Here is a 56,979-nt window from a genome sequence, read left to right on the forward strand (position 1 = left end):
TGAACGATGCTGGAGCCTTCACGGCAGAGAATCTTACGGTCATCGCCCTGCCGCGGGATTCCCCCGATCACCTGCCGCGGCTCGGAGGGAGAACATGAGGGGGATCCTGGGTTCGTCGCCGGGCTTGCGGTAGGTCCTGCTGTCCGACTCGACGAGCGTGGCGAAGCGGCGGAACAACGTGTGCTCGTGCTCGTGCAGGAACTCCACGCGCAGCCCGGCCGCCGTGACCGCGCTGACGATCTCACCGAGGCCGTGCCGGAACTCCACGGAGGTCTGGTGTTCGAGCACCTCGGAGCCGGTGTAGGTGTACGGGTAGTCCCAGACGTGCGGGCCGCGCTCGAAGTAGTCGTAGGTGATCTTGGTGCCGGTCTCGTCGTCGAGCGTCTCAGCGAACGGGTGAAACTCGGCGACATAGAGGAACCCGCCCGGTTTGAGCAGGGCGGCCACCGTCTCGGCCCAGCGGGTGAGGTCGGGCAGCCAGACCAGGGCCCCGATGCCCGTGTAGACGATGTCGTACGTCTCACCGAGCGCCTCGGGCGCGTCATAGACGTCGGCCGTCACGAACCTCGCCGGAATACCGCACTCCGCCGCGATCCTCCTCGCGTGCCCGATGGCGGCCTCGGAGAAGTCGAGCCCGGTCACCTGGGCGCCGAGCCGCGCCCAGGACAGCGTGTCGAGTCCGAAGTGGCACTGCAGATGCACCAGGCTGCGACCGGACACCTCGCCCACCTCGTCGAGCTCGAACGGGCGCAGCGCGTTCCTGCCCGCCTTGAACCCCTCGACGTCGTAGAAGTCGCTGGTGACGTGGATGGGGACGCGGGCGTTCCAGTTGGCCCTGTTGACCTGCAGGTAGTCGTTCATGAGCATGATCGTAGGCAGGCGGGGGCGACCCGCGCACGGGTATTTCCCCGGCGTCCCCGGGCGCCGGGTGCCCAGCGGGGGCGCAGGCGTGGTGGAGCCCCGCAGGGGCCGGCGTGCATGATGGCCGGGTGACTCCAGAAGACGCAGAGGCGATCCTCCAGGAATACTTCGCCCCCTGGATCAAACAGCTCGACCTGCGCGTGGAGGAGGTGGGCGACCGCCACGCGATCGTACGACTGCCCTGGTCCGACGAACTGGCCAGGGAGGGCGGCGGCCTGTCGGGGCAGGCCATGATGGCGGCCGCCGACACGGCCACGGTCATCGCCATCTCGGCGGCGCGCGGCGGGTTCGTCCCGATGACCACGGTCCAGCAGTCCACCACCTTCCAGCGACCGGTGATGGGCAAGGACGTCCTGCTCGACGTCCGCATCACGAAGCTGGGCCGCTCCCTGGCCTTCACCGAGATCACCCTCACCGCAGAAGGCGCCGGCGAGGCGGCAGCCCACGCCACCACCGTCTACGCGCTCCTCGCCTGACCCACCCCGCCGGCCACGATCAGCGTCGCCCTTACCCGAGAGGTAATCGCCGAGACCCCGCACGCCACGGCAGACTGCGACCACTACCGGAACAGACCTCGAGGACGCGAACACCATGACCACGAACGCGAAGGCGACCGCGACGACTCGTGACACCGTGACTCGTGACACCGTGACTCTCGACACTGTGCAGGAGCTGCTGCGCCGGATGGGCGGGGGCGACTTCGAGAGGATCGCCGAGTTGTTCGCCGAGCGGAGCGACTGGCGCTTCAACTGGCCGGAGGAAGGCCACCCGTCGGTGCCGTGGATCAAGCCCCGTTCCAGCCGCCGCGACGCGGCGGAGCACTTCCGCATGCTGACCGCGTACCACGTGCCGGAGCTGAACGGCACGTCGGTGACGCGGATCCTGGTCGACGGCGGTGACGCCGTGGTGCTCGGCGACCTCGTCCAGACGGTCAAGGCCACCGGCAGGTCGTACACGTCGCCGTTCGCCCTGCACCTCACGGTCGAAGACGGCCAGATCACCCGCTACCACATCTACGAGGACAGCCTCACCGTGGCCCGCGCACTCTCGGACGACTCCAGCACGTCATAGCCGGACAGCGCAGGCCCCGGTGCGGCTCCGTCTCAGGGATCTCTCAGGTGCGGAAAGTAGGCTCTCCGCATGAAGCGTGTGGCCGCCCTGGTAGCGGCGCTCGCCCTCATCGGGGTGGCGACATGGCTCGTGTGGCCGTCCGATCCCGAGGTGCGGGGCCAGGACCAGAAGATAACCGTCGTCGACGGACCCGCCGACGACCAGCGTGTCGAGCTCGACACGACGTTCTTCCCGCCACCCGAGGGCGGGAAGGCCCCTGTCGTGTTGCTCGCGCACGGCTTCGGCGGCAGCAAGCAGAGCATGCGGGACCAGGCGGTCCGCCTCGCCCAGCAGGGCTACGCGGTGCTGACCTGGTCGGCGCGCGGGTTCGGACAGTCGACCGGGGAGATCGCGCTCAACTCGCCCGACTACGAGGTCAAGGATGTCAAGCAGCTCATCGACTGGCTGGCCAAGCGTCCCGAGGTCCAGCTCGACGCCACCGGTGACCCGCGCGTCGGCATCGCGGGCGGCTCGTACGGCGGCGCCATCGCGCTGATGACGGCGGCCCACGACCAGCGGGTGGACGCGATCGTCCCCCAGATCACCTGGTCCGACCTGGCCGACGCGCTGTTCCCCAACGCCGCCCAGCCCGCCGTCCCCACGGCCACCACCTCGCAGGCGACTCCCGCTCCGCCGTCGACCGCCGGGGAGGGCGCCGCCGCCGCGAGCGGGGTGTTCAAGCGGATGTGGGCCGGCATCTTCTTCGGCCAGGGCGTGTCGCTGGACGCCACGTCACTGCTGGGCCGACGGGAGGCCGCCGGCCCCCTGACGCCCGAGCAGGCGCGGTGCGGCCGGTTCCTGCCCGCGATCTGCGACGTCTACCAGCAGGTCGCCACGGACGGCCGGGCCACGCCCGAAGCCGTCGCGCTGTTGCGGAAGTCGAGCCCGATCACCGTCGCCGGGCAGATCAAGGCCCCGACGCTGCTCCTCCAGGGCCAGCGCGACTCCCTGTTCCCGCTCGGCCACGCCGACGCCAACGCCAGGGCCATCGCCGCCACCGGCACGCCGGTGAGCCTGGCCTGGTTCGACGGCGGGCACGACGGCGGCAACGGCGAGGTCGACTGGCTCTTCGACCAGTCCGCCGCCTGGTTCGCCCGTTATCTGAAGGGCGAGGAGTCGGCACCGCCGGTGAACGCCTTCACGGTGACGCGTGACGGCGGACGCGACCCCGGCACCCGGCAGCGCATCCGGCTGCACCCGGAGGCCGCCGCCTACCCCGGGCTGGCGGGCACCGACACCACCACCGTCGAGCTGAACGGCCCCGAGCAGAGCGTCGTCAACCCGCCCGGCGGCGCACCGGCCTCGATCTCGACCGTGCCCGGCATCGGCGGCCTGCTGGGCGGCCAGACCACGGGCGGCGTCTCGATCGACATGCCGGGCCAGAGCGCCGCGTTCGAGTCGGCGCCGCTCACGGCCCCGCTCCAGCTCACCGGCAGCCCGACCGTCACGGTGAAGGTGGCGGGCAAGGGTGAGGCGACGCTGTTCGCGAAGCTGTACGACGTCGCCGACAACGCCCAGCCGCCCACCCTGCCCGCCGGGCTGGTGGCGCCCGTACGGGTGACGATCCCCGAGGGCGCGGGCAGCGCGCAGGCCACGATCACCCTGCCCGCCGTGGACCATCGCTTCGCCGTGGGGCACCGGCTCCGCCTGGTGGTGACGACGACCGACATGGGGTTCGCGACGCCCGCCGAACCGGCCGCGTACCAGGTCTCGCTCGCTTCCCCTGCGCTCGCGGTCCCCACGGTCGGTACGCTGGCCGCCGCCCCGACCGGGGTCGCGTGGTGGGTGTGGGCGATGCCGCTGGCGGCGGTGGTCGTCGCGGGCGTGCTGCTGGCCACGGGCCGTACGTCGGCGCGTTCCCGCCTGCGCGGGGCGGCGCTCGCCCCGGACGCGCAGGCGCCAGGACACCTGCCGGAATCCGCCCCGAGCGGCCCGGAGACGCCGTTGGAGATCAGCGGGCTGACGAAGGCGTACCGCAACGGCGAGCTGGCCGTCGACGACCTGTCGTTCCGCGTCGAGCCGGGCCAGGTGCTGGGCCTGCTCGGGCCCAACGGCGCGGGCAAGACCACCACGATGCGCATGATGATGGGCCTCATCCAGCCGGACGCGGGCGAGATCCGCATCTTCGGCGAGCGCGTGACCCCGGGCGCGCCCGTGTTGTCCAGGCTGGGGTCGTTCGTCGAGGGGCCCGGCTTCCTGCCGCACCTGTCGGGGCGCGACAACATCGAGCTGTACTGGGCCGCCACCGGCCGTCCGGCGGCCGACGCGCACTTCGACGAGGCGCTGGAGATCGCGAACCTGGGCAAGGCACTGGAGCGGGCCGTGCGTACGTACTCGCAGGGCATGCGCCAGCGGCTGGCCATCGCCCAGGCCATGCTCGGCCTGCCGGACCTGCTCGTGCTCGACGAGCCCACGAACGGTCTCGACCCGCCCCAGATCCGGGAGATGCGCGAGGTGCTCAAGCGCTACGCGCGCGACGGCCGTACCGTGATCGTCTCCAGCCACATGCTGGCCGAGGTGGAGCAGACCTGCAGCCACGTCGTGGTCATGCAGCGCGGACGCCTGGTCTCGGCCGGTCCCGTGTCGCTGCTGCTCGGCTCGGCCAAACCGGCCAACGGGCACGGCCCGCGCCTGGAAGACGTGTTCCTCGACCTCATCGGAGACAAGGCATGACCGCCGCGACCGGCTACGCGCCGCACCGTACGCTGCCGTTGCGGGTGGAGATCGTCCGCCAGTTCAAGCGGCGGCGGACGCTGGCCATGTTCGCCCTGCTGCTGGCGTTGCCGTGGGTCCTGGTGATCGCGTTCCAGTTCGGGCCGCAGTCGAGCGGGCAGACGCAGTCGGCGCTGCGCATCTCCGACCTGGCCACGGAGAGCGGCCTGAACTTCGCCGCGTTCGCGCTCTCGGTGTCGGCCAGTTTCCTGCTGGTGGTCGCGGTGGCGCTGTTCTGCGGCGACACCGTGGCCAGCGAGGCCAACTGGTCGTCGCTGCGTTACCTGCTGGCGGCGCCGGTCCCCCGGGATCGGCTGCTGCGGCAGAAGCTGATCGTGGCGCTCGGCTACTCGGCGGCGGCGGTGATCTGCCTGCCGCTGATGGCGCTGCTCGCCGGCACGCTGGCGTTCGGCTGGGACGACATCCAGGTGCCCGGCACGGGTGAGACCATCCCGGCGCTCGACGTGCTGCCCCGGTTCGGGATCGTCATCGGGTACGCGCTGGTCAGCCAGCTCGTGGTCGCCGCCCTGGCCTTCCTCATCTCCACCATGACCGACTCCCCGCTGGGGGCCGTGGGAGGTGCGGTCGGGCTGTGGATCGTGTGCACCATCCTCCAGGCGGTCGAGGCCCTGGGCGTGCTGCGCGAGTTCCTGCCCACGTTCTGGAACACCGCCTGGCTCGACGCCCTGGCACCCGAGCTGGACTGGAGCGGGATGGCGAAGGGCGCGTCGGTGTCGATCACGTACGCGGCGATCCTCATCGCGATCGCGTTCCGCCGCTTCCGCCGCAAGGACGTGGTGAGCTGACCGCTCACCCCCAGCAGGTCAGGTGGTCCAGTCGACGGCCTTGGTGACGGCCTTCTTCCAGCCGGCGTACCCCCTGGCCCGTTCCTCCTCGCTCCACGTCGGCTCCCACCGCCGGTCCTCCGCCCAGTGCGAGCGCAGTTCGTCGGTGTCGTTCCAGTGGCCCACCGCCAGCCCCGCGGCGTACGCGGCCCCGAGCGCCGTCGTCTCGGCGACCACCGGGCGGCTGACCGGCACGCCGAGGATGTCCGACTGGAGCTGCATGCACAGGTCGTTCGCCGTGACGCCGCCGTCCACCTTCAGGACGTCGAGGACCACCCCCGAGTCCTCCTGCATGGCCTCGACCACGTCGCGGCTCTGGTAGCAGATGGCCTCCAGAGTCGCGCGGGCGAGGTGGGCCTCGTTGTGGTAGCGCGACAGGCCGACGATGGCGCCGCGGGCGTCGGCCCGCCAGTACGGCGCGAACAGCCCCGAGAAGGCCGGCACGAAGTACACGCCTCCCGAGTCGGTCACCCGCCGGGCCAGCGTCTCGCTCTCGGCCGCCGAGGTGATGAGGTGGAGCTGGTCGCGCAGCCACTGCACGGCCGAGCCGGTCACCGCGATCGAGCCCTCCAGCGCGAACACCGCGGGCTGGTCGCCGAACTGGTAGGCCACGGTGGTGAGCAGCCCGCTCCGCGAGCGGACGCGGTCGGTGCCGGTGTTGAGCAGCAGGAAGTTGCCGGTGCCGTAGGTGTTCTTGGCCTCGCCGGGCGAGAAGCAGACCTGGCCGACGGTGGCCGCCTGCTGGTCGCCGAGGACGGCGGTGATGGGCACCTCCCCGCCGACCGGCCCGGACCGGAACGTGCCGCCGTAGCCGGAGGAGTCGGCGGACGGCCGGATCTCGGGCAGCATCGCGCGCGGGATGCCGAAGAACGACAGCAGCTCGTCGTCCCAGTCGAGCGTGTCGAGGTCCATGAGCATCGTCCGGCTGGCGTTGGTCACGTCGGTGACGTGCGCGCCGCCGTCGACGCCGCCGGTGAGGTTCCACACGGTCCAGGTGTCGGCGGTGCCGAAGACGGCCTCGCCCCGGTCGACGGCCTCGCGCACGCCGTCCACGTTCTCCAGGATCCACTGGAGCTTGCCGCCGGAGAAGTACGCGTCGGGCCGCAGCCCCGTCCGGTCGCGGATGATCCGGCCGCGCTCGTCCTGTTCGAGGGCGGCGGCGATCCGGTCGGTACGGGTGTCCTGCCAGACGATCGCGTTGTGGTACGGGCGCCCGGTGCGCGGGTTCCACACCACCGTGGTCTCGCGCTGGTTCGTCACCCCGAGCGCGGCCAGGTCGGCGGCGCGCAGCCCCGCGCGCCGGAGGGTGGTCTCGATGACGGCGGCGGTCCTGGTCCAGATCTCGACCGGGTCGTGCTCGACCCAACCGGCCCTGGGCAGGATCTGCTCGTGTTCGAGCTGGAACTTGGCGACCTCGGCACCGTCGTGATCGAAGATCATGAAGCGGGTGCTGGTGGTGCCCTGGTCGACGGCGCCGACGAAGTCAGGCATGGCGTTGTGTTCTCCTCGGCGGGGTGCGGGGCCCGGCGGTCTGCTCGGGCGTCACTCAGTCGGACGGCTTCACGGTGTCGCGGTCCTGGCCCTGCGGCAGGTGGCGGGCGATGCCCGCCTGGTACAGCCCGGCCCCGAGCGCGCCGCCGACCAGCGGGCCCACGATGGGGACCCAGAAGTACAGGTCGCCGTACTGGTCGCGCCACGCGCCGTGATAGCCCGTGAGGAAACTGGCCAGGCGCGGCCCGAAGTCGCGCGCCGGGTTGATGGCGTAGCCGGCGTCGGTGCCGAACGACATGCCGATCCCGACGACGAGCAGCCCGATGACGAACGGCCCCATGTTCGCGCTCGGCGCCATGTTGGCCACGTCGGACAGGGCGAAGATGACGAAGAGCAGGATCGCGGTGCCGATGATCTGGTCGCGCAGGCCGCCCCACATGTCCACCGGCAGGGTGCCGTTGCCCGGCAGGGTCGAGAAGACGATCTGCGTCTTGATCGTGTGCCCGGGGTCGGCCAGGTGCAGCACCTCGGTGTAGTTCCAGCGCACGATGAGGGCGGCGACGAAGGCCCCGGCGGTCTGCGCGGCGGCGTACGGCAGGACCTTGGCCCACGGAAAGCCGCGGAACAGCGCGAACCCCAGCGAGACGGCGGGGTTGAGGTGCGCCCCCGTGGTGCGTCCCGCGACGTAGACGCCGAGCGCCACCCCGATCCCCCACCCCCAGGCGATGCTGTCGTGGTCGCCCAGCCCACCGGCCACCACCTGCGCGACGACCCCCGCGCCGAACAGGATGAGCACCATGGTCCCGGCGAACTCCGCGACCAGCTCGCCGGTCAGCGGTCTCCGGCCGGGCGATCGCGCCACCTGCCACCTCCTCGCGCTGTTGTGTGCCTTCCCGCATTACGGGGAATGCATACGGATCGTGCGTGGAGTGTCACCGAAAGTGAGGAATGTGCCGTGGGGATGACCGGTGGGCTCGACGCGCGGGACCGGCGGCGGACCATCGACCGGCTCGGCGAGCAGACCTTCGACGTGCTGGTCGTCGGCGGCGGCGTGACGGGTGCCGGGGCCGCGCTCGACGCCGCCTCACGCGGGCTGCGGGTGGCCCTGGTGGAGAGCCGCGACCTGGCGTCGGGCACGTCCAGCCGGTCGAGCAAGCTGATCCACGGCGGGCTGCGCTATCTGGAGCAGTTCGACTTCAAGCTCGTCAGGGAGGCGCTGAAGGAGCGCGACCTGCTGGTCTCGCGGCTGGCCCCGCACCTGGTCAGGCCCGTCACGTTCCTGTATCCGCTGCGCCGCAAGGTGGTCGAGCAGCCGTACGTGGCGGCCGGCCTGACCCTGTACGACGCGCTGAAGGGCATGCGCAGGCCGATGCCCAGGCACCGCAACCTGTCGGTCAAGGAGGCCCGCCGGGTCGCGCCTGGCCTGCGTGCCGACGTGCTGACCGGCGCGATGATCTACTACGACGCGCAGGTGGACGACGCCCGTTTCACGCTCACGCTCGCCCGTACGGCCGCCGCGCACGGGGCCGTGATCGCGACCAGGGCCCGCGCCGTGGCGATGTCACGTGACGAGCGCGGCGAACGGGTGGTCGGCGCGCGCGTACGCGACGAGGAGAGCGGCCGCGAGGTGGACGTCGCCGCCGACGCCGTGGTGGTGTGCGCGGGCGTGTGGACCGGCCCGGTCACGGCGCTGCCGGGCGCGGCCGAGCCGGGCTTTCGCGTACGCATGTCGAAGGGCGTGCACGTCATCGTGCCCGGCGAGGCCATCGACTCGCGGACCGGCATGATCATCCGTACCGAGAAGAGCGTGCTGTTCATCATCCCGTGGACCAGGCGCCGCTGGATCGTCGGCACCACCGACACCGACTGGGACGGCGACCGCGCCGAGCCCACGGCCACCGGCGAGGACGTCGACTACCTGCTCGAACACGCCAACTCGGTGCTGGCCAGGCCGCTGACCCGCGACGACGTCGTGGGCCTGTACGTGGGGCTGCGTCCGCTGGTGGCCGCCGACGGGGGCTCCGCGACCACGAAACTGTCGCGCGAGCACGTGGTGGACGTGCCGGTCCCCGGGCTGGCCATGATCGCGGGCGGGAAGTTCACGACGTACCGGATCATGGCCAAGGACGTGGTCGATGCCGCGCTGGAGGGCTACGACGTGCCGGAGTCGGTCACCGATCGGCTGCCGCTCGTGGGGGCCGACGGGCTGCCCGCGCTGGAGCGGTCGGTACGCCGCATCGCCGAGGACCACGACCTCGACGACGACACCGTGACCTACCTCGTCGGGCGCTACGGCAACCTGGCCCTGGAGGTGCTGGAGCTGGTACGCCGTGACCCGTCGCTGGGCGAGCCGCTGCTGGAGCCCGGACCGTGGCTCAGGGCCGAGGTGTGCTACGCCGTCACCCACGAGGGGGCGCTGCACGCCGAGGACGTCATCGCGCGCAGGACCCGCCTGCTCATCGAGTCGAGCGAGCTGGCCCACCGGGCGGTGCCGCTGATCGCCCGGCTCATGGCGGACGTGCTGGGCTGGGACGAGGCGCGGGTGGAGCGGGAGATCTCCCGCTGCCGCGGCCTGGTGGAGGCCGAGCGGGCGGCGCTGGCGCGGGCCAGGACGTCGGGCCACGACCTCGCCGCCTCCTGACCGCCCCCGGGGAAGGGGCGCGTCACAGCTCGCGGGCGAACGTGACCAGGCTCGTGCCAGGGCCGTTGTAGCCGGGCACCGGGTCGCCCACCGTGAAGCCAAGGCGGCGGTGGAAGGCGATGGAGGTCTCGTTGACCGGCGCGGTGACGGCCCTGACGACGCGGCGGCCGTCGGCGCGGGCGAGGTCGAAGAAGCGCTCGTACAGGGTGCGGGCCAGCCCGCCCTGCCGCGCGCCCGGACTCACCCCGACGAAATGGATGTACGCCTCGTCGGCCAGGGACGGCGAGGGGAAGCCGATCAGGAAGCCCGCCAGCCCGCCGGGGCCCTCGGCGATCAGGCTCGTCCGGTGGAAGTGGTCGAGGAAGAGCCGGGGCAGGGCGGGGCTGACCGGACGCCCCCACCAGTCGTCGAGCACGGCGGCGACGGCGTCGTAGTCGCCGGGGGTGGCGGGGCGCAGGGTGTGCGCGCTCATGGACGGGTCAGCCCCAGTGCGGGGGCCGGTTGTCGAGATGGAAGGCGTCGGAGTCGTCTGTGCGCCAGTCGCCCCAGCCCAGGTCGGTGTCGTCGGCGGTCTGCTCGGTGAGGAAATCTTCCACGACGAACATGCTACCGAGTCGGACAAACCAATACCGAGCGTGTTCGCGGCTACGGGGACAGGCAACGGCGACGGCGGTACGATGCCAGAGCAGGTGTCGCCTATCCCCCGTGAGGCTGCGCATGGCCACCCCGACAGGCTGGCGGCGAGAAGGCAATCTGCCGGCGGAGCTGACGAGCTTCGTCGGCCGCACGCGTCTCCTCGCCAACCTCAAACGACACCTCAACGAGTCACGCCTGGTGACCGTCACCGGCATCGGCGGCGTGGGAAAGTCGCGCACCGTGCTGCGCCTGGCCCACCAGGTGCGGGCCCACTACCCCGACGGCGTCTGGTTCGCCGACCTGGCCCGGCTCCAGGACTCGGGCATGGTCAAGCACACGATCGCCTCCGCGCTCGGCATCGCCGACCAGTCGTCGCGAGCGGAGTCGGAGTCGTTGTCGGAGTGGGTGGGCGAGCGCGACATGCTGCTCATCATCGACACGTGCGAGCACCTGGTGCAGGGCTGCGCCGAGCTGATCCACGAGCTGCTGGAGGCCGCGCCCAACCTGAAGGTGCTGGCGACCAGCCGCCAGTCGCTGCACCTGCCCTACGAGCACGTCGTGCCGGTGCCGCCGTTGCAGGTGCCCGGCGACGATCCGGCCGAGAGCCTGTTCACCAACGAGTCGGTGCAGCTCTTCGCGGCCAGGGCCGGGGCGAGCGTGCCCGACTTCGTGCTCGACGAAGACAACATCGGCTCCGTGGCCGAGCTGTGCCGCAGGCTCGACGGCATCCCGCTGGCGATCGAGCTGGCCGCGGTGCGGCTGCGGGCCCTGTCGGTGGACCAGATCCTCGGGCTGCTGGCCGACCGGTTCAGCCTGCTGTCCGGGGCCAGCCGCACGGCGCTGCCCCGTCACCAGACGCTGCGCGCGGCCATCGGCTGGAGCCACGAGCTGTGCGAGCCGGCCGAGCGGCTGCTGTGGGCGCGGCTGTCGGTGTTCGCGGGCGACTTCGAGCTCGACGCGGCCCGCTTCGTCTGCTCCGACGGCCGCCTGCCGTCGGAAGACATCACCGACCTGGTCACCGGCCTGGTGGAGAAGTCGATCCTGCTGATCAGGAGCAACCACGCCGGCGTACGCTACAAGCTGATCGACACCCTGGCCGAATACGGCGAGGAGTGGCTCGACAAGCTCGGGCAGACCGAGCAGATGCGCCAGCGCCACCTGGAGTACTACCTGAGCCTGGCCCAGCGCAGCGAGGACGCCTGGTCGGGGCCGCGGCAGATCTACTGGTTCGTCCGCATGCGGCAGGAGCACGACAACGTCCGGCAGGCGCTGGAGCACGCGCTCAAGTCGCCGGGCAAGCAAGTGCTCGCGCTGACGCTGCTGTCGTCGTTGTGGTTCATGTGGGTGTGCTGTGGTTTCGCCCGCGAGGGGCGTCTCTACCTCGAGCGGGCGCTGGAGGCCAACCCCGCCGTGAGCAAGGAGCGCTGCAAGGCGCTGTGGGTGCTCTCCTACGTCAAGAGCGCCCAGGGCGACAGCGCCGGGGCGCTGCACGCCGCCGAGAAGTGCAGCACCGAGGCCGTCCGCGTGGGCGACTCCAGAGCGGTCATCCTGGCCTCGAAGATGCAGGGCACGGCGGCGCTGCTCCAGGGCGACCTGCAGAAGGCCAGCGCGCTGCTGGGCGTGGCGATCGAGTTCAACACCGACAACAAGGAGCTCAACCCCGGCCTGCTGCCCGCGATCGTGGAGCTGTCGATCGTGCTGCAGACGCAGGGCGAGCTGTACGAGGCCGAGTCGCTGCTGCACGACTGCCTGCAGGTGTGCAGGGAGCGCGGGGAGCTGTGGCTCAGCTCGCACGCCCAGTGGGTGCTGGCGGGCACCAGGCTGGTGACCGGCCGCAACGAGGAGGCGCTGCAGAACGTCAGAGAGGCGCTGCGGATCAAGCGGCACTTCCACGACACGCTCGGCACCCTGCTGGCGCTGGAGACCGCGGCGCGCATCTTCGTGATGACCGACCGTTTACCGGTGGCCGCCCTCCTGCTCGGGGCGTTGCAGCAAAACTGGAAGACGGCCGGCCTGCCTCGGCTCGGCGCGCCGTGGATGACCGACGAGCACAACGCGTGCGTACGCGACTGCCGCGACCGGATGGGCGAGGTGGCCTACAAGAACGCGCTCGAGGAGGGCGCCACGCTCGACCTCGACGAGGCGTCCGGGCTCGCGCTCGACGACCCGGACGCCCCCGACGAGACCTGACCCCGCGACCGCCTAGACGGCCTTCGGCCACTGCGTCCCGTCGGGCCAGGCGTGCACGTAGCGCGCGCTGCCGAGGGAGAAGGCGATGTGGCCGCGCACCCAGTGTTCGAGGCCGCGGACGTACTTGCGGACCGGGAGCGAGGCCCACTGCTCCAGTGCCTCACGCCGTTCGAGGAAGGCGGCGACGGTGGCGTTGTGCATCCGGGAGACCTCGCTCAGCGCGTCCTGCAGCACGAGGTTCTTGTGGGTCTCCAGCACCGTGACGAGGTTGTGCCGGGCCTTGTCCCTGTCGCGCTCCTTGGCGTACGACAGGAGGTCGTTGTCCCAGCCGATGAGGTCGCACGCCAGGTCCGACAGCGTGCGCACGTCGGGGTGGTGCCACTCCTCGGCCTCGAGCCGGTAGCCGCCGCCCACGTCGATGAGGGCGAAGCAGGTGTAGGTGGCCCCGGTGATGCGGCGCATGAGCACGTAGTCGTCGGGGGTGGGGATGAGGTCCACTTCGCGGTTGGCGGCCTCCCAGATCTGGGCGAAGAGGTATTCCTTCACCGTGATCCGCCATCGGTCCACCTGGGCGGGGGTGGCGTACTCGGAGATCCGGTGGAGGAGTTCGGTGAGTGCGAGCCCGAACGCGTCGGCGGCGTCCGGCACGCGGCGCCCGTCGAGGATCTCGAGGAGCGGCGGCAGTGCGCGGGCCAGTGCGGAGGCCCGGTGTCCCACCAGTTCGCCCTCGCAGAACGCGTCGTCGAAGGCGAAGAGCCAGTTGTACCAGTCGTTGATCAGTCGGAGGCTGTCGCGCGGCACGGTCGGGTTGGTCCGCGCCGCGAGCAGGCCGATCTTGGAGCGCCTGAAGTGTTCGATCGTCTCGTCGTCGTTGAGCATTTTTGAGGCGGCCAGCCAGGCGTGGCTCTCCGCGTCGACCTCCGAGGCATGAACGTTGATCTCACTCGGGAACGGACATGGCAGCGGAGGGATGTGGAGCGGTCGCCTACTGAAGGAATGCGCAGAAGTAGCCACGTCCCCAAGCATGACGATGGAGTGTTCGAAACGCCACACTAGGCAACTCTGAGCCCTTTAATGCTTATTTCATACTATGAAGTATTTTGTGTGAACCATTGAATGAACTGGGCATTCGCGAACATTCGCGCCGTGTCGAGGGCCGAGGGCTGACCGGCGTCCGGGTCGGCACCGCCGTCCAGCAGCGCCCTGACCACGGCGGACTCCTTCTTGAACACCGCGCCCGCGAGCGGTGTCTGCCCACGGTCGTTGGCCCGGTTGGGGTCCGCGCCGGATGTGACAAGCATGCGGACCGTCTCGGCGTGACCGTAATAAGCCGCCAGCATCAGCAAAGTGTCACCTTTGCCGTTGGTCAGGTCGGCCGGCACCCCGGCCTCGACATATGCCCGCAAGGTCTCGGTCTCGCCCGCCCTGGCCAGGTCGAACATCCTGGTGGCGAACTCCTCCAGCTCGTGCTCCCCGTCCATGTGCCCCATTGTGCCTCGATAGGGTGCCCTGCACGGAATCGTTCCGATGCGTCGTAGGTTCTGGAGAGAGTACCTAGGGAAAGGCTGTCCAACCGTGTTCGACCCGAAGGATCTCTACGAGCTCGCAGACGACTCGCCCGAGCTGCCCGATCCGGTGTTGCTGTACCACTTCGATGGTTTTGTCGATGCGGGCAGCGCCGGACGTCTTGCGCTGGGCCACCTGCTGGCCGAGCTGGAGCACCGGGTCGTGGCGACGTTCGACGTGGACCGGCTGCTCGACTACCGGTCGCGGCGTCCCATCATGACGTTCGACACCGACCGGTGGGTGGAGTGTGAGAGCCCCGAGCTGGCCGTGCACGCCGCCAAGGACTCGACGGGCACCGAGTTCCTGCTGATGAGCGGACCTGAGCCGGACCGGGAGTGGGAGTTGTTCACCAAGGCCGTGGCCGATCTGGTGCGACGGCTGCGGGTGAGCAAACTGGTGACCTTGCACGGCATCCCGATGGCGGTCCCGCACACCCGGCCGCTCGGCGTCACGATGCACGCCAGCAGGCCCGAGCTGATCAACGCGCAGACCAGCGCCTTCGGGCGGGTCCAGGTGCCCGGCAGCGTGGCGGGGCTGCTGGAGCTGCGCCTCGGGGCCGAGGGCCACGACGCGCTCGGCTACGCCATCCACGTCCCGCACTACCTGGCGCAGGCCGAATACCCGACCGCCGCCGTGACGGGCCTGGAGGCCGTGACGCGGGGGACGGGGCTGGTGTTCCCGATGGACGGGCTGCGTGAGGCGGCCCGGCGTACGACGACGGAGATCGAGGACCAGATCCGCGCCTCCGCCGAGCTGTCCACCGCGATCAGCGGGCTCGAGCAGCAGTACGACGCGTTCGCCGGAGGCTCGGAGCGCGAGAACCTCATGGCCGAGCCGATACCGATGCCGACCGGCGACGAACTGGCCGCGCAGTTCGAGCGCTTCCTGGCCGAGCGTGACGACGAGTAGCGGCGCGGACCCGAGGGTCCACCGGACCCCGATAGCCTGAGCCGATGAGCGACATCCGGGTCGGGCTGGTCGGCTACGGCACGGCGGGGGCCTACTTCCACGCCCCGCTGATCCACGCCACTCCCGGTCTGTCCCTGGCGGCCGTCGTGACCGGGAACCCCGATCGTCAGGCCGAGGTCGTCGCCCGCTACGCCGCCGCGCCGGTGAGCGACGTACGCGACCTGTGGGAGCGCTGCGACCTCGTCGTGATCGCCTCGCCCAACAGGACCCACGTGTCCACGGCCGCCGCCGCGCTCACCAGGGGCCTGCCCGTCGTCGTGGACAAGCCGCTGGCCAGGACCGCAGAAGAGGGGCGCGAGCTGCTGCGCCTGGCCGAGGAGCGCGGCCTCATGCTGACCGTGTTCCACAACCGGCGCTGGGACGGCGACTTCCGCACCCTGCGGCGGCTGGCCGAGGACGGCCGGCTCGGCCGGGTGCTGCGCCTGGAGTCGCGGTTCGAACGGTGGCGGCCGGTGCCGAAGGGCGGCTGGCGCGAGACCGGCGGGCCGGAGGAGGTCGGCGGCCTGCTCTACGACCTGGGCAGCCATCTCGTCGACCAGGCGCTGCGGCTGCTCGGCCCGGTGCGCGAGGTCTACTGCGAGAGCGACGTCCGGCGGGAGGGCGTGGCGGCCGACGACGACACGTTCATCGCGCTCACGCACGACTCCGGGGCGCGTTCGCACCTGTGGGCCAGCTCGGTGGCCACCGAGCGCGGGCCCCGCTTCCGGGTGCTCGGCTCTACGGCGGGCTTCGTGAAGTACGGGATGGACGTGCAGGAGGAGCGGCTGCGGGCCGGGATGACGCCGGGCTCGCCGGGGTTCGGCGACGACGAGGAGGAGCGCTGGGGCGTGCTGGGCACGGATGACGGGCGGGTGGTCGTGCGTACCGAGCCGGGGGCGTACCTGGACTTCTACCGGGGCGTGGCGGCGGCGCTGCGCGAGGGCGCGCCGCCGCCGGTCGACGCGCGGAGCGCGATCGACGTGCTGACCGTCATCGAGGCGGCCTGCCTGTCGGCGACTCAGCGGATCGTCGTCCACCTGAGCTGACGGCCGGACTCCCGACCGCTCGGGTCAGTCACGCAGGCGTGCGCGCATGGCGGCCGTGTCGGCGTCGGTCCAGCCGTTCGCGGCCAGCCAGGCCGGCGGCCCGCCGAAGCGGTCGTCGAGCACGCCGAGGAACTGCTCCAGGTAGCGCGCCCTGGGCATGTGGTCGTCGGCCGGGCGGGAGTCGAGGTCGTCGCGATAGGTCGCGCTGCCGCGCAGCCGCTTGAGAATCAGCTCCAGCCGCTCCCCCGTGGCCACGTAGTCCTCGACGATGGCCTCCCGCGTCACCCCGGCGACCTCCAGCGCCAGCGCCGACAGCACCCCGGTGCGGTCCTTGCCCGCCGCGCAGTGCACGATCGACGCGCCGTCGTTCAGCGCCATCGCGCGCAGGGCCGCCACCACGGCCTCCGGCCGGTCGCGCAGGTAGCCGAAGTAGAACCCGGTGACCCGCAGCTCCTCGTCCAGCGCCTGGCCGGTCCACGGGAGCACCCGGTCGCCGTCGATGGTGTCGGCCTCGACGTCGGTGTTCCCGCCGCCCTCGGCGAACAGCGTCAGGTGGTGGTGGCGCACCTCGGGCACCCGGGTCAGCGGGCCCGGCCCTTCCAGGGACACCTCCGTGGTGGAACGCAGGTCCACCACATGCCGCAGGTTCAGCTCGCCCACCAGCCGGGTCACGTCGCCGGGTGTGAGGTCCTGCAGGTTGTCGGCGCGGAAGATCCGGCCGCGGAGCGTGTGCCCGCCGTCACGGGTGGGCAGTCCGCCCAGGTCACGCGCGTTGACGGCGCCTTCCAGATCGATCCACCTCGTCAGCTCGCTCATTATTAGGACCCTATATGTCCGCCAAAGATGAGCGAATTCGAGGTTCATAACGCAGCATGAACGTATGGATCCACGAGCTCTGCCTCCCCGGCTGGTGATCGATCCATCGCTGCACCCGGAGATCTCGGCCGAGCTGCGGTCGAGCCCGCACGTTCTCCGCATGGTCCGGTCGGGCGCGCGAATGGACACCACGCAACACCCCGCTACGCTGCTCGTCCTCCCGGCCTTCCTACTGATGACCTCCATATTGGTGGGCTGGGGGCCGCTGTTCGTCGCGGGCATGGGGTTCGGCCTGTTCGCCCTGATCAGGTGGATGGCCCTCGACAGCGGCCACCGGTCGACGAAACAGACACTGCGGCTGGCGCGGGCGCACGCCGAGCAGTACATCCTGCCGGAGGACCTCGACCATCCCTGCCAGATGCTGCTGCGCCGGGCGCAGAACGCGGTCGAGGCGATCATGAACTCGAAGGTGCACAAGGCCGGGCTGATCGACAGCATCGAGAACCAGGTGTCACTGCCCGAGGAGCTGTGGCAGATCGCCCAGCGGCTGCGGCGGTTGTCGTCGATGCACGCCGAGCACGGCAAGCTCATCCCGCGCGAGCTGCCGCCGGGCATGGAGGACGCGTTCAGGCCGTACACGAGCGCGCTCGACGCCGCCTGGACGTCGTTGTCCCAGCGCGTACGCCACCTGGAGAAGTACGCCAAGCAGGTGCTCAAGGCGGACAAGGTCTACCACGCCCACCAGCGCCTGGAGAGGCTGGCCGCCAAGACGCCCGAGTACCAGCAGCTCCTCGCCGAGACCGTGCGCGACGAGCTGGCCCATGAGCGCATCAGGGAGCTGTCGGACCAGGCGGCGCACGTGCGCAAGCTGTTCGAGGAGAGCATCCTGCAGGCCAGGCAGGCCGCGGGAGAGCTGCTGCGGGCCCCGCTCAGGTGAGCGCTCAGGCGGCCTCGGCGCGCCTGAGCAGTTCCAGGGTCCTGCGCATGCCGGCCTCGTTGCCGAGGCTGCGGTAGATGTCCCTGGCCTGCTCCAGCGGCGCCACCGCCGCCGCACGCCCGCCCGCGTCCAGGTGCGCCTGCCCGAGATAGCGCAGGCTCCTGGCCATCCACCACCGGTCGTCCAGGCCCTCGAACTCCTGGACGGCCCGCCGCAACTCCTGCGCCGACTCCTCGGTCCGCCCGAGCCTGCCCAGCGCGTGTCCGGCCGAGACCGCGCTGCGCGCCACCCCCCACGAGTCGCCCAGCGCGACCAGGATGTCCTCGGCCCGCCGGACGAAGTCCAGCTCGCGCAGCCCGTTGTCCGGGTCGCCCACCTCGCCGGCCGCCCGCAGGCAGCGGGCCTCCTCCCACAGCTCCCCGCGCTGCCTGAACATCTCGGCCGCCCGGTCGAGGCTGAAGCCGGCCCGGGTGAACAGGTTCGCGGCCTTGCGGTGGTCGCCAGCCCGGTGCTCGCCCCGCGCCTGGGCCGCCAGCACCTCACCGTAGACGCGCAGGGTCTGGGCCTCGGAGTAGCGGTTGCCCTCCCGCTTGAAGATCTCCAGGGAGTCCTCCAGCAGCGCCCTGGCCTCCGTGGGCCGCCGCTCCGCCATGCGCATCTCGGCCAGGTTGCGCTGGGTGCGGGCCATCCACCACAGGTCCTCCTCGCCCTTGAACGCGGTGATGGCCCCGATGAGGTAGTCCTGGGCCCGGTCGAGGTGGCCGTCGTTGAAGAGCGTCATCCCGATGGTGCGCATGGCCCTGGCCGCCCACCACGACTCGCCCAGCTCGGTGAAGGTCTCCAGGGCGCGTTCCGCCTCGTCCAGCGCCCGCTCGCGCAGGCCCAGGCCGCCGTGCACGGCGGCGCTGTCGAGCAGCGCGATGGCCAGCGAGCGGCGGTCGCCGCTGTGCGCGGCGGCCTCGCGGCCCAGGTCGGCGACGGCCGCCCAGTCGGCCCAGTACGCCCGCAGCGAGTGGCACAGGGAGCAGAACGCGCGAGCCAGCCCCCAGGTCAGCTCCCATAGCCGGAGCTGGTAGGCCAGGTGGACCAGGGCGACGAGGGCGAGCCGCTCGGCGTTGAGCCAGTTGGCGGCCGTGGCCTGCCCGCCACGGACCGACGGGCGGCCGCCCCTGCTCCAGTCCTGCGGCCAGCGGTTCTGGGCGGCCTCCTCGGCGCGGCGGCGGTAGCCGGAAAGGACGCGCTCGATCGCGGCCCTGCGCCGCTCCTCCTCGTCCTGGTCGGCCAGCTCGGCGGCGAACACCCTGACCAGGTCGTGCAGCCGGTAGCGCATGGCGCCGGTCTGGTCGGTGCCCGAGCACTCGGCGAGCTGGGCGTCGATGAGCGCTTCGAGCTGGTCGGCGCCGTCGAGGCCGGAGATGTCGAGCAGCTCGCCGGCCACCCAGCCGGGCACGTCGGGCGCGGTCAGCGCGCTGAGCAGGCGCAGCAGGCGGCGTTGCATGCCGGTGCAGTCGTCGTAGCTGAGCTGTACGGAGGCGCGCACGCTCTTGTCCACCGTGGGCGCGACCTCGAGCAGGGCGAGCCGGCGGCGCGTGTCGGCCAGCCGGCCCGCCATCTCGCGCATCGTCCACTGCTCGCGGGTGGCCAGCCGGCCGCCGCAGATGTTGATCGCCAGCGGTAGGTAGTCGCACAGCCGCACGACCTCTTTGGTGGCCTCCAGGTCGTCCACGACCCTGGCGCCGCCCGCCAGCCGGGCCACCAGTTCCACCCCGTGCGCCTCGCTGAACACGCCGAGCCGCGTGTCGTGGGTGCCGTTCAGGAACAGCGGGGCGCGCGAGGTGACCAGCACCGCGCAGCCGGGCTCGGCCGGGATGAGCGGTTTGACCTGCTGGGCGTCGTGGGCGTTGTCCAGGCCGATGAGGATGCGGCGGCCCTTGGTCCAGGTCAGCCAGAGCTTGCGCAGCTCCTCCAGACCGCCGGGGTCGGTGGTCAGCCGGACGTCGAGCGCGCGCAGGAAGCCGATCAGCACCTCCTCGGGCCGTACCGGCGCGTCCACGCCGCCGCGCAGGTCGGCGTAGAGGCGGCCGTCGTGGAACGAGTTCGCGACCTCCTGCCCGAACCTGGTCATGAGGGCCGACTTGCCGACGCCGCCGCGTCCGTACACGGAGACCACGAGAGGCGGCGACAGGTCGGAGGACTTCTTGCGGGCGGCGAACACCTCACGCAGTTCGGCCAGGGCCTCGGCGCGGCCGGTGAAGTGCTCGGGGACGGGCGGCCAGTGGTCGGGCGAGAGCGCGCCCGGCTCTAATCGGGGCTGGGGCTTGGCACCGCGTGACTCGGTGGTCGCCCAGGTGGTCAGCCCCACGAGGATCGCCGCGGCCGCGGTCACGCCGATCTTGGCCGTCGGCGGGAGGTCCCAGTCGACGGAGGCGGCCAGCACGCTCGCGGCGGCGGCCGCCAGACCGGCCGACACGGGCGCGGCCCATGACATCTTCCTGCGTCGTCGTGGTTTGTCCGGCAGCCGGTCCCCTGTCAAAGCAAACCCCCTTCGGGGGTAATACAAGCCGATGGGGCACGGCCTGCGCCAGCCGTACCCCATCTTTTGTTCAACGACCGATCACATGGCACGTGGCGGTGACCGTCTTGCTCGGGTCGCTCTCCGAGGTGGCGGTGAGCTTGACCCGGGCCAGCCGGTCGGCTCCGGCCGCGCGCACGGCGTCGACGCTCACGAGCGCCTGCTTGCCGAACGCGACGGAGGCCAGCGCGTTGGGCAGCCGGACCGTCCAGCCGTCGCCCTCGACCTCGGCCTTGAGCCGGTAGAGGTCGGAGTTCAGGTACGCGCTGACGTCCTCCGGGTGCTGACCCTGTGCCGAGGTCGCCCTGCCGGTGTTGAGCAGCGGGAACTTGCAGGTGGACTGGTTGCCGCCGGCGGGGACGCCGACCGACGGCAGCACCTTGACGCCGCGCCGCTGCGGTCCCGCGCCGTCCAGCGAGCGGACCGCGACCGTGTACGACAGCTCGCCGTCACGGTTGCGGTGCAGGTCGGTGATGTAGAAGTGCAGGCGGTTGGCCTCGTCGACGTACTCGTACTCGCTGCCGGAGTCGGTGCCGGCGTGGAAGAGTGCGTCGGAGAGCTGGCGGTAGTCGCCGATCGTGATCGGCACTTTGGTCCCGTCGGGCAGCACGTAGTCGGTCATGCCGATGTCCTGCGGGTTGGCGTCGATCACCCACTCGAACGGGGCGCTGTCGACGTCCTTGGTCTTGGCCAGCAGGACGCCCGCGTCGGGGGTGAAGGAGTCGCTGCCCATCCGGTCCACGACCTCGACCGTGTAGTTGTCGTAGCGACCGCCGTCGCACAGCGGGTCGTCGGCCTGGCACCCGCTCCTGTCCTCGTCCATGGTGATGTTGATGCCGGACAGCTCGTTCTTGCCCGGCTGCACCACGCGGGCCAGCACCTTCGCGGTGACCAGGCCCGACTCGGCGAGCGCCTCGCGGGAGAGCCGCAGGACGTTCCCCTCGTCCACCATGTTCAGCTTGATCTTGTTGCGGAGCATGTGCTGCGCGCCCATGGACGCGCCCGCGGTGGGCGGGATCAGCCAGCGCGAGTGCGGGCCGCCCGGCCCGTTGAAGCTGCCGCGGCTGAGCATCTCCCAGATGCCGGTGTACGCCCGGCGCGGCGGCACCCCGTACGGGTTGTTGTAGTTGTCGGCGATGCCGAAGATGTGGCTCAGCTCGTGGGCGTAGACGGCCATGCCCGAGCTCTCGGCCTGCACCGAGTCGATGCCGAAGCGGGCGTTGGGCCAGAAGTTGGACCCGGCCTGCCAGGAGCTCCACTCGACGTAGCGGGTGCGCGACCAGTTGGGCAGCGCGGGGTCGGGCGGGCCCCACTCGTCGGGCACCGACTCCTTGGTCGGGAACTTCATCATCCCGAACTCCTGCCAGGTGGACGACTCGTCCTGGCCGGCGCTGAGGTAGAAGACGAAGTCGTACTGGGCGGCCACGTCGGGGCCGACGGCGGCGAGCCAGGCGTTGTTGCCGTCGGTCCGCAGGTTCTTGTTGCACGTGTCGCCGGCCGGGCACGACTCGCGCTGGTACTCCATGGCGTACTCGTGGTCCTTGCCCGGCATCGTGTACGGGCCGAACCCGGTCAGATCCACGCCGATCCGGCCGCCGGAGTCCTCCATCCAGTATTCGTGGATGGTGTGCCCCTTGTTGAGGTCGTTCGGGGTGTTGAGGAAGTCCTGGTAGAACTTGGCGACCTGGTCACGCGGGATGTCGTGGGCCTGGGCGCTCGGGTTGGCGTAGATCGTCGAGCCCTGCGGCTGGGTCACCACGAACGGCTGGTTCGAATAGTCGAGCAGCACGAGCGCGCCCTTGAAGGTGCGCTGGGAGCCCTTGACGGAGGGGTCGTTCCACTTGGTGCCGGGCGGCTTCTTGTAGTCCGCCCAGGTCATGTTGTCGGGGTTCTCCCAGTTCTGCGGATCGATCGGCTGGAGGCCGCCGGGCGGGCGGGTGCGCATCACCTGGGCGTCGAGGGGTGTGTCGGACTGCCAGGGCTGCGTTTGCGGCCAGTGGTTCTGCCGCCACGGGTGCTCGGGATCTTCGGGGGGTGCTGCGGAAGCGGGGGTCGCCATCAGGCTCACCGGGATCAGCACGATGGCCGCCAGCAAACCCTTGAGCAGCTTCTTCGGGACGTTCACGGATTGACGGTATAGACGTTGTTGACGGAGATCACCGAGCAGTTGTAGGGAAGACACGTGGTGGCGTTTCCGTCACTTGTCGAAATATCCACGTAGAGGGGTGACTGTGGCGGATCTCCAGCGGACCGTCGACGAGCTGGCCGCCCGTCTCGGCCGCCCCCTGCTGCTCGAGGACCGCGTCCAGCGGGTCGTGGCCTACAGCGAGCAGAGCGGCGCCGTGGACGACGTCCGCCGCGACTCGATCCTGCGCCGGCACACCGTGCCCGAGGTACGGCAGTGGCTGCGGGCGGCGGGCGTCCACGAGGCCACCGCGCCGTTGCGCACCCCGGGCGCGCCCGGGCTGGGGCTGCTGCCGCGCGTCTGCGTCCCCGTACGCCACGCCGACGGCCTGCTCGGCTTCCTGTGGTTCATCGACGCCGAGCCGCCCATGTCCGACGTGTGCGTGGCCGCGGCCGCGGCCGCCGCGCCGGCCCTGGGTCTGGCCCTGTTCCACGAGAGCCTGGCCAGCGGGCTGGCCTCGCACCGGGAGCTGGAGGCGGTCAGCGGGCTGCTGCTGGGTGAGGGGGACGCGGCCAGGCAGCTCATCGAGGCGGGCGCGTTCCCGCAGGCGCAACCGGTGACCGTGCACGTGGCCAGGCCGCGCGCGGCCGAGCCGGACGACGCGCTGCGGCTGGCCCTGGAGCAGGGGCTGCTGGCGCTGCGGCGGCGGCTGAGCGGGCACCATCCGCTGCACCTGGTGCGCTACGACCACGCCGTGCTGCTCACCGCGGGCGCGCCGATCCCGGCCGACGAACTGCACGCGGCCATGCCGGTGCCGGTGGTGGTGGGGATCGGGCGGCCGAGGGCGGAGCTGGCGCAGGCGGCGGGGTCGTACCGGGAGGCCGGGCAGGCGGCCGAGGTGGCCGCGCGGGTGCCGGGGCTCGGGCGGACGGCGGAGTGGGCACGGCTGGGCGTCTACCGGATGCTCCTCCAGGTGCCCGACCACGACCTGCATCCTGGGCTGGCGGAGCTGCTGGGCGACGCGCAGTACCTGCCGCTGCTCGAGACGCTGGAGACGTATCTGGACCTGGCGGGCAGCGCGGTGGCCACCTCGCGGGCGCTGCGGCTGCACCGGACGTCGCTGTACTACCGATTACAGCGGGTGGAGGAGCTGGCGGGAACCGACCTGAAAGACGGCGGGGAACGGCTGGCCCTGCACCTCAGCCTCAAGCTGGCCCGATTGTCGGGCCGCTACCTGCCGAGGGATTCACATACTTCGTCCTAATTGCACCATGTCCCCGGTTCACGTTTAATGCCGTAAGGGTAATGCCCTGGAGATAGTGCCCTGAGGGCGATCCGACGGGGAGTTCCTATGGCGTCTGCGAAGCGTGCCGGTCCGGTGGCGAGCAGGCGCGTGCCCATAATGATCCACTCCGCGCCGCTCGTCCTGCCCATTTCCGCTGAGCACCTGCGCGACGGGGCCGTGGCCGTCAGAGGAGAGCGGGTGCTCGCCGTGGGCCCGCGCACCGAGCTGCGCCTGTCCTTCCCCGCCGCCGAGGAGCGGCACTGGCGCGGCATGATCGTCGCGGGCCTGGTGGACGCCTGCGCCACCGTGACGACCGGCTCCCCCGGGGTGACCGCGCGGGCGCGCGTGGTCTCCGACCTGGCCGACCCCTCCGGCCTGCCCGGCATCTCGTACGTCGAGGTGACCAGCGAGAGCGAGGAGGAGTGGGAGGAGCGCGAACGGGACGCGGTCATCACCGCCATCCGCGAGTTCGACCGGCCCTGCGCGGTCGGGATCGCCGCGCGCACCCGCAACCCCCTGGTGCTGGAGGACGTGGCCGTGCTGGCCAGGACGTTCGGGCTGCGGCTGCTGGTCGAGCTCGACCGTCACTCCTCCGCGTCACTGGACGAGACCGGGGTGCTCGGGCCACTGTGCCACGCCGTGTGCGCCCGGCCGCTCGACCCGGGCGAGCGCAAGCTGCTGCGCCTGCGCGGGACCGCGGTGGCCCTGTGCCCGGCGGGACCCGACCCGGCCACGGACGTGCTGGCGCTGCTGGAGGAGGGCAACACCGTCGCGTTCGGGAGCCGGGGCCCGCGCTCCCGCGCCGGTTCCGGAGGCCCGCTCGCGGCGGCTGCGGCCGTACGGGGACACGTACGCGGGCTCGGCCTGCGCCCGCGCGGGCTGGACCGCCGGCTGGTGGAGGCGGCCACGCTGGGCGGGGCCCGCGCCCTGGGCATGGACCGGGGCAGGGGACGGATCGGCGCCCTGAGCCCCGGCGCGCGGGCCGACTTCGCCGTCTACGACGCCCGGGGGCGTTACCCGTACGCCGCCCTGCTGGCCCAGCCGCCCTGTCTCGGCACGGTGGTCGGCGGCACCGTCAACGGTGCTGCCGGTGACCCGGCCCCTCCTCCACCAGACCCAGCAAGTCCCTGAGCCGCTCGCGCTGCTCCTCCGTCAGCACCGCGAACAGCTCCTCCCCCGCCTGCCTGCGCGCGTCGCGGGCCCGCTCGCCCAGCGCCCGGCCCTCAGGGGTGATCACGACCAGCGTCGAGCGGCGGTTGGCCGGGTCGACCTCCCTGCGCGCCAGCCCCGCCGCCTCCAGCGCGTCCACGACCGGCGTGAGCGAGCGCGGCACGATGCGCAGCTCGTCGGCCAGCCGCACCATGCGCATCGGCCGCTCGGCGCCGGCGAGCGCGCGCAGCGCCCGCGCCTGGCCGGGGTTGAGCCCGAGCGGCACCAGCCGGTCGGCGTAGCCGTGCCGCAATCGCCTGCCGACCAGGAACAAGAGCTCGGCCAGCTCCTTTTCTGCCATACCGGATAGTTTAGCCGGAACAAATATGAGTTAACCTCTGTTTGAGTGGACATCTGAAAGGAGGCCCCACTTGGCGGAGGAACCACGAGCGCCCCTCGGGCGGATCGTCAAGCTCTTCGTCGCCTACCGCGGCCGCCTGGCCGTGGTGGCCTCGTTCATCCTGCTGTCCTCGCTGGTGTCGCTGGCCTCGCCGTTCCTGCTGCGCGAGGTGCTGGACGTCGCGATCCCGGCCAGGGACACCGGGCTGCTCACGCTGCTGGCCCTGGGCATGATCCTGGTGGCGGTCACGACGACCGTGTTCGACGTGCTGCAGACGCTCGTCTCCACCACCGTGGGCCAGCGGGTGATGCACGACCTGCGCATCGCGGTCTACACGCACCTGCAGCGCATGTCGCTGGCGTTCTTCACCCGCACCAGGACGGGCGAGGTGCAGTCGCGCATCGCCAACGACATCGGCGGCATGCAGGCCGTCGTCACCTCGACGGCCGCCTCGATCGTCTCCAACCTCACCACCGTCATCGCCACGATCGTGGCCATGATCGCGCTCGACTGGCGGCTGACCGTGGTCTCCCTCGCGCTGCTGCCGGTGTTCGTGTGGATCAGCCGCAAGGTCGGCTCCGAGCGCAAGCGCATCACGTCGGAGCGGCAGCGCAAGCTGGCGGGCATCGCCTCCATGGTGCAGGAGTCGCTGTCGATCAGCGGCATCCTGCTGGGCCGTACGATGGGCCGCTCGGCCGAGCTGACCGAGCGCTTCGGCCGGGCCTCCGACGAGCTGGCCGACCTCGGCGTGCGTACCAGCATGGCGGGGCGCTGGCGGCAGTCGTCCATCCAGCTCGTCATGGCCGCGATGCCCGCGATGATCTACTGGGCCGTGGGGCACACCGGGTCGATCTCGGTGGGCACGCTGGTGGCGTTCACGACGTTGCAGGCCGGGCTGTTCCGGCCGATGGTCTCGCTGCTGCGGCTGGGGGTCGAGGTGCAGACCTCGCTGGCGCTGTTCGGGCGCATCTTCGAGTACCTCGACCTGCCCGTCGAGCTCCGGCCCGGCTCGGCGGAGCTGCGTGACGTGCGCGGCGAGGTCCGCTTCGAGCAGGTCGACTTCTCGTACGGCGACGGCCCCACGCTCACCGGCGTCGACCTCACCGTGCCGGCGGGCACCAGCCTGGCCGTCGTGGGCGAGACGGGCGCGGGCAAGACCACGCTGAGCTATCTGCCGCCCAGGCTCTACGACGTCACCGGCGGCCGGGTCACGATCGACGGGGTGGACGTGCGGGAGCTGACCTTCGAGTCGCTGAGCGACGTGGTCGGCGTGGTGTCGCAGGAGACGTACCTGTTCCACGCCTCGATCGCCGACAACCTGCGCTTCGCCCGTCCCTCGGCCACCGACGAGGAGTTGGAGGAGGCGGCGCGGGCCGCGCGCGTGCACGCCCTCATCGCCTCGCTGCCCGACGGCTACGACACCGTGGTGGGCGAGCGCGGCTACCGCTTCTCCGGGGGCGAGAAGCAGCGCCTGGCCATCGCCCGCACACTGCTGCGCGACCCGCCGGTGCTGATCCTCGACGAGGCCACCAGCGCACTCGACACGCAGACGGAGAAGGCCGTGCAGGAGGCGCTCGACGCGCTGGCGCGGGGGCGTACGACGATCATGATCGCGCACCGCCTGTCCACCGTCCGCGACGCGGACCAGATCGTCGTGCTCGACCACGGACGGATCGTCGAACGCGGCACCCACGACGAGCTGATGGCCCTGGGCGGCCACTACGCGGCGCTGGTGAGCCGCGACCACCCCCTCGAACTCGTCTGACCCCCTGAGCCGAGCACGTGGACGCGCCCCGGCCGCTCACCAACCGCGCAGGGAGTAGGCGATCACCCCCTCGGGCAGGTCGGCGAGGCGTGACAGCGCGCCGGTGCCGATGTTCCAGCCGAGCAGCCGGTCCCCGCTCTCGATGATCACCGTCTCCTGGCCGATCCAGCCGCGTACGGCGCAGCCGCGCTTGCCGCACCTCGTGTCGGGGGAATCGCCCCAGGGCAGCAGCAGCGTCCTGACCACCCGTCCCGTGGCGACGTCGGCCACGACGACCACGTCGGCGGCCACCGCGGGCAGATCGTCGTGCGCGAACGCCGACTGGGCGACGAGCCCGCCGCGCTGCCATCCGTGGCGGCCCAGGACGCCCACGGGCATCCCGCCCCCGTCAGTGAGGCGCCGGACGTCCAGCTCCACCTCCGACCCGCCCTCCTGGAGGACGGTACGGCCGCCTTCACCGGGCGAGACGATCCTGAGGTCGCGATAGCCCGCGACACCCGCGAAGCCCGCGTACGGCTGCCGCCGCGCCTTCCCCGTGGCCAGGTCGAGCAGGTAGTTCGCCTCCTCCTGCTCGACGAGGAGCCGCTCGCCGCGCCAGAGCACCACCTCGTTGAACCCCGGCACCGGATAGCGCCTGACCTGGCCGATCACGAGGTCGACGACCACCACCTCGTCCTTCTGCGGGAAGGCGGCCATCGTCCCGTCGGGGGCGAGCGCGTTGGGCTTGAGCGGCGTCCCGCCGTTGCCGCCGGCGTCCACGGAGTCGCCCAGCTTCACGTCGAGCGGGACCCGGCCGCCGGACTTCAGCAGGTAGATCTTCCCGTCGCCGTACTCGGCCAGCGCCAGGACGGGCCCGGGAACCGCGCTCACGACGGGGAGATCGGCCCACTCCTTCGGCAGTTCGGTCGCCAGCGTGGGCAGCCCCGCCTCGCCGCTGGGCGGCGGCGCGGTGTCCATCGCGGGGGGCGGCGGGATCGCGGGCGTGGGGGTGAGGCCGGGGTAGATGGTGACGCCGCGCTCGACCGGCTCGGGGGACAGGGCGACCCCCGCCACGACCAGCGCGGTGACCGTGGCGGCCACCGCCGCCGCCGTCCATCGGCCGCGGGCCCGACGCCGCGTGCCCTGCCGCCACAGCTCGCTCGCGCGGGACGGCCCCTCGGGCAGGGTCTCGGCGAGATCGTCGAACAGCTCCCGCAGCCTCTGGTCCGTCATATCAGCACCTCTTCCAGTTCGGGAGCGACCTCGCGCAGCCGCCTGAGCGCCGCGTGCGTCTGGCTCTTCACGGTCCCGGACGAGACCCGGAGGATCGCGGCGACCTCCCCGACGGGCAGGTCCTCGTAGAAGCGCAGCACCAGCACCGCCCGCTGCTTCACCGGCAGCCTGGCCAGCGCGCGGGCGAACACCATCTTCAGGTCCGACGCCCGCGAGCCGTCGTCGTCCGCCCGCTCGGGCGGCTCCTCGTAGGCGAACTCCCGCTGCCTGCGCCACTTGGACGCCACGTCCCTGTACAGGGTGGTACGCACATAGCCGGCAGGATCGGTGTGCACCTTCGACCAGCGGCCCGCCAGTTTGATCAGGGCATCCTGCAGCACGTCCTCGGCCAGGTGCCGGTCACCGCTGATGAGGATGGCCGCACGCAGCAACCGCGGGTACCACGCGGCGACGAACGCCTCGAACGCCTCGGAATCCGTCATGTAGGCAAGACGCCTGAGAGAGGGCGAACGGTTGGGGCCTTCGCGAAATCGCCCGATCTGAGCGCCTGAGCCGGGGATCAGGCAAGGAAGCGTCGGCACAGGCCCCAGGGCAGGCCAAGTCCCCGTATTCCTGCCCGTTCCCTGGGTAGGGGGCGCATATGACCGAAACACCTCCGAACCGGTACGGCATGAGCGATGAGCAGGAGATCGAGGTCAGGGAGTGGACCGACGATCTCGGCTTCCGTCATGAGATCGTCGAGGACGACCCGCAGCACCGGGACACCCTCGACGAGCGCCTGCGGCGGGAGGCCCCGGAGCGGCTGCGCGGCCCGCGGCCCAAGCATCGCCTCACGCAGCCCGACGAGGGGCTCGGACCGGATCGGGAAAGCGAGGAGATCGGCGAGGACTGGGTTGACGACACCGACGACATGTCGGCCGAGGAACGGGCGGTCCGCATCGATCCCGACGAAAACCTCACATGAGGCGGCCGAGCACCGGCAGCACCCCGTGCAGGTCGTCGACGATCGCGTCGGCGGCCCGTGCCTGGGGGCGCTCGGCATGCAGGTAGCCCCAGGGGCCGCGGCGCAGCAGCGCGGTCCGCATGCCCGCCGCGGCGGCCGGGAGCACGTCGTTGTCGAGCCGGTCCCCCACGTAGAGGATCTCGGCCGGCTCGCGGCCGGCCACGGCGGCGACCTTGGCGAAGAAGCCGGCCTCCGGCTTGGCCACGCCCCACCCCTCGGAGGTGTGCACGGAGTCGGCGGGCAGCTCCATCGCGACGAGGGCGTCGTAGGCGCGGCGCGGCTGGTTGCCGGCGATGATGACCTGGTATCCGGCCTCGCGCAGGGCGGCCAGGGCCGGACGCGCGTCGGGGTAGAGGTCGTCGGCGTCGAAGTGGTTGCGCAGGCCGCCGGGGTCGTCCCGCTCCCAGGCGGCCTCCTCCGCCACGGGGTCGAGGCCGGGGCGGACGAGCCGGAAGGCGTCGTCGTGCGGACGGTCGAGCGCGGCCATCCCGCCCAGCGCCCCCATGAGCACGAAGGGGCTGACCCCGAGGCGCTCGGCCCAGCGGGTCCAGATGCGCGTCTCGCTGATCAACGTCTCCCCGACGTCGAACACCACTGCTCTGATCATCGATCCCCCTGCTCGATCGGCCCTGCTTCGTCTCATCTGACCGGGCACTAGTACCGGATAAATATCCGCAAGGGGGATTTTTTCATGCGACCAGAGCGTGACGCGAAAGACCGGCAACTCGACGCCGACCGCGTACCTCTCGACGACCTCACGATGACCACCGACCAGGGCATCCGCGTCGACGACACCGACAACTCCCTCAAGGCGAGCCTGCGCGGGCCCACCCTCATGGAGGACTTCCACGCCCGCGAGAAGCTCACCCGCTTCGACCACGAACGCATCCCCGAGCGCGTGGTGCACGCCCGGGGCGCGGGCGCGTACGGGATCTTCGAGCTGTACGAGCCGCTCGCCGACCTCACCTCGGCGGCCTTCCTGAACGACACCTCGGTCAAGACGCCCACCTTCGTACGGTTCTCGACCGTGGCGGGCTCGCGCGGCTCGGCCGACACCGTACGCGACGTGCGCGGCTTCGCCACGAAGTTCTACACCACCCAGGGCAACTTCGACATCGTGGGCAACAACTTCCCCGTCTTCTTCATCCAGGACGGGATCAAGTTCCCCGACTTCGTGCACGCCGTCAAGCCGGAGCCGCACAACGAGATCCCGCAGGCGCAGTCGGCGCACGACACGTTCTGGGACTTCGTGCAGCTCCAGCCCGAGACGCTGCACATGGTCATGTGGCTCATGTCCGACCGGGCGATCCCGCGCAGCTTCCGGATGATGCAGGGCTTCGGGGTGCACACGTTCCGGCTGGTGAACGCCTCGGGGCAGGGCACGTTCGTCAAGTGGCACTGGCGGCCGGTGCTGGGGACGTACTCGCTGGTGTGGGACGAGGTGCTGCGCGTCCAGGGCAACGACCCCGACTACAACCGCCGCGACCTGTGGGAGGCCATCGAGCGCGGCGCCTTCCCCGAGTACGAGCTGTGCGTGCAACTCGTGCCCGAGTCGCGCGAGCACGACTTCGACTTCGACCTGCTCGACGCCACGAAGATCATTCCCGAGGAGCAGGTGCCGCTGCGGCGCATCGGCAAGATGACGCTCAACCGCAACCCGCAGAACTTCTTCGCCGAGACCGAGCAGGTCGCCTTCCACACGGCCAACGTGGTGCCCGGCATCGACTTCACCAACGACCCGCTGCTGCAGGCCAGGAACTTCTCCTATCTCGACACCCAGCTCCTGCGCCTGGGCGGGCCCAACTTCCCGCAGATCCCGGTCAACCGGCCGATCGCCCCCGTACGCAACGACCAGCGCGACGGCTTCCACCAGCACCTGATCCACGAGTCGCGCACCAGCTACGCCCCGAACTCCATCAGCGGCGGCTGCCCGGCGGCCATGGACGGCTACCGGCACTACCAGGAGAAGGTGGAGGGCACCAAGATCCGGATGCGCAGCCCCAGCTTCGGCGACCACTACAGCCAGGCCACGCTCTTCTGGAACAGCATGGCCGACTGGGAGCAGCGGCACATCGTGGCCGCGTTCCTGTTCGAACTGGGGCACGTGGAGCGCAAGCACGTCAAGGAGGGCGTGCTCGTGCACCTGAGCAAGATCCACCCGGACCTGGGCGCCCAGGTGGCGCGGGGCCTCGGCCTGCCCGCGCCGGCCACGGGCGAGGTGCACGCGAACAGCTCGCCCGCGCTCAGCATGACCGGCCAGCCGCGCAGCGTGGCCACCCGCAAGATCGCCGTTCTCATGGCCGACGGCACGGACGCCGCCGCCGTCTCCGCCTTCCGCCAGGCCCTGGAGGGGCAGGGGGCGATCTGCGAGATCGTCGCCCCGCACGAGGGCGAGGTCGGGGGCGTCCCGGTGGACAGGCAGCTCAGCGCCGTCAGCTCGGTCACCTACGACGCCGTGGTGGCCGCGGACGGCGCGGCGCTGGCCGGGGAGTCGCGGGCGCTGTTCTTCGTCCTGGAGTCCTTCAAGCACGGCAAGGCCGTGGGCGCCGTGGGGTCGGGCCGCCAACTGGTGGAGGCGGCCCGGCTGCCCAACGACGTGGGGGTGATCGTGGGCGACGACATCGCGGGGTCGTTCGCGGAGGCCGTGGCGGGCCACCGCTTCTACGACCGGGACGTGTCCCGCGTGCCCGCCTGACCACCGACGCGCGTGCTCATGGGGTGAGCTTCTCCAGGGCCTTCGCGATGCGCTTCTCCGACACGGGGGTCGGCGTGCCGAGGGTCTGGGCGAAGAAGCTCACCCGCAGCTCCTCGATCATCCACCGGATCTCGACGACGTCCGGGTCGCCCCGGCGCGCGGGACGCAGGCGTTGCAGCACGTCGTGGTAGTCGTCCTCGACCTTGTGCACCCGGTCCGTCCACTCCTGGTCGCGCCAGGGCTCCTCCGGGAGCTTGGTGAGGCGGCGCTCGATCGCCCGCAGGTAGCGCAGGAGGTCGGGCAGCCGCCGGTGGCCGGTGGCCGTCACGAAGCCCGCGTGGACGAGCCTGCCGAGCTGGTCGCGTACGTCGTCGGTGGCCGCGCTCGCCCGCAGCCCGTCGAGGCGGACGCCGGCCTCGTGCCAGACGCTCAGGATCTGCTCCACCTTGGCCAGCACCTCGCGGGCCGTTTCGTACAGCTCGGCGCGCACGTGCTGGTAGAGGCGGTCGAAGGCGACCGGCTCCCAGGCCGGGCCTCCGACGTCGAGCATCAGCTTGTCGACCGCCGCGTTGACCACGTCGTCGAACAGCGCCACCGCCCCGCCGTGCGGGCTGCGTGACAGGGCCAGCTTGGCCTGGTTGGACAGGCCGCCGAGCAGCGACTTGGCCGGGTTGGTGACGTTGAGCAGGAGCAGGCGGCGGACGCCTGGCCAGTGGGAGCGGCGCTGCTCGGCCTCCGTCTCGAAGATCTTGATCGAGACCGAGTCGCCCGCGTCCACCAGCGCCGGGTAACCCTTCATCCGGCCCTGCTCGAACACCTTGGGCAGGGCGCCGAAGCTCCAGGTGTGCAGGCCGGTCTGCTCCAGGTCGTCGCCCGCCTGCGAGAGCGTCTGCCGCAGGCGCGGCGCCAGGCGGCGTTTGAGCGCGTCGAGGTCTTTGTCCTCGGCCACCGTACGGTGCCGCTCGTCTATCACCCGGTACGTGATCCGCAGGTGGTCCGGCACCTGGTCGAGCTGCCAGGACTCGCGCGGCACGCGTACGCCGGTCAGCCGCAGCAGCTCGCGCTCCACGGCCTCCAGCAGCGGCTCACCGCCCTGGCGCACCCCGGTCAGCACCTGCTTGGCGTAGTTGGGGGCGGGCACGAAGTTGCGCCGCAGGTTCTTCGGCAGCGACCGGATCAACGCGGTGATCAGCTCTTCGCGCAGCCCCGGGATCTGCCAGTCGAAGCCGTCGGAGCTGACCTGGTTGAGCACCTGGAGCGGCACGTGGACGGTGACGCCGTCGGCGTCGGCCCCCGGCTCGAACTGGTAGGTCAGCTTCATGCGCTGGCCGAGCTGCTTCCAGTTGTCGGGGTAGTCGCGGGCGCTGACGTCGGCGCCCTCGTTGACCAGCATCTCCGGCGAGAACATGAGCAGCTCCGGCTGCTCCTGCCTGGCCTTCTTCCACCACGAGTCGAAGTGGCGGGCCGAGACCACGTCGGCCGGGACCCGGTGGTCGTAGAAGTCGTAGAGCGCCTCGTCGTCGACCAGGATGTCGCGGCGGCGGGCGCGGTTCTCCAGCTCCTCGACCTCTTCGAGCAGCCGCCGGTTGTCCTTCAGGAAGCGGTGGTGGGTGTCCCAGTCGCCCTCGACCAGCGCGTGCCTGATGAACAGCTCGCGCGACAGCTCGGGGTCGACGCGGCCGTAGTTGACCTTGCGGCCGACCACGAGCGGCACGCCGTAGAGGGTGACCTCCTCCAGGGCGATCACCGCGCCCTGGTTCTTCTCCCAGTGGGGCTCGGAGTAGGTGCGCTTGACCAGGTGCTGGGCCACGGGCTCGACCCAGTCGGGCTCGATCTTGGCGTTGACCCTGGCCCACAGGCGCGAGGTCTCGACCAGCTCGGCCGACATGACCCACTGCGGCTGCTTCTTGGCCAGCGCCGAGCCGGGGAAGATCGCGAAACGGGCGTTGCGGGCGCCGAGGTATTCCTGGATCGGCCGCCGCCCGTCGGCCCCGCGCTTCTCCATGACGTCCTTGACGCCGATGTGCGACAGCAGCCCGACGAGCAGCGAGGCGTGCACGTGGAAGGGCTCGGCGGGCCCGCTGACGGGCTGGGCCCCGAGCGTCTGGCGGATCTGGCTGTAGATGTCCTGCCACTCGCGTACGCGCAGGTAGTTGAGGAACTCGGCCTTGCACAACCGCCGGAACGCGCTGGAGGACAGCTCTTTCTGCTTGTCGCGCAGGTAGTCCCACAGGTTGAGGTAGGCCAGGAAGTCGGACTCGGGGTCGGCGAAGCGGCGGTGCTTCTCGTCGGCCTGCTGCTGCTTGTCGGAGGGACGTTCGCGCGGGTCCTGGATGGACAGCGCGGCGGCGATCACCATGACCTCGCGCAGGCAGCCGTTCTTCTCCGCCTCCAGCACCATGCGGCCGAGGCGCGGGTCGACCGGCAGGCCCGCCAGCTTGCGCCCGATGCCGGTGAGCTTGCCGTGGACGTCGAACGCGCCCAGCTCGTGCAGCAGGTTGACGCCGTCTTTCACCTGGCGGCGGTCGGGCGGCTCGACGAACGGGAACGCCTCGATGTCGCCCAGCCCGATCGAGGTCATCTGGAGGATGACCGAGGCCAGGTTCGTCCGCAGGATCTCGGGGTCGGTGAACTCCGGCCGGGTGAGGAAGTCGTCCTCCTCGTAGAGCCGGACGCAGATGCCGTCGGAGGTGCGCCCGGAACGGCCCTTGCGCTGGTTGGCGCTGGCCTGCGAGATGGGCTCGATGGGAAGGCGCTGCACCTTGGTGCGGTGGCTGTAGCGCGAGATGCGGGCGAAGCCCGGGTCGACCACGTATTTGATGCCAGGGACGGTGAGCGAGGTCTCGGCCACGTTGGTGGCCAGCACGATGCGGCGGCCGGTGTGGCGCTGGAAGACGCGGTGCTGCTCGGCGGCGCTCAGCCGGGCGTAGAGCGGGAGGATCTCGGTGTTGCGGAACTCGGCCTTGGCGAGGGCGTCGGCGGCGTCGCGGATCTCGCGCTCGCCCGACAGGAAGACCAGCACGTCGCCGGGGCCCTCCCCGATCAGCTCCCGGCAGGCGTCGACGATGCCCTGCGTCTGGTCGTCGTCCTCCTCCAGCGGCCGGTAGCGCACCTCCACCGGGTAGGTGCGGCCGGAGACCTCGATGATCGGCGCGTCGTCGAAGTGGCGGGAGAAGCGCTCGGGGTCGATCGTGGCGCTGGTGATGACGACCTTGAGGTCGGGGCGCTTGGGCAGGAGCTGTTTCAGGTAGCCGAGGATGAAGTCGATGTTGAGGCTGCGCTCGTGGGCCTCGTCGATGATCAGCGTGTCGTACTGGTCGAGCAGGCGGTCGTTCTGCAGCTCGGCCAGGAGGATGCCGTCGGTCATGAGCTTGACCAGGGTGCGCTCGCTCGCCTGGTCGGTGAAGCGGACCTTGTAGCCGACCACCTCGCCGAGGCCGGTGCCCAGCTCTTCCGCGATGCGCTCGGCGACCGTGCGGGCGGCGATGCGGCGGGGCTGGGTGTGTCCGATCAGCCCGCGTACGCCCCGGCCCAGCTCGAGGCAGATCTTGGGAATCTGGGTGGTCTTGCCGGAGCCCGTCTCGCCCGCGATGATCACGACCTGGTGGTCGCGGATGGCCTCGAGGATGTCGTCCTTGCGCTGGGCGACAGGCAGGTTTTCCGGATATTTCACCTTTGGTACGGCTTCGCGGCGGCGTACCAGTCGCTGCTCGGCCCGTTCCACGTCGGCGAGGATCTCGGCGACGATCTTGTCCCGCGTGTCGCGGGAGCGCACCCGGCGCATGCCGTCGAGCCTGCGCCGCAGCCGCCGCTCGTCGCGGGGCATGAGCTCGGGCAGGCGGGACTGGAGCTCGGCGAGTGGAGAGGACAAGGAAGGAGTTCCCATACTGCTTTCAGGATATTTGAGCCCCGTGTCACCGGCGCCAACTGCCCATGCTGCCCGACCGCGCCCACCTCCCGCATCCCAATATCACCAACGCCCCGGCGATCGCGGTCCGGCGGGCTTCGGGCGGGCGGCGGGGGCAGGCAGGTCAGGCGGCGGTCGCCCGGTCGGCGGGGGCAGGTGGGTCAGGTGGGTCAGGTGGGTCAGGTGGCGGTCGCCCGGTCGGCGGCGGCGTGGGCGGCGGCGTGGGCGGCGCCGACGATGCCCGCCTGGTTCTGCAGCGTGGCCGGGACGACGGGCGTGTCGAGGCGCACGTGCGGCAGGAACTTGTCGGTCTTCCTGCTCACGCCCCCGCCGATCACGATCAGCGACGGCGAGAACAGCATCTCGACGTGCCGCAGGTACTCCTCCACCCGCTCGGCCCACTTCTCCCAGCTCAGCCCGTGATCCTCGCGGACCCGCGCGGAGGCCCGGTGCTCGGCGTCCTTGCCGTGCAGCTCCAGGTGCCCCAGCTCGGTGTTGGGCACCAGGACCCCGTCGACGAACAGCGCGCTGCCGATGCCCGTGCCGAACGTCAGCACCAGCACCGTGCCCCGCTGCCCCCGCCCCCGTCCGAAACGGACCTCGGCCAGGCCCGCCGCGTCGGCGTCGTTCAGCACGGTGGCCCCGCCGAACAGCCGGGCCGCGTCCACGCCCACCCACGAGCGGTCGACGTTGGCGGCCGACCTGACCACGCCGTCCACCACCACGCCGGGAAAGGTGACGCCGACCGGGCCGTCCCAGCCGAAATGCCGCACGATCGAGGCCACCACCTCGGCCACCGCGTCCGGCCGGGACGGCTCGGGCGTCGGGATGCGGAGCCGCTCGTCCGCCAGCTCGCCCGCCTGCGTGTCGACCGGCGCGCCCTTGATGCCCGAGCCGCCGATGTCGATGCCCAACACGTTCATGGTGAACCTCTCCCCTACCGGTCGCGGAAAAACCCTAATTCCAGACACGGCTGAACCCACTCCAAGGCCCCTGATTCCATGCATGGCTGAACCCACCCCCGGGCCCTCCGCGTATCTCGCGTCACAAGCGCTATCTAGGAGGCAACGGATGCGGCCACGCATCATCACACTCTGCGCTGTTGCGGTCGTTCTGGGAGCGACTCTCACCTCTCCCGCACACGCCACCACCAGGACCAGATTCGACGTCACCAACCTTGTGTCGGACGTCAAGGGCAAGGCCCCCGTCACCGACCCCAAGGTCGTCAACCCGTGGGGCCTGGCCATGGGCAAGACCCTCTGGGTCTCGAACACCGGCACCGGCAGCGCCACCGTCTACTCCGGCACGGGCAAGAAGGAGAAGACGGAGGTGGCCATCCCGGGCGGGGCCCCGACGGGCCAGGTGTTCAACTCCGGCGACGGCTTCACCGTGAAGGACAAGCCCGCCACCTTCATCTTCTCCAGCCCCAGCGGCGCCATCTCCGGCTGGAACGCCGAGGTCGACCCGGCCAACGCGATCATCGCGGCCTTCACCCGGGGCGCCGACTACAAGGGCCTGGAGCTCGTCCGGACCGAGGACGAGGAGTTCCTGCTGGCCGCCGACTTCGCCAATGGCCGCATCCACGCCTTCGACCAGGACTTCCGGCGCATCGGCCTGGCCAACTGGCAGTTCAGGGACCGTACGCTGCCGAAGGGCTACCACGCCTACAACGTGGCGGTGGCCAACGGCAACATCTGGGTCGCCTACGCCCTGCGCGACGCGTCCACCGGCAAGCCGGTCTTCGGCAAGGGGAAGGGTTTCGTCAGCCGCTTCGACGCCACGGGTCGCCTGACCGGCCGCATCTCCAGGACCGGGTTGAACGCCCCCTGGGGGCTCACCGCGGCGCCCAAGGGCTGGAGCCAGTACGCGGGCGCGCTGCTGGTCGGCAACTTCGGCGACGGGACCGTGCACGCGTACCGGCAGGGCCGCCACCTCGGCGCCCTGACCACGGTCGGCGGCAAGCCGATCGTGCTGCCCGGCCTGTGGGACCTGCAGCCCGGCACCGCGGCCACCGGCGGCGAGAGCGCGCTGTGGTTCTCCGCCGGGATCGACGCCACCAAGCACGGCCTGATCGGCGTGATCGCCCCGCAGGGCACCAAGGTCAGCTCGACCGGGGCGGCCGGCACGCCGTCGAGCAGCCCGACGCCCTCGGCCAGCCAGAAGACCAGCGCCCCCGCCACCCAGAACCCCTATGGCGGGTACTGACCGGCGCCCGGTCGCCGCCGCCCTCCCTGCCGGGCGAGAGGCGCGGCCCGCCGGCCTCGGCGGGGGCGGCGGGGGCGGCGGTCACGGGCTACAGTCGGGGCCGTGAGCGAGCGATCTTTCAGCGAGTGGCTCAGGCTGCGGTCAGAACCCGACTGGACGGCGGTGGTGACCCACCCCTTCGCCATGGCGATCACCGAGGGGACGGTGGCCGACGACGCGATGCGGCGCTACCTGGAGCAGGACTTCCAGTTCGTGGACTCCTTCACGGCGCTGCTCGGCGCGGCCGTGGCCAGTGCCGACAGCTTCGAGACGCGGGTGCCGTACGGCACGTTCCTCGGCCAGGTGGCCACCACCGAGGAGAAGACGTACTTCCATCGGGCGCTGGCCGAGTTGGGCGGGCGTACCGAGGCGCCGCTGGAGCCGGTGACGGCGGCGTTCAGGCGGCTCATGGACGAGGTGCGCACGTCTCAGGACTACCTGAGGATCGTCGCCGTGCTGTGCGTGGCCGAGTGGTGCTATCTCGGCTGGGCCTCGCACGCCGCCGAGCCGCTGCCGGAGAGCTTCGTCCACCGGGAGTGGATCGAGCTGCACGAGGGTGCGGAGTTCCGGGCCTGGGTGGCGTTCCTGCGCGGCGAGCTGGACCGCCTGGGCGCGGACCTCCACCCGGACACGGACGAAAGCACGGATGAAAGCACGGGCGAAGACACCGGCGACACCGGCGTGGAGTCGCGGCGGCGGGAGGTGCTCGACGTGTTCCGCCGGGCCGTGGCGCTGGAGCGGGCCTTCTTCGACCTGGCTGCCGGGCCCGGCGAGGGCTCCGCGAGCTGACCCGGCGTCCACCGCGCGTAACAGCTAGCCCAGCGCGGCCGCCAGGTCCTGGACCGACCGGTAGTGGACGCCGGTCATGCCGAGCGCCCTGGCGGCCTCGACGTTCGGCAGCCGGTCGTCCACGAACAGGCAGCGTCCCGGCGCGGCTCCGGCGCGCTCGGCGGCGATCTCGTAGATGCGCGGGTCGGGCTTGGCCACGCCGACCCGGGCGCTGCTGACCACGGCGTCGGCGAAGTACGTCAGCCCCAGCAGCTCCATGTGCTCCTCCAGCGTGTCCATCGCGTTGGTCACGATGACCACCGGCACGTGCCGCTGCGCCTCGGCCAGCAGCGCCCTGACCTCCTCGTCCACCCAGAAGCCGATGGCGGTGAACTCGGCCACGGCCTGGCGGGCCCGCTCGTCCCCGCCGAGGGCGGCTATGATCGACTCGGTCCACTGCCGCTCGGTGGCCCGGCCGAGCGTCGGCGGGGTGATCAGCTCGGGAGCGAAGGCCGTCTTCATGAGGGGCAGCCCGTACCGGGCCTCGATGTCGGCCTGGGCGGCGTGGTCGAAGTGGCGCAGCACGCCATCGAAGTCGGTGAGAACCGCGTCAAAGGGGATCACAGCTCACCATTGTCCCCTCGTCGGCAACCGGTGGGGTCCCGCCGCAGGTGCGGTGGCGACCGGCGGCACTACCATCTCCGAGACAGGATTCGGTTTCGGAACGGTAGGGCATGAGCGATCATCGGCTGCCAGGCGGGCTGGGCCGGCTGTTCGCCGACGGCGGCAGGGGCCGGCGGCTGCCCGTGGCGTTGCCCCCCGGTGAGGCGGTCTGGCCGGATCCCGGCTACACGAGGCAGGGGGATGCGCCGCGGCCGGCGTTCTGGATGAGCGACGAGCCGGTGAGCGGCGAGGGCTGGACGCTGCTGCGTGAGTGGCACCCGCACAGCGGGCTGTGGCCGGTGCTGCTCGACGAGTCGGCGCAGCCGTGGGGGGTCGGCCAGGTCGTCCCCGACGATCCCCGCCAGATCGACCACTTCAGCGCCGAGGGTTTCATGGCCGAGGTGTGGCAGGAGTGGGTGGCGCAGATGCCGCACGACGCGCTGGACGAGCTGGAGCCGTACGGCGGGATCTGTCCTGGCCTGGCCGCGCCCGGCGTGCCGCGGGCCGATCCTGAGGCGGTGGCCGACTGGCTGGCGGGCGAGCTGGCTGTCAGGGGGATGCCGCTGGGCCTGGTCGCGGCCGGCCGGGGCGCCGACGCGCTGGCGGTCATGGGCTGGCAGGGGGCGTTGCACCACAACGAGTGGATGGTGCCGATGGCGGCGGTGGTGCGCAGTTGGGAGGACAGGTTCGGGGCGCGGGTGGTGGGCGTCGGGTTCAACACGCTGGACCTGAGCGTGGCGGCGCCGCCGGTCGATCCCGAGCACGCGTTACACGTGGCCGCCGAGCACTGGACGTTCTGCCCCGACAACGTGGTGCAGGGACCCGGCGACCTCGAAGCGTACGCCGAGCAGCTCATCGGCGGACACGCCTGGTCGTTCTGGTGGGACTGAGGTGAGGAAGGGACCGCGCGGCCCCTCCGCGACGGCCGGCGGAAACCGCCGTCGTCACGGAACGCGGGCCACGGCACCGTAACCACCGGACGCGCCGGGCTGTTCCACACAGGCGTCGTCGCGAGGACCTGGCCGCCATTCCGGGACCCACACCAGTCCCGGATCGACCAGCACCAGACCTTCGAGCAACGCCTCGACCTCCTCCCTGGTACGAATCGCGTGCCCCGGCAGCGTCATCGCCAGCAGGTCGTGAATGGCCGGCAACAACTCCGCGGGAATGGCGTCGAACGTGGTCTGCACCAACGACAGGTAACTCCTTTCCGGAACCACCTGCCTTATCCGCTTGATCACGTAATGAAAGAACTCGTCGTCGTTCAGACTGTGGGTCGACAGCAGCAGCACGGCCATCGGCCGGTCCCAGTCGAGGAACGTCTGCAGCACCCGGTCGTCGAGAACGTCGTCGATCTCGCGTAGGTCGCCCTCCACCACGCGTACGAGGTCGGTGACGGGCTCGATGGTCGCCCTCGCTCCGGCCAGCACCATGGGGTCGTTCTCCACGTAGACCACGCGTGGCACCGGACCGCCCAGGGCGTCACGGGCGACGTCGTGCAACCGCCCGCCGAGCGGCAGGCCGCTCGGCACCCCGCTCCCGACGATCACGAACTGGTCCACACCTTCGGTCGCCACGTGACGGACCACCCGGCACAAGAAGTCGAGCACGGCACGTGCGGCCGTCGTCGTGATCGGAGCGGCCGTGTCATAGCGGCGCACCGCGTTTCTGTCGGCCGCGAAGTGGTTCTTCCCACCGGCCGCGGCGTCGAGGATACGGGTGAGCCTCGCTTGGGTCATCTCCAGCTTCGCCAGGTTTCGGATGGCACGCTGACGCATTGAGTGTTGCCCCTTTCCCCTCGCCCACTATCTCGGGAAAAGTTGTCCTTTCGGACCCCACTCGATGACCCAGAACATATGATCCCCGCCCCACAGCGGAAGACAACCTGAAAAACCATTGGATTTGGGTATAAGTGCGTCACCTTATCGAGGCATAAATGATCTCGCGCGCGGGAAGCCGCTCATTTCGCGAGCGAACGCGAAAGCCTTTCGCGATGAGCGTTGAGCAGTTCGAAGGTCTCGTCGCGGGTGGTCGTGGTGACCGAGAGCTTGGTGAACGCCTGGTGATAGGCCTCCACCTCACCCGTGTCGGTGACCAGCGCGTCGGACTCGATGCCGTGGGCGCAGGCGACGTCGGACTCGAACGCCTCGGCGAAGCGCCAGAGCGTGAACGGCCCGGTGCGCGGCGCGTAGACGGGGTCTTCCATCGGCACCACGTGCAGGGAGACGTTGGGCCGCTTGGCGTGCTCGATCAGCACGTCGAGCTGGCGGAGCTGGACGTGCGGGCCGACGATCGAGCGGCTCAGCACGCTCTCGTCGATCACGGCCCACAGGACCACGCCGTGGTCGCGGGGCAGGGCCTCCTGGCGGGCCAGCACGAGGGCGACCGCCTCGTCGACCGTCTGCTGCCCGAGCGTCGCGGGCCCGTTGACGGTGATGGCCGCCCTGGCGTATTCCTCGGTCTGCAGCAGCGGCGGCACGAACTGGTTGTGGTAGGTGCGGATCACCGTGGCCCGTTGCTCGAGGGCGTAGCCGGTGGCCAGCCAGACGGGCACGGACTGCGCGTCGTACCAGGCGGCCTCGCGCTCTCCCCTGGCCAGCGAGAGCACGTATTCGCGGACGGGCGCGGCGGCGACGCCGTAGACGGCCAGCAGGCGCTCGACGGTGATCGGGGCGGGGGCGATGCGGCCCTCCTCGACGGCCGGGATCGCCGCCGCTCCCCTGCCGATCGCGGTCTCCACCTGCTCCACGGAGAGCTGGGCGGCCAGGCGCAGGCCGTGCAGCCGCTTGCCGAGCGCGCGCCGCTGCGGCCCGCTGAGCGGGGCACCCGCCTCGGGGATGTCTGCGGTGGGCTCGGGCTCCTCGGGCAGCCCCTCGGCCTTGCGGGCCAGCTCGACCACGCCGCGCAGCACGGCCAGCGACTCCTCGGACAGCCCAGAGGCGGACAGGCCGACGGTGGCCGCCCGCACCTGCAGATCTTCGACCGAGCCCGACTCCAGGTGGTCGTCGCCGACCAGCCAGCCCACGCTCACCTGCAGGCACGAGGCCAGCGCCCTGAGCACCTGGAGGGTCGGGTTGGTCTGCTTGCCCGTGCGCAACTGGCTGACGTAGGCGCGGGTGATGGGGATGCCCGCCTCCGTCAGGGCGGAGGCGACCTGCGCGCCGGTGAAGCCGCGCTTGGTCAGCGCGAGATCGAGCCGTTCGGCGAAGTTCGCCACGGCACACCTCCTACCGCCCGTGAACTTTTCCAGCGTAAGGGACGCCGGCTCCAGTGTCCCCTGCCATGCGGGCAAGCTCTGCCACGCGTACTGGTATCAACTTATGCGCAAACTGTCAGTTGACATAGTCCCGGTCATAAGCGGACTATCAGAGCGTGTGGTAACTGAGGCTTAACAGCCTAAGGGTTCTTGAGAGATTGCCCCCAGGCAAGGAGGTGGCCGGACATGACCGTGGATCCCCAGGGTGCTTCCTGGTTCACCGAGGAGCCGGCCCTCACCCGGCAGGAGCGGGTCGTCCAGCGCATCTGCGCCCGCGTGGCCGGGCCGGAGGCGGGTGTGCACGTCGCGAGCCTGCCGCTGGGCGGGGTCCAGGTCTGGCTGGACAGCCCCGGCCATCGCTGGCGCTTCTACCACCGGATGGCCCGCGTGCTGCGACTGGCCGGCTGGCACACGGAGACGGGCCCTGATCGGCTGCTGTTGCTCGGGTGGAGTGCGGTCTGCCTGAGCCACCGCGCCAGGATGCTGGCCGCCGCCCTCTCGGGACGGCTGGCCGACTTCGACAAGACGGCGTTCACCGCCGTCATGGTCGCCACCCGGCTGCGTCACGACGGGTTCCCCGTCGCCGACCTCCCCGCCGAGGTGGAGGCCCGCTGCGCCGACGAACTGCGCTGGCCCGCCCGGCTGGCCGACCTCGCCGGTCTCGAACGCCGGTCGTCCCTGGAGCCGATGCGGCTCCGGCTGGCCCAGGTGGCCGGTCTGGAGGACAAGGTCGCCCGGCGCTGCGGCGAACACCTGGCCCTCGCCTCCAAGGTCGCGCGTACGGTCGCCGGCGGTGCGGGGCCGGCCAGGACGCGCCCGGCGAGACCACGTCCGGCGACGCAGGGCACCGGGCTGACCGAGCGCATGGTCTGCGTCAGCGTGCCCAACGTCGCCGAGAGCGCCAGAACCCAGAGCGCCCAGGGCGCCCAGAGTGCCGAGGGCACCGAGGGCACGGTGAGGGCGCGATGACGCTGACACACGTACGCGAACACCGGGCCGCCCCGGCGCCCGCGGCACCGCCGCGGCACCGGACCAGGCGGTTACCGGCCCTGAACCGCCCGGGCGCGACGCAGGTCATCACGGCCGCGCCCGGGGCTGTCCCGCCGGGAGACCGGCGGGCTCAGGGCCCCGGTGCCGCGCAGAAGCTGGCGCCGCCATCAGGCGGCGGCCGGTCACCGGCCTCCCACGGCCGGTCCGGACCGCCCGCCGCGCATGCGGAACGGATGGCGGCGCTGTTGGCGCTGGCCCCGGCGCTACCCCATCCCCCCGGCACCGTGCGGCACGTGCCCGACCTAGTCGGCCCGGTGTTGTCGGCCAGCGCGGTAGCGGCTGGCGTGCTGGCCGGCACGAGGGGTAGCGCTTGGGGCCGGCTTTCTCCCCGCCAGCCCGGCAGCACGGCCGGTACGGCCGTGCTGCCGGGCCGGGCCCACCAGGGCCATTCACGGCGGGGGGCCTGGCTCCGATCAGCGGATTTTGACGGTCGGAGCCCTCAGCACGGGAGCGGGACCGGACGAGGCGATTGCCGTGACGGGCGCCACGGCGCCGATCGACCTGCCGGTGCTCCGGGGAGGGGTCCCCGGACGTGCCTCTGTGCTGGCGGCCGACCTGCCGGCCGCCGTTCTGCTCGCCGCCGCGGCGTTGGTGCGGGTCGCCGGGGCGTCGGGACATGAGACCGGACACCGATCTCGAAGCGCGGCGGAAGAGGGGCCGGCGACGCTGCGCCGGCTCCTCGCCGAGCCGCGCGACCACGACGACCGGGTACGGAGCGGCGCGGCGCGACATTCGGCCCGCCCCGCCGTCCCGGGGCTCCACCCCCATCCAACAGGCAACCCGCTATAGACAGGAGCGATCATGCTCACCGGCGAACTGCGCAGGTCACAACCACACGAAGTCCACGCGCGGGGCGTACGGCCCGGCACGCCGCCGTCCTCGGGCGAGGACCAGCCCGGCCCGCCGCCGGAGCCGCCGCGCACCGTGCACCGGCTGCGCCGCATCCGGCAGGTGTCGGTCGAGGCCATCACCGAGATCGACCAGGCGCTGCGGCACCGCGCCTCGTGACCTTCCCTCGCCTTCCCCGCACAGGAGGAATTGCCATGCGCACCGTCCGGGGCACACAGTGAGCCGGAACAGGGTCGGCGTGATCGTGGCGCCGGCGAACCCGTCGGCGGAGCCGGAGCTGACGCGCTTACTCGGCTCGCGCGCCGACATGCACGTCGCCCGCCTGCCCGTACGGCCGGGGCCGTCCCTGGCGGACCGGCTGGAGGGCTACAACGCGGCCCTGCCCGCGATGGCGGGCGCGTTCGAGGGCCTGCGGCTGGACGCCATGGTCATGGCCTGCTGCGAGCCCCGCTACCTGCTCGGCCCCGACGAGGACCGCGAGCAGTGCGCCGAGATGACCGCGGCGACCGGGGTGCCGTTCGCCTCGGCCACGCTGGCCACGCGCGAGGCGCTGGACCACGTGCGGGTGGAGGACATCGTCCTGGTGTCGCCGTACCAGCCGTGGGTGACGGAGCTGGCCGAGCGGTTCTGGAAGACGGCCGGGCTGAACGTCACCCGGGTCGTCCAGGTACGCGCCCGCGAGGGCTACTCCTCCTACGCGCTCACCCCGTCGGAGCTGATCAGCCAGGTCGAGCTGGCGGAGCTGCCGGCCGACGCCGTCCTGCTCTTCACCGGCACCGGCCTGCCGACCTTGCCCGTGCTCGGCCCGCTGACCAGCGGGAACGACCGGATGTTGCTCACCTCGAACCTCTGCGTGGCCTGGTGGGCCCTGTCCAGGGCGGTCGGCCGGCACGTGACGCTCGGCCGCCTGCCGTACCGCCGGGGTCCCCTGGCGGCGCAAGGAGGGCGCACGGCATGAACGGCGTCATCGTGGTCGGCGCCGGGCCCGCCGGGCTCACCGCCGCCCTCACCCTGGCCCGCGCCAGGATCCCGGTCACCGTGCTCGAACGCGAGAACGACCTGTCCCGGCAGCCGCGCGCGTGCACGTTCCACCCCGCCACGCTCGACCTGCTGGACGACCTCGGCGTGGCCGCCCGGCTGGTCGCCGGGGGCCGCGTGGTCGATCGGGTGCAGTGGCGCGACCGGTCAGGCGACGTGCTGGCCGAGATGGGCATGGACCGGCTCGACGGGCTGACCAGGCATCCGTTCCGGATCCACGCCGACCAGGCGGCGCTGACCCGGCTGCTGCTCGGCGCGCTCAGCGTCTACCCCGAGGCGGACGTGCGGTTCGGCACGACGGTGGACGGCGTGGCCGAGGGCGGCACGGGGATCCGGGTCCGCATCGGCCACACCTGGACGCGGGCCCGGTACATGATCGCCGCCGACGGCGGGCACAGCACCGTGCGCGGCTCGCTCGGCCTGCCGTTCCCGAGGTCGGCCTATCCGGCGCAGGCGCTGCGGGTGTTCACCGACTCGCCGCTCGACCGGCTGCTGCCCGGCCTGGCGCCGTTGACGTACGTGCAGGACGTGCAGCAGTCGTGCACCCTGCTGGGGCTGCCCGACCACTGGCGGATCATCTTCAAGATCCCCTGCGACGCACATGAGCCGTTGTCCGCGTCGAACCTGTCCCTGCTGGTGCGCAGGAACCTACCGGGCGCCAGCGAGCCGATCCGCGTCACGGGCGCCGACCGGTTCGGGCTGTCCAGGGGGGTGCTGACGTCGTACCGGTGCGGGCGGGTGCTGTTCGTGGGCGACGCGGCGCACCTGACCTCCACGGTCGGCGGGCTCAACATGAACGCGGGCATCCACGACGGGGCCGAGGCCGGCCGGGCGATCGCGGCCGTGCTCGGCGGCGCCGCCCCACCCGCCGCACTGGAGGCGTGGGCCTGGCGGCGGCGCTCGGTGCTGCTGCACCGGGTGGTCCCGCGGCGTGGGACGCGGCAGGCGGGCGTACGCGAACACGACAGCGCCCGGCTCGCGGCGGCCATGGCCGGGCTGCGGGCCATCGCGGGCGACCCCGACGCCACCCGCGCCTACCTGGCGCAGGCGTCGCTCCTCGACACCGTGCCTGCGGCACGCAAACCCGTGTCCGATTCCCTGCCGAACCCCCTGCCGAACCCCATCGGCAGCAACTGACCGAACCCGCACACCCGTCCGCGTACCGAATGGAGGAGGTGACACCGGATGTGGCGAACACTGTCCGACGACGCGCGTCAGGCCATCCGCGACGTGTGCGACAGGCATGGGGCGCGCCTCTATGACTACTGCCGCACCGAGCTGGCCGCCGGCGACGCCGAGCAGGCGGTGGCCGGCGCCGCGATGACGGCGCACCTGTACGCGGACCGCGTGGTGGATCCGGCCCTGCGCCGCGCCTGGCTGTACGCGGTGGCACGGGCGCACCGCGCGGTCGTGGCCAAGCCCGCGAGCATCGGCTCGTGGTCGCGTCCCGGCCGCATGTCGGAGCTGCTGCCCGAGGCGCTGCTGTCGCTGAACCGCCCGCAGCGGGAACTGCTCGACCTGTCCGTACGGCACGGCCTGGCGGACATGGAGCTGAGCGCGATCTTCGAGCTGCCCGAGATCGAGGTCCGCGCCATCGTCACCAGGGCCGCCGCGGGCCTGGAGGCGTGGTTCGCCGCGATCGTCGCCGCCCGCTCCCGCGACGGATGTCCCGACCTGACGGCCCGGGTGTCCGAATGGGTCACCGCCCCCGGGCGGCGGGCCAGGGCCAGGATCGGCCGGCACATCCAGTCCTGCGCGACCTGCCGGGCCGCGCCGAGGACCATGTCGGCGGCGGCGCTGCTGCGCCGGCTGCCGATCGCGGCACTGCCCGGCACACTTCCCAACCGGCTGGCGTCGGCGCAGCCGTTGCCCGGCGAGGGGCCTCTCTGGCGGGCTGACGGCTTCCCCGTGCAGGCTCGCACACTGGTGGAGAGCGGCTCCTCGTCGCCGCCTTCACCGGTCGCCGATGCCACGCCGTACGCCCAGGTCGCCGACCCCACGACGGCGACCCCGGGAAAGCCCTGGTCGGCGGCGGGCGCGGCCGCCGCCGACCAGGAGCCCCTCGGCATACCGGCGCAGCCTGGCGTACCGGCCGCGCGGCAGCCGCTGGCCGCACCCACGGGAGACGTCCCCATCGGTGACGAGCCCGTGGCGGCGCCCGCGGCGCGCGGACGGCATCCGTTCACGCCGCCGAGCCGCACCAGGGCCTACCGGGGCAGCCCGAGCGCCGACAGGCTCGTCTACAGCGCCGCGCTCAAGGGCGAGAGCAACGGCGTGCACCACAAGGACGCGGTCATCCGCTACGGCGGCATCAGCCTGTCGGGCCCCGACCAGCCGCCGGGCGGCGACGACGCGCGGTTCCAGGAGTTCTGGCGGGAACAGCCCGAGGACGACGACCCAGAGCCCGGCACGCCGATCAGGGCGGTGGCCAGGCTCGGCCTGATCCTGGGCGTGGGCCTGCTGGCCGCGGGCCTGGTCTGGGCGGTCATGAACGCCCGCGAGCACCCCGCCACGCTCACCAAGGCCGCCGCGCAGACCAGCGTGCTGTTGGAGCAGCCCGCGCGCTGGGTGGCCGAGGTCACCACCAAGGACGCCGCTGGGACCGCCGCCGGGTCGGCCCTGCGCGCCGTGCCCAGGAAGACCGCGCTGCCCAGGCCCGCGCCGCCGGTGGCCCGGCTGTCACCGGCGTCGTTGTCGCTGGGCCAGGACCGCGCCGGGTCGTTCGCGCTGTCGTGCACGGGCCGGTGCGAGATCGTCTCGGCCTCCGGCACGAACGGCATCGCGGTGTCCGGCGACGACTTCCAGATCAAGGAGTCGCGCTCCTCCTCATGTGACGCGGAGCCGGCCGTGCGGCGCGGGCAGATCACCGTCCGGTGGACGGGCCAGACCACCGGCGACGGCCGCCGCACGGGCGGCACCACCACCGGTGGCGGCACGCTGACCATGAACGTGGCCTGGACGGTCTCCCCTGATGACGGGCGCGTGTGCTGAGCGCACCTGACGGCGTAGGTGCCGTCGCGGGTGCGGGAACGGCCCCCGCACCCGCGACGACGCCTGCTAGAAGAACGTGAACTCGTTCTCCGGCGCGGGCAGGTCGAGCTTCTCGGGCCCGCGGAACCTGGCCGTGTCCTTGGGCACGTCGGCCAGCGGCGTACCGAGCACGAACGGGACGCTCACGCTGCTCTTGGACAGGTCGACGGTGACCTTGGCCCCGGTGCCGGACTCGTCACTGTAGGTGGAGTCGGTGCCGGCCAGCACCAGGCCGATCCTGTGCCCCTTCCTGAACGTGTAGTCCTGCGGCAGCGTCAGCCACTTGACCGTGCCGTACGTGCCCGCGGGCAGCGGCTTGGCCTGGCTGAGCGAGTCGCGGTTCTGCACGTCGACCCAGCCGCGGGCGACGATCTCGAGCGGGCGGGTGGCCACGTTCGTGACGACCTTGCGGTAGCAGGCGTCGTCGGCCGCGGTGCTCTCCCCGTGGCAGTCCTCCTCGGTGAGCGTCGTGATGCCCTGGTTGCGCCGCCAGTCGACCCGGGTCGCCTCCCCGAAGTCCACCAGGAGCGCGGTCAGGTTGGCGGTGGGCTTGTCCAGCTTGACCCGCAGGTCGGCCGTGGGCGTGCCGGACAGGCGCAGGTCGAGCGGGAGCGCCCCGGTGGTGAACGCGACCCGGCCCGGGTTCGCCGTGCCGACGTCGGCCACCATGTCGGTCTCGCTCATGGCGACGTCGGTGAAGGTGGCGGTGCTGTTCCTGGCGGCGGGCCGCAGGCCGAGCGAGCCGTCGGACGAGGGGCGCAGCGACGCCTTGAGCGCGAACGGCGCCGGCCAGTCGCGCTGGGTGATCCACTGTGCCGGGCCGATCTCGACGTCGGCGCGGGGCTCCTGGGTGATCCCGTTGCGCACGCCGTGCAGCCAGTGGTCGAACCAGCGGTGCAGGGTGTCCACCCACAGGTCCCTGCGGCCGTCGAAGTCGAACGGGTCCACGTGCTGGGTCTGGCCGACCCAGATCTTGCGCGGCACGTTCCTGTCGGCCAGGGCCTTCCACCAGGCGGAGAAGTTGTCGGGCTTGACGTTGAGGTCGTTGACCGTGTGGACGACGAAGACGCTGGCCTTGACCTTGGAGACGTCGCCAAGCAGGCCGTCGATGTAGTCGCGCTCGGCCCAGAACGCGTTGTAGTTGCCGGTGTCGTCAGCGTCCTCGGCGTCCATCTTGTCGCGGACCTGCCGGCACTTGTCCTCGGGGTCGGTGTCGACGTAGTTCGCCAGCCAGGAGGCGTAGTCGTAGTTGTAGATGACGCCGTTGGAGCGCTGGTACTTGTACCAGGAGCTGATCGCCGAGATGGGCACGATGGTCTTCAGGCCCTCGACCCCGGTGGCGGCCACGGCGTTGGCCAGGGTGCCGTCGTACGACTTGCCGATCATGGCGGACTTGCCGGTCGTCCAGTCGGCCACGGCCGGGGTGCCGTCGGCCTTGACCGCCTTGGCGCGGCCGTTCAGCCAGTCGATGACGGCCTTGCCGCCCAGCACGTCGGCCTTGCCGCCGATGTCGGGGCAGCCGTCGGACTTGGTGGTGCCGAGCATGTCGACGTTGAGGACGGCGTAGCCGCGCGGGACGAAGTAGTTGTCATAGAAGAGCGGGAATTTCGCGACATTTCCGGCGGCGTCGTAGACCTTCCGCTCGCCCTCGTTGCCACGGCCCGAGTTGTCGTAGTACGGGCTCTCGTCGATGATCACGGGCACCTTGAGCCCGGGACCCGACTCCTTGGGGCGGATGATGTCCACCCTGACCTTGTCGAGCGCGCCGTCGAGGTCGCTGTCGACGGTCGACTCGACGTACACGTGCTCGCGGATGGCGTCGGCGTAGGAGAAGACCGGCTGCGTGCGGCCGTTCTCGACGGTGATGGCGGGACCTGCGGCCGCCTGGGCCGGGGTCGCGATCGCCATGGTGAGGGCGACGGCGAAGAGGGCTGGGCGTAATTGTGACACGCGTGACCTCCGGGACAATTGACGAAATAAGCGACAATCTCTCAGACGGCCCGGAAGGTGGCAAGATCCCAGGTATGGATGTTCTGGATCGGATCCGGGGCTGCCTCTTGGGCGGCGCGATCGGCGACGCACTCGGGGCGCCGATCGAGTTCCAGTCGTTGCGGACGATCCGCCGGGATCACGGGCCCGACGGCATCACGGGATATGTCACGACGTGGCGGGGCAGGACCGGCCTGATCACCGACGACACCCAGATGACCCTCTTCACCGTCGAGGGCCTCCTGACCGCTCGCGCCGCTGCGCCGACCACCGGGCCGATTACTGGGCCGATTACTGGGCCGATTACTGGGCCGATTACTGGGCCGACCACCGGGCCCACCGCTGTTTCCCAAGGTCACGGTAGTGGAGAGAGGGCCGAAGGGCGGGGCGGCGCGCGGGAGGAGACGGTCGGGGCGGTGCGGCAGGCGTACCTGCGGTGGCTCGACACCCAGGAGCACTCGGGGCCGCCGCCCGCGAGCCCGCTCCCCCACCACCGCACGGGCGGTCTCCGGGAGGAGAGCTGGCTCTACTCCAGGCGGGCGCCGGGCAACGCCTGCCTGTCCGGCCTGCACAAGCCCTTCCCCGGCCCGGTGTGGGACGGGCCTGGGCCGGTCAACCCCGACTCGAAGGGTTGCGGCACCGTGATGCGCTCGGCCCCGTTCGGCCTGGTCGCCGGTACGCCCCTGGCCCGCGACACGCGGGAGGCGTTCGAGCTGGCGGCGGCCTGCGCCCAGATCACCCACGGCCACCCGACCGGCTACCTGGCCGCCGGCGCGTTCGCCGCGATCATCGCCCGTCTGATGTCGGGCGAGCCGCTGGAGCCCGCCGTCGGCCACGCCCTCGACCTGCTGGCCGGCCACCCCGGCCACGACGAGACCACCGCCGCCCTGCGCGCGGCCCTGGCGCTGGCGGCGCGCGGCGGACACTCGCCGGAGGCGGTCGAGTCGCTGGGCGGCGCCTGGGTGGCCGAGGAGGCCCTGGCCATCGGCGTCTACTGCGCCCTGGCGGAGCCGGCCGTGGACCGGGCGCTGCTGCTGTCGGTCAACCACTCGGGCGACAGCGACTCGACCGGGTCGGTGTGCGGCAACCTTCTGGGCGCGCTCCACGGCGCTTCCGTGCTGCCGGCCGCCTGGCTGCGTCCGCTGGAGGGCCGCGACACCATCGAGCGCCTGGCCGCCGAACTGGCCTGAGCCCGCGCGCCGCGCCCGTGGTACCGGGCCGCGCCGCAGCGTCTAGGGTGGATGCCGGACAGCCGTTGAGGAGAAGGCGCATGCGTAACGTCGCTCGGACCTCGCTCGTCGACTCCGCCATCGCCGAGCTGCGCCGGGAGATCGCCGACGGGGTGTGGCCGGTCGGCACCAAGATCCCGTCGGAGAGCCGGCTCGCGGAGAGCCTGGGCATGAGCAGACTGTCGGTACGCGAGGCGGTGCGCGTCCTGGTCCACGCCGGGTTGCTGCACACCAGGCAGGGCGACGGCACGTACGTGACCGCCACCGACGAGTCGGAGGTCGCCCTGCGCCGCCGCCTCGACACGGCGGCGGCCATGGACATCATCGACGTACGGCGCGGCCTCGACCTCGTGGCGGCCCGGCTGGCGGCGGGCAGGCGCACGGACGACGACCTGGCCGCGATGCGCGCGGCCCTGGCCCGGCGCGACACGGCCGGCCAGGCGGGCGACCTCGACGGGTTCGCCGACGCCGACGTGGACTTCCACCTGAGCGTGGCGGGCGCCGCGCACAACCCGCTGCTCGGCGACCTCTACCGGAGCATGAGCGAGGCGCTGCGCGACAGCGTCCGCGACAAGGAGCAGGCGGCGCTGGCGCCGGACACCTCGCACGAGGAGTTGCTGCGGGCGATCGAGGAGGGCGACGCGGCCAAGGCGGTCGCGGTCTCCGTCGCCATCCTCGACCAGCAGGAACGCGACCTCTGACCCGCACCCGCGCGCCGGGCGGCGGATGCCGGGCGCTGGATGCCGGGCGCCCGGTCAGGGGGCGCTTGCCCCGAGCAGGACGGCGACGGCGGCGATCCCCAGCACGAGCGACCCGGCGGCGGCGACCACCGCCACCCCGCCGGTACGGCGCTCACCCGCCCCCTCCTGGGCGAACACCGGCCTGATCCAGCGCAGGTAGTAGAACACGCTGGCCACGGTGTTGGCGGCGGCCACGACCGCGAGCCAGGCGTACCCACCGTCCCAGGCCGCCGCGAACATCAGCAGCTTCCCGGCGAAGACCGCCGTCGGCGGGGTGCCGACGAGCCCGAGCAGGCACACGACCAGCGCGAACGCCGTCCACGGCGACCGCCTGGCCAGCCCGGCGTAGTCCGCGAGCGCGTCCGTGCCCGCCGCGACCACGACGGCGAACGCGCCCAGGTTCGTGACCGCGTACGCCGCCAGGTAGAGCAGCAGCGCCGGCTCGGCCAGCTCCGTACGCCCCGCCACGGCCACCGGCACCAGCAGGTACCCGGCCTGGCCGATCGTCGAGTACGCCAGCAGGCGGCGCACGTTGTCCTGCTGGAAGGCGGCCAGGTTGCCCAGCGTCATCGTGGCCGCCGCGACGACCGCGAGCAGCGCGGGCTCGTCGAGCACCGACCCGGCCAGCCGGTACAGCGCGGCCAGCGCCCCGATCTTCGGCACCGTGGTCACGAACGCCGCCACCGGCCGCGACGTCCCCTCCGCCACGTCGGGCACCCAGAAGTGCGCGGGCACCCCGCCGGCCTTGAACAGCGGCCCGGCCAGCAGCAGCACGGCGGCCACGGCAGGGGCGCGCGCCTCGGGGTAGGCGGTGGCGCCCGACAGGCCGTACGCGAGCGTCACGCCGGCCAGCATGAGCACACCGAGGAACGCGCCCATCAGGTAGTACTTGAGCGCCGCCTCCGTGCCGGGCGCGTCCTTGGCGAACCCGGCCAGCGCGTACGCGGGGATGCTCGCCACCAGGTAGGCCGCCACGAGCACGAGCAGGTCGGCGGCCCCCGCCATGAGGATCGTCCCGAGGGCGGCCAGCGACATCAGCGTGTACAGCTCGCTCTCGCGCGCGTGGGCCCTGATCCGGCCGGCGGCCAGGCAGAGGGCGAGCAGGGTGGCCAGGGCGACGGTGAGGCGGGTGACGTTCGTGACGAGGTCGACGGCGTACGTGCCGAAGGCCACCTGGTGAGGGCTCGTCGCGGCGAAGACGGCGGCCGAGACGGCGGCCGAGGCCAGGCCGATCCCGTTGATCCAGGCGACCACGCGCTGCCGTTCCCGCGCCACGAACAGCCCGGTGACCAGCCCGCACACCGCGCCCGCCAGGATCAGCAGCTCGGGCAGCAGCGCGAGGGGGCTCATCGGCCGGCCAGCGTCACGAGGGCGCGGGCGGCGGGCTCGATCACGTCGAGCAGCCAGCGCGGCGCGATGCCGATGACCAGCGACAGGGCCAGCAGCGGGGCGATCGCGGCCAGTTCGTACGGCCGCACGTCGCTGACCCGGCCGGTCAGCTCGCCCGGCCCGCCGAGGAAGACCCGGTGGATCATCCGCAGCAGGAGTCCCGCCGTGATGAGGATGCCGAGCAGCGACAGCGCGCCCGCGACCACCGCGCCCGCCCCGATCACGCCGGTGAAGATCTGGAACTCCGCGATGAACCCGGACAGCGCCGGCAACCCCATCGAGGCGAACGCGGCCACCGCCGTCAACCCGGTCAGCACCGGCGCCCTGCCCGCCAGCCCGCCGTACTCGCCGAGCCCGTAGTTCCGTGCGCGGTCCCACAGGACGCCGGTGATCAGGAACAGGGCGCCGGTGACGAGCCCGTGGCTGACCATCTGGGTGACGGCCCCGCTGACGGCCAGCTCCCTGGCGGCCCGGCCGCCGTCCAGCCCGGCCGCGCCGAGGGCGAGGATGACGTAGCCCATGTGGTTGACGGAGGTGTAGGCGATCAGGCGCTTGAGGTTCTCCTGGGCGAGGGCGACCAGGGCGCCGTACAGGACGCTGACGACGCCGATCACGATGGCTACCCAGGCGTACGCGCGCCACTGTTCCGGCAGGATGGGGACGGCGATGCGGGCGAAGCCGTACGTGCCCATCTTGAGCAGCACCCCGGCCAGGATCGCCGACCCGGCGGCGGGCGCGTCGGTGTGGGCGGGCGGCAGCCAGGTGTGCACGGGCACGACCGGCGTCTTGACCGCGAGCCCGATCCCCACGGCGAGCAGCACCGCCGCGCCCGCGCGTGGCGGGTTCGCGATCAGGTCGGCCATGTCGAACGTGTGCGGCTCGGCGGCCAGGTAGAGCCCGATGAAGCCGAGCAGCAGCGCCAGCGAACCGAGGAAGGTGTAGAGGAAGAACTTCAGCGCGGAACGGGCCCGGTCGCCGTGCCCCCAGCCGACGATCACGAAGTACATGCCCACGATCGCCAGGTCGAAGAAGACGAAGAAGAGCAGCAGGTCGAGGGCGGCGAACAGGCCCAGGCACACCGTCTGCAGGAACAGGAACAGCGCCGCGTACCCCCGCACGCGGTGGGTCTGGCGCAGCGAGCAGACGGCGCAGAGCAGGAAGAGCAGCGCGGTCATCGCGATCAGCGGCAGCGACAGGCCGTCCACGCCGACGTGGTAGCCGGCGCGGGCGGAGGGGATCCAGCGCAGTCTGGTCTCGTACGCGGTGCCGCCGCCGTACCCGGCCCACAGGGCGGCGACCAGGGCCAGGTCGGCGGCGGTGGCGGCGATCCAGATCCGCACGACCGTCCGCGCGCCGAGTCCCGGCAGGGCCAGCAGGGCCGCCGCCGCCAGGGGCAGGAAGATGACGATCGAGAGCACGGTCACCTCAGCAGGACGAGCGCGACGGCCAGCACGGTGAGCGCCACGGCGGCCTGGGCGAAGTAGCGGTGCACCTGGCCGGTCTGCGGGCGTCGGGCCAGCGCGCCGAGCCGTGCGGTCGCGGCGGCCACGGCCCGTACGACGCCGTCGAGCCCGGTCTCGAACGGGGCCCTGACGACGCGGGCGAGCGCCAGGCCCAGGCGCGGCACGGCGTTCACGGCGGCGTCGAGCACCCGGTCGTCGAACCTGGCCAGCGCCCCGGCCAACGCCAGCACCGGCCGGACGACCAGCGCCACGGCCGCCCGTTCCAGATACAGCCAGCCCGCGAGGAACCCGATCACCCTGCGCGGGCGCGCCGCCGCGGTCCCCATCACAGTCACCGCCGCAGTCGCCGCCGCCACCGCGACAGCCGCGCCACCGGACATCGCCAGCTCCCCCCACGCGGGCGCGACGGCCCTGGGCTCGCCCACCAGCCGCCCCCAACCCTGGAACACGCCGGGCAGCGCCACCGCCCCCGCACCGGCCGCGACCACGGCCAGCACCGGCAGCGGCGCCCGCTCCCAGCCCGTCACCTCCCGTACGCCCTCCCGCCCAGGACCCGCCCGCCAGACCGCGGCCAGCGCCCTGGCCGAGTACGCGGCGGCGAGGAGCCCGGCCACGACCAGCACCGCGTACAGCCCCGGCGTCCGCACCGCCGCCAGGATCGTGTCCTTGGTCACCCACAGCGACAGCGGCGGCACCCCCGCCAGCGCCACCGCCCCCACCCCGAACGCCACCCCCACCAGCCGATCCCGCCGGGCAGCCCCGCCCAGCCCGGCGAGGTCCTCGGTCCCCAGCACCGCCAGCCACACCCCGGCCGCCAGGAAGAGCAGGCTCTTAACGGCCGCGTGCGCCACGAGCTGCGCGACGCCCCCCGCGACCGCGGGCGCCCCGGCCGCCACCACCATGAACCCGATCTGCGCGCACGTGGACGCGGCCAGCACCTGCTTGAGGTCGCGCTGCGCCACCGCGACGGCCCCCAGCGCCAGCGCCGTCAGCGCCCCCGCCCACACCACCACGGAGGCCGCCCACCCCGTGGCGGCCAGCAGCGGCTGCACCCGCAGCAGCAGGTACGCCCCCGCCGCCACCATGGTCGCCGAGTGCAGCAGCGCCGAGACGGGGCTGGGTCCTGCCATCGCCCGCGACAGCCAGAACGAGAACGGGAGCTGCGCCGACTTCCCGAGTGCCGCCACCACGATCCCGGCGGCCACCAGATCCCGCCAGGCGAGCCCGGACAGCTCCCGCAGGGCCAGGCTGCCCCCGGCCATGGCCGCGCCGGCCGCGACGTAGAGGCCGAGGTCTCCG

General features: G+C 71.8%; 48 protein-coding genes (2 of these 48 running past the window's edge). 25 read left to right on the forward strand and 23 right to left on the reverse strand.

What is annotated here, in order from left to right; translation table 11 throughout:
• Positions 1-22 carry the 5' end (the start) of a hypothetical protein gene (locus ACZ6S0_RS04525; protein ID WP_465913173.1) on the reverse strand. 1,172 nt of this gene lie to the left of the window's left edge, so 22 of the gene's 1,194 nt are visible here — the first part of the coding sequence; it begins with the start codon at positions 20-22; its stop codon lies off the left edge, out of view.
• A gap of 17 nt (positions 23-39) precedes the next feature.
• Complete coding sequence (locus tag ACZ6S0_RS04530; protein WP_465913174.1) at positions 40-861, reverse strand: class I SAM-dependent methyltransferase; 822 nt, start codon at positions 859-861, stop codon at positions 40-42.
• Between the two features lie 128 nt (positions 862-989).
• Between ACZ6S0_RS04530 and ACZ6S0_RS04535 the strand changes: the two genes are divergently transcribed.
• The 4 genes from ACZ6S0_RS04535 to ACZ6S0_RS04550 all read left to right on the forward strand — a co-directional run bounded on the left by ACZ6S0_RS04535 (position 990) and on the right by ACZ6S0_RS04550 (position 5,549).
• A complete protein-coding gene (locus ACZ6S0_RS04535; protein ID WP_465913175.1) occupies positions 990-1,397 on the forward strand; it encodes a PaaI family thioesterase in 408 nt (135 codons plus the stop codon).
• A 115-nt stretch (positions 1,398-1,512) separates the two neighbouring features.
• Positions 1,513-1,992 (forward strand): nuclear transport factor 2 family protein, encoded by a 480-nt coding sequence (locus ACZ6S0_RS04540; RefSeq protein WP_465913176.1) that lies wholly within the window; start codon positions 1,513-1,515, stop codon positions 1,990-1,992.
• Positions 1,993-2,061: 69 nt separating this feature from the next.
• Positions 2,062-4,704, forward strand: coding sequence for an alpha/beta fold hydrolase (locus ACZ6S0_RS04545; RefSeq protein ID WP_465913177.1), 2,643 nt, complete (start codon positions 2,062-2,064; stop codon positions 4,702-4,704).
• Positions 4,701-5,549: an ABC transporter permease gene (locus ACZ6S0_RS04550; protein ID WP_465913178.1), complete on the forward strand. Its 849-nt coding sequence runs from the start codon at positions 4,701-4,703 to the stop codon at positions 5,547-5,549. Before ACZ6S0_RS04545 ends, ACZ6S0_RS04550 begins: the two co-directional genes overlap by 4 nt.
• Positions 5,550-5,567: 18 nt before the next feature.
• On the opposite strand, the gene glpK is transcribed toward ACZ6S0_RS04550, so the two are convergent.
• Both glpK and ACZ6S0_RS04560 read right to left on the reverse strand, forming a co-directional pair.
• Complete coding sequence (gene glpK, locus ACZ6S0_RS04555) at positions 5,568-7,079, reverse strand: glycerol kinase GlpK (RefSeq protein WP_465913179.1); 1,512 nt, start codon at positions 7,077-7,079, stop codon at positions 5,568-5,570.
• A gap of 55 nt (positions 7,080-7,134) precedes the next feature.
• Positions 7,135-7,941, reverse strand: a complete 807-nt coding sequence (locus ACZ6S0_RS04560; RefSeq protein ID WP_465913180.1) for an MIP/aquaporin family protein — start codon at positions 7,939-7,941, stop codon at positions 7,135-7,137.
• 99 nt (positions 7,942-8,040) lie between these two features.
• On the opposite strand from ACZ6S0_RS04560, the gene ACZ6S0_RS04565 reads away from it, so the two are divergent.
• Positions 8,041-9,720, forward strand: a complete 1,680-nt coding sequence (locus ACZ6S0_RS04565) for a glycerol-3-phosphate dehydrogenase/oxidase (protein ID WP_465913393.1) — start codon at positions 8,041-8,043, stop codon at positions 9,718-9,720.
• A gap of 22 nt (positions 9,721-9,742) precedes the next feature.
• Here ACZ6S0_RS04565 and ACZ6S0_RS04570 read toward each other — a convergent pair whose 3' ends face one another.
• On the reverse strand, positions 9,743-10,192 hold the full coding sequence (locus ACZ6S0_RS04570; RefSeq protein WP_465913181.1) for a GNAT family N-acetyltransferase: 450 nt from the start codon (positions 10,190-10,192) through the stop codon (positions 9,743-9,745).
• A gap of 233 nt (positions 10,193-10,425) precedes the next feature.
• Here ACZ6S0_RS04570 and ACZ6S0_RS04575 point away from each other — a divergent pair, with 233 nt between their 5' ends.
• A complete protein-coding gene (locus tag ACZ6S0_RS04575) occupies positions 10,426-12,546 on the forward strand; it encodes an ATP-binding protein (protein WP_465913182.1) in 2,121 nt (706 codons plus the stop codon).
• Between the two features lie 12 nt (positions 12,547-12,558).
• Here ACZ6S0_RS04575 and ACZ6S0_RS04580 read toward each other — a convergent pair whose 3' ends face one another.
• Positions 12,559-13,425, reverse strand: coding sequence for a terpene synthase family protein (locus ACZ6S0_RS04580; protein WP_465913183.1), 867 nt, complete (start codon positions 13,423-13,425; stop codon positions 12,559-12,561).
• Between the two features lie 209 nt (positions 13,426-13,634).
• The gene (locus ACZ6S0_RS04585; RefSeq protein ID WP_465913184.1) at positions 13,635-14,027 is read right to left on the reverse strand and encodes an ankyrin repeat domain-containing protein; all 393 of its coding nucleotides are present in this window, start codon (positions 14,025-14,027) and stop codon (positions 13,635-13,637) included.
• 94 nt (positions 14,028-14,121) lie between these two features.
• On the opposite strand from ACZ6S0_RS04585, the gene ACZ6S0_RS04590 reads away from it, so the two are divergent.
• Both ACZ6S0_RS04590 and ACZ6S0_RS04595 read left to right on the forward strand, forming a co-directional pair.
• Positions 14,122-15,021, forward strand: a complete 900-nt coding sequence (locus ACZ6S0_RS04590; protein WP_465913185.1) for a proteasome assembly chaperone family protein — start codon at positions 14,122-14,124, stop codon at positions 15,019-15,021.
• Between the two features lie 44 nt (positions 15,022-15,065).
• On the forward strand, positions 15,066-16,106 hold the full coding sequence (locus ACZ6S0_RS04595; RefSeq protein WP_465913186.1) for a Gfo/Idh/MocA family oxidoreductase: 1,041 nt from the start codon (positions 15,066-15,068) through the stop codon (positions 16,104-16,106).
• Positions 16,107-16,130: 24 nt separating this feature from the next.
• Here ACZ6S0_RS04595 and ACZ6S0_RS04600 read toward each other — a convergent pair whose 3' ends face one another.
• Positions 16,131-16,922 carry a tyrosine-protein phosphatase gene (locus ACZ6S0_RS04600; RefSeq protein WP_465913187.1) on the reverse strand — a complete coding sequence of 264 codons (792 nt, stop codon included), beginning with the start codon at positions 16,920-16,922 and terminating at the stop codon, positions 16,131-16,133.
• Between the two features lie 64 nt (positions 16,923-16,986).
• Here ACZ6S0_RS04600 and ACZ6S0_RS04605 point away from each other — a divergent pair, with 64 nt between their 5' ends.
• Positions 16,987-17,859, forward strand: coding sequence for a hypothetical protein (locus ACZ6S0_RS04605; protein ID WP_465913188.1), 873 nt, complete (start codon positions 16,987-16,989; stop codon positions 17,857-17,859).
• Between the two features lie 4 nt (positions 17,860-17,863).
• Here the strand turns inward: ACZ6S0_RS04605 and ACZ6S0_RS04610 are convergent, their stop codons facing one another.
• Positions 17,864-20,392, reverse strand: coding sequence for an ATP-binding protein (locus ACZ6S0_RS04610; protein ID WP_465913189.1), 2,529 nt, complete (start codon positions 20,390-20,392; stop codon positions 17,864-17,866).
• A gap of 70 nt (positions 20,393-20,462) precedes the next feature.
• Positions 20,463-22,556 carry a M6 family metalloprotease domain-containing protein gene (locus ACZ6S0_RS04615; protein WP_465913190.1) on the reverse strand — a complete coding sequence of 698 codons (2,094 nt, stop codon included), beginning with the start codon at positions 22,554-22,556 and terminating at the stop codon, positions 20,463-20,465.
• A 106-nt stretch (positions 22,557-22,662) separates the two neighbouring features.
• On the opposite strand from ACZ6S0_RS04615, the gene ACZ6S0_RS04620 reads away from it, so the two are divergent.
• Together ACZ6S0_RS04620 and ACZ6S0_RS04625 are read left to right on the forward strand one after the other, a co-directional pair.
• Positions 22,663-23,820, forward strand: a complete 1,158-nt coding sequence (locus ACZ6S0_RS04620; protein ID WP_465913191.1) for a PucR family transcriptional regulator — start codon at positions 22,663-22,665, stop codon at positions 23,818-23,820.
• Between the two features lie 87 nt (positions 23,821-23,907).
• Positions 23,908-24,972, forward strand: coding sequence for an amidohydrolase family protein (locus ACZ6S0_RS04625; protein ID WP_465913192.1), 1,065 nt, complete (start codon positions 23,908-23,910; stop codon positions 24,970-24,972).
• On the opposite strand, the gene ACZ6S0_RS04630 is transcribed toward ACZ6S0_RS04625, so the two are convergent.
• Positions 24,917-25,351 carry a MarR family winged helix-turn-helix transcriptional regulator gene (locus ACZ6S0_RS04630; RefSeq protein ID WP_465913193.1) on the reverse strand — a complete coding sequence of 145 codons (435 nt, stop codon included), beginning with the start codon at positions 25,349-25,351 and terminating at the stop codon, positions 24,917-24,919. The two genes, ACZ6S0_RS04625 and ACZ6S0_RS04630, sit on opposite strands and share 56 nt — an antisense overlap.
• Positions 25,352-25,421: 70 nt before the next feature.
• Here ACZ6S0_RS04630 and ACZ6S0_RS04635 point away from each other — a divergent pair, with 70 nt between their 5' ends.
• Entirely contained in the window at positions 25,422-27,155 is a 1,734-nt protein-coding gene (locus tag ACZ6S0_RS04635; protein ID WP_465913194.1) for an ABC transporter ATP-binding protein, read from the forward strand.
• Positions 27,156-27,191: 36 nt separating this feature from the next.
• On the opposite strand, the gene ACZ6S0_RS04640 is transcribed toward ACZ6S0_RS04635, so the two are convergent.
• Together ACZ6S0_RS04640 and ACZ6S0_RS04645 are read right to left on the reverse strand one after the other, a co-directional pair.
• The gene (locus ACZ6S0_RS04640; protein WP_465913195.1) at positions 27,192-28,367 is read right to left on the reverse strand and encodes a hypothetical protein; all 1,176 of its coding nucleotides are present in this window, start codon (positions 28,365-28,367) and stop codon (positions 27,192-27,194) included.
• Positions 28,364-28,849: a SigE family RNA polymerase sigma factor gene (locus ACZ6S0_RS04645; RefSeq protein WP_465913196.1), complete on the reverse strand. Its 486-nt coding sequence runs from the start codon at positions 28,847-28,849 to the stop codon at positions 28,364-28,366. Before ACZ6S0_RS04645 ends, ACZ6S0_RS04640 begins: the two co-directional genes overlap by 4 nt.
• Before the next feature lie 158 nt (positions 28,850-29,007).
• Here ACZ6S0_RS04645 and ACZ6S0_RS04650 point away from each other — a divergent pair, with 158 nt between their 5' ends.
• Complete coding sequence (locus tag ACZ6S0_RS04650) at positions 29,008-29,331, forward strand: DUF5709 domain-containing protein (protein ID WP_465913197.1); 324 nt, start codon at positions 29,008-29,010, stop codon at positions 29,329-29,331.
• On the opposite strand, the gene ACZ6S0_RS04655 is transcribed toward ACZ6S0_RS04650, so the two are convergent.
• Positions 29,324-29,977, reverse strand: a complete 654-nt coding sequence (locus ACZ6S0_RS04655) for an HAD family hydrolase (RefSeq protein ID WP_465913198.1) — start codon at positions 29,975-29,977, stop codon at positions 29,324-29,326. The genes ACZ6S0_RS04650 and ACZ6S0_RS04655 overlap by 8 nt on opposite strands.
• 84 nt (positions 29,978-30,061) lie before the next feature.
• On the opposite strand from ACZ6S0_RS04655, the gene ACZ6S0_RS04660 reads away from it, so the two are divergent.
• Positions 30,062-32,065 carry a catalase gene (locus ACZ6S0_RS04660; RefSeq protein WP_465913199.1) on the forward strand — a complete coding sequence of 668 codons (2,004 nt, stop codon included), beginning with the start codon at positions 30,062-30,064 and terminating at the stop codon, positions 32,063-32,065.
• Between the two features lie 16 nt (positions 32,066-32,081).
• Here ACZ6S0_RS04660 and hrpA read toward each other — a convergent pair whose 3' ends face one another.
• Both hrpA and ppgK read right to left on the reverse strand, forming a co-directional pair.
• Positions 32,082-35,951 (reverse strand): ATP-dependent RNA helicase HrpA, encoded by a 3,870-nt coding sequence (gene hrpA, locus ACZ6S0_RS04665; RefSeq protein WP_465913200.1) that lies wholly within the window; start codon positions 35,949-35,951, stop codon positions 32,082-32,084.
• 200 nt (positions 35,952-36,151) lie between these two features.
• On the reverse strand, positions 36,152-36,895 hold the full coding sequence (ppgK, locus tag ACZ6S0_RS04670; RefSeq protein ID WP_465913201.1) for a polyphosphate--glucose phosphotransferase: 744 nt from the start codon (positions 36,893-36,895) through the stop codon (positions 36,152-36,154).
• A gap of 148 nt (positions 36,896-37,043) precedes the next feature.
• Here ppgK and ACZ6S0_RS04675 point away from each other — a divergent pair, with 148 nt between their 5' ends.
• Positions 37,044-38,177, forward strand: coding sequence for a TIGR03118 family protein (locus ACZ6S0_RS04675; RefSeq protein WP_465913202.1), 1,134 nt, complete (start codon positions 37,044-37,046; stop codon positions 38,175-38,177).
• Positions 38,178-38,279: 102 nt separating this feature from the next.
• On the forward strand, positions 38,280-39,005 hold the full coding sequence (locus tag ACZ6S0_RS04680; RefSeq protein WP_465913203.1) for a TenA family protein: 726 nt from the start codon (positions 38,280-38,282) through the stop codon (positions 39,003-39,005).
• A gap of 24 nt (positions 39,006-39,029) precedes the next feature.
• Here the strand turns inward: ACZ6S0_RS04680 and ACZ6S0_RS04685 are convergent, their stop codons facing one another.
• Complete coding sequence (locus ACZ6S0_RS04685; protein WP_465913204.1) at positions 39,030-39,608, reverse strand: HAD family hydrolase; 579 nt, start codon at positions 39,606-39,608, stop codon at positions 39,030-39,032.
• Positions 39,609-39,718: 110 nt separating this feature from the next.
• Here ACZ6S0_RS04685 and ACZ6S0_RS04690 point away from each other — a divergent pair, with 110 nt between their 5' ends.
• A complete protein-coding gene (locus tag ACZ6S0_RS04690; protein WP_465913205.1) occupies positions 39,719-40,537 on the forward strand; it encodes a DUF4253 domain-containing protein in 819 nt (272 codons plus the stop codon).
• A 54-nt stretch (positions 40,538-40,591) separates the two neighbouring features.
• On the opposite strand, the gene ACZ6S0_RS04695 is transcribed toward ACZ6S0_RS04690, so the two are convergent.
• Together ACZ6S0_RS04695 and ACZ6S0_RS04700 are read right to left on the reverse strand one after the other, a co-directional pair.
• Positions 40,592-41,386: an SAM-dependent methyltransferase gene (locus tag ACZ6S0_RS04695; protein ID WP_465913206.1), complete on the reverse strand. Its 795-nt coding sequence runs from the start codon at positions 41,384-41,386 to the stop codon at positions 40,592-40,594.
• A 221-nt stretch (positions 41,387-41,607) separates the two neighbouring features.
• Positions 41,608-42,864, reverse strand: a complete 1,257-nt coding sequence (locus ACZ6S0_RS04700) for a helix-turn-helix domain-containing protein (protein ID WP_465913207.1) — start codon at positions 42,862-42,864, stop codon at positions 41,608-41,610.
• Positions 42,865-43,089: 225 nt separating this feature from the next.
• Here ACZ6S0_RS04700 and ACZ6S0_RS04705 point away from each other — a divergent pair, with 225 nt between their 5' ends.
• From ACZ6S0_RS04705 to ACZ6S0_RS04730, 6 genes are all read left to right on the forward strand, one after another.
• Positions 43,090-43,872: a hypothetical protein gene (locus ACZ6S0_RS04705; protein WP_465913208.1), complete on the forward strand. Its 783-nt coding sequence runs from the start codon at positions 43,090-43,092 to the stop codon at positions 43,870-43,872.
• Between the two features lie 555 nt (positions 43,873-44,427).
• Positions 44,428-44,742, forward strand: a complete 315-nt coding sequence (locus tag ACZ6S0_RS04710; protein WP_465913209.1) for a hypothetical protein — start codon at positions 44,428-44,430, stop codon at positions 44,740-44,742.
• A 12-nt stretch (positions 44,743-44,754) separates the two neighbouring features.
• The gene (locus tag ACZ6S0_RS04715) at positions 44,755-44,961 is read left to right on the forward strand and encodes a hypothetical protein (protein ID WP_465913210.1); all 207 of its coding nucleotides are present in this window, start codon (positions 44,755-44,757) and stop codon (positions 44,959-44,961) included.
• Between the two features lie 58 nt (positions 44,962-45,019).
• Positions 45,020-45,760 (forward strand): maleate cis-trans isomerase family protein, encoded by a 741-nt coding sequence (locus tag ACZ6S0_RS04720; RefSeq protein WP_465913211.1) that lies wholly within the window; start codon positions 45,020-45,022, stop codon positions 45,758-45,760.
• A complete protein-coding gene (locus ACZ6S0_RS04725; RefSeq protein WP_465913212.1) occupies positions 45,757-46,977 on the forward strand; it encodes an FAD-dependent oxidoreductase in 1,221 nt (406 codons plus the stop codon). Before ACZ6S0_RS04720 ends, ACZ6S0_RS04725 begins: the two co-directional genes overlap by 4 nt.
• 48 nt (positions 46,978-47,025) lie before the next feature.
• Entirely contained in the window at positions 47,026-48,831 is a 1,806-nt protein-coding gene (locus ACZ6S0_RS04730; RefSeq protein ID WP_465913213.1) for an RNA polymerase sigma factor, read from the forward strand.
• Positions 48,832-48,897: 66 nt separating this feature from the next.
• Here ACZ6S0_RS04730 and ACZ6S0_RS04735 read toward each other — a convergent pair whose 3' ends face one another.
• A complete protein-coding gene (locus ACZ6S0_RS04735) occupies positions 48,898-50,820 on the reverse strand; it encodes a Xaa-Pro dipeptidyl-peptidase (protein WP_465913214.1) in 1,923 nt (640 codons plus the stop codon).
• A gap of 74 nt (positions 50,821-50,894) precedes the next feature.
• On the opposite strand from ACZ6S0_RS04735, the gene ACZ6S0_RS04740 reads away from it, so the two are divergent.
• Both ACZ6S0_RS04740 and ACZ6S0_RS04745 read left to right on the forward strand, forming a co-directional pair.
• Complete coding sequence (locus ACZ6S0_RS04740; protein ID WP_465913215.1) at positions 50,895-52,049, forward strand: ADP-ribosylglycohydrolase family protein; 1,155 nt, start codon at positions 50,895-50,897, stop codon at positions 52,047-52,049.
• 80 nt (positions 52,050-52,129) lie between these two features.
• Positions 52,130-52,789, forward strand: coding sequence for a FadR/GntR family transcriptional regulator (locus ACZ6S0_RS04745; RefSeq protein WP_465913216.1), 660 nt, complete (start codon positions 52,130-52,132; stop codon positions 52,787-52,789).
• Between the two features lie 54 nt (positions 52,790-52,843).
• Here ACZ6S0_RS04745 and ACZ6S0_RS04750 read toward each other — a convergent pair whose 3' ends face one another.
• The 3 genes in view from ACZ6S0_RS04750 to ACZ6S0_RS04760 are tightly spaced (each overlapping or abutting the next) and all read right to left on the reverse strand, a layout consistent with a single transcriptional unit that may run on beyond the window.
• A complete protein-coding gene (locus ACZ6S0_RS04750) occupies positions 52,844-54,178 on the reverse strand; it encodes an NADH-quinone oxidoreductase subunit N (protein WP_465913217.1) in 1,335 nt (444 codons plus the stop codon).
• Positions 54,175-55,641, reverse strand: a complete 1,467-nt coding sequence (locus ACZ6S0_RS04755; RefSeq protein WP_465913218.1) for a complex I subunit 4 family protein — start codon at positions 55,639-55,641, stop codon at positions 54,175-54,177. Before ACZ6S0_RS04755 ends, ACZ6S0_RS04750 begins: the two co-directional genes overlap by 4 nt.
• Positions 55,638-56,979: the 3' portion of a proton-conducting transporter transmembrane domain-containing protein gene (locus ACZ6S0_RS04760; RefSeq protein WP_465913219.1), read on the reverse strand. It continues 485 nt past the right edge of the window; only the last 1,342 of its 1,827 coding nucleotides appear in the window; its start codon lies beyond the right edge, outside the window; its stop codon occupies positions 55,638-55,640. The genes ACZ6S0_RS04755 and ACZ6S0_RS04760 overlap by 4 nt, the downstream gene beginning before the upstream one ends.

It is taken from the genome of Nonomuraea sp. NPDC051298 (genome assembly GCF_055586305.1).

Excerpts from the sequence above, each read along its gene's own strand:
- ACZ6S0_RS04730 (WP_465913213.1), top strand. The coding sequence starts at position 47,026 with ATGTGGCGAACACTGTCCGACGACGCGCGTCAGGCCATCCGCGACGTG.
- ACZ6S0_RS04750 (WP_465913217.1), bottom strand. The coding sequence starts at position 54,178 with ATGAGCCCCCTCGCGCTGCTGCCCGAGCTGCTGATCCTGGCGGGCGCG.
- ACZ6S0_RS04695 (WP_465913206.1), bottom strand. The coding sequence starts at position 41,386 with ATGACCCAAGCGAGGCTCACCCGTATCCTCGACGCCGCGGCCGGTGGG.
- ACZ6S0_RS04585 (WP_465913184.1), bottom strand. The coding sequence starts at position 14,027 with ATGGACGGGGAGCACGAGCTGGAGGAGTTCGCCACCAGGATGTTCGAC.
- ACZ6S0_RS04705 (WP_465913208.1), top strand. The coding sequence starts at position 43,090 with ATGACCGTGGATCCCCAGGGTGCTTCCTGGTTCACCGAGGAGCCGGCC.
- ACZ6S0_RS04600 (WP_465913187.1), bottom strand. The coding sequence starts at position 16,922 with ATGAGCGAGCTGACGAGGTGGATCGATCTGGAAGGCGCCGTCAACGCG.
- ACZ6S0_RS04595 (WP_465913186.1), top strand. The coding sequence starts at position 15,066 with ATGAGCGACATCCGGGTCGGGCTGGTCGGCTACGGCACGGCGGGGGCC.
- ACZ6S0_RS04740 (WP_465913215.1), top strand. The coding sequence starts at position 50,895 with ATGGATGTTCTGGATCGGATCCGGGGCTGCCTCTTGGGCGGCGCGATC.
- ACZ6S0_RS04570 (WP_465913181.1), bottom strand. The coding sequence starts at position 10,192 with ATGAGCGCGCACACCCTGCGCCCCGCCACCCCCGGCGACTACGACGCC.
- ACZ6S0_RS04745 (WP_465913216.1), top strand. The coding sequence starts at position 52,130 with ATGCGTAACGTCGCTCGGACCTCGCTCGTCGACTCCGCCATCGCCGAG.
- ACZ6S0_RS04605 (WP_465913188.1), top strand. The coding sequence starts at position 16,987 with ATGGATCCACGAGCTCTGCCTCCCCGGCTGGTGATCGATCCATCGCTG.
- glpK (WP_465913179.1), bottom strand. The coding sequence starts at position 7,079 with ATGCCTGACTTCGTCGGCGCCGTCGACCAGGGCACCACCAGCACCCGC.
- ACZ6S0_RS04540 (WP_465913176.1), top strand. The coding sequence starts at position 1,513 with ATGACCACGAACGCGAAGGCGACCGCGACGACTCGTGACACCGTGACT.
- ACZ6S0_RS04550 (WP_465913178.1), top strand. The coding sequence starts at position 4,701 with ATGACCGCCGCGACCGGCTACGCGCCGCACCGTACGCTGCCGTTGCGG.
- ACZ6S0_RS04715 (WP_465913210.1), top strand. The coding sequence starts at position 44,755 with ATGCTCACCGGCGAACTGCGCAGGTCACAACCACACGAAGTCCACGCG.
- ACZ6S0_RS04650 (WP_465913197.1), top strand. The coding sequence starts at position 29,008 with ATGACCGAAACACCTCCGAACCGGTACGGCATGAGCGATGAGCAGGAG.
- ppgK (WP_465913201.1), bottom strand. The coding sequence starts at position 36,895 with ATGAACGTGTTGGGCATCGACATCGGCGGCTCGGGCATCAAGGGCGCG.
- ACZ6S0_RS04545 (WP_465913177.1), top strand. The coding sequence starts at position 2,062 with ATGAAGCGTGTGGCCGCCCTGGTAGCGGCGCTCGCCCTCATCGGGGTG.
- ACZ6S0_RS04655 (WP_465913198.1), bottom strand. The coding sequence starts at position 29,977 with ATGATCAGAGCAGTGGTGTTCGACGTCGGGGAGACGTTGATCAGCGAG.
- ACZ6S0_RS04675 (WP_465913202.1), top strand. The coding sequence starts at position 37,044 with ATGCGGCCACGCATCATCACACTCTGCGCTGTTGCGGTCGTTCTGGGA.
- ACZ6S0_RS04660 (WP_465913199.1), top strand. The coding sequence starts at position 30,062 with ATGCGACCAGAGCGTGACGCGAAAGACCGGCAACTCGACGCCGACCGC.
- ACZ6S0_RS04690 (WP_465913205.1), top strand. The coding sequence starts at position 39,719 with ATGAGCGATCATCGGCTGCCAGGCGGGCTGGGCCGGCTGTTCGCCGAC.
- ACZ6S0_RS04625 (WP_465913192.1), top strand. The coding sequence starts at position 23,908 with ATGGCGTCTGCGAAGCGTGCCGGTCCGGTGGCGAGCAGGCGCGTGCCC.
- ACZ6S0_RS04565 (WP_465913393.1), top strand. The coding sequence starts at position 8,041 with ATGACCGGTGGGCTCGACGCGCGGGACCGGCGGCGGACCATCGACCGG.
- ACZ6S0_RS04630 (WP_465913193.1), bottom strand. The coding sequence starts at position 25,351 with ATGGCAGAAAAGGAGCTGGCCGAGCTCTTGTTCCTGGTCGGCAGGCGA.
- ACZ6S0_RS04580 (WP_465913183.1), bottom strand. The coding sequence starts at position 13,425 with ATGCTCAACGACGACGAGACGATCGAACACTTCAGGCGCTCCAAGATC.
- ACZ6S0_RS04640 (WP_465913195.1), bottom strand. The coding sequence starts at position 28,367 with ATGACGGACCAGAGGCTGCGGGAGCTGTTCGACGATCTCGCCGAGACC.
- ACZ6S0_RS04725 (WP_465913212.1), top strand. The coding sequence starts at position 45,757 with ATGAACGGCGTCATCGTGGTCGGCGCCGGGCCCGCCGGGCTCACCGCC.
- ACZ6S0_RS04530 (WP_465913174.1), bottom strand. The coding sequence starts at position 861 with ATGAACGACTACCTGCAGGTCAACAGGGCCAACTGGAACGCCCGCGTC.
- ACZ6S0_RS04645 (WP_465913196.1), bottom strand. The coding sequence starts at position 28,849 with ATGACGGATTCCGAGGCGTTCGAGGCGTTCGTCGCCGCGTGGTACCCG.
- hrpA (WP_465913200.1), bottom strand. The coding sequence starts at position 35,951 with ATGGGAACTCCTTCCTTGTCCTCTCCACTCGCCGAGCTCCAGTCCCGC.